This is a genomic window from Paraburkholderia silvatlantica, assembly GCF_003096715.1.
In the GTDB taxonomy this organism is placed as follows: Bacteria; Pseudomonadota; Gammaproteobacteria; order Burkholderiales; family Burkholderiaceae; genus Paraburkholderia; species Paraburkholderia silvatlantica.
The window spans coordinates 113069-168912 of record NZ_QEOL01000001.1 but is presented as its reverse complement, the minus strand read 5'-3'; the positions used below and the strand labels follow the sequence as shown (position 1 = coordinate 168912).

At 65.0% G+C, this 55844-nt stretch carries 57 protein-coding genes and 1 pseudogene (2 of these 58 running past the window's edge); 37 read left to right on the top strand and 21 right to left on the bottom strand.

The window, feature by feature from the left end; all coding sequences use genetic code 11:
* The 10 genes from C7411_RS00795 to C7411_RS00750 form a co-directional block, all read left to right on the top strand.
* Positions 1-510, top strand: partial view of an ABC transporter ATP-binding protein gene (locus C7411_RS00795; protein WP_110382678.1) — the end only. The gene continues 561 nt to the left of window position 1, outside the view; only the last 510 of its 1071 coding nucleotides appear in the window; the start codon falls outside the window, past its left edge; the stop codon is at positions 508-510.
* Complete coding sequence (locus C7411_RS00790) at positions 497-1369, top strand: ABC transporter permease (protein ID WP_110382677.1); 873 nt, start codon at positions 497-499, stop codon at positions 1367-1369. Before C7411_RS00795 ends, C7411_RS00790 begins: the two co-directional genes overlap by 14 nt.
* Positions 1370-1381: 12 nt before the next feature.
* On the top strand, positions 1382-2179 hold the full coding sequence (locus C7411_RS00785; protein WP_042259666.1) for an ABC transporter permease: 798 nt from the start codon (positions 1382-1384) through the stop codon (positions 2177-2179).
* Entirely contained in the window at positions 2176-3318 is a 1143-nt protein-coding gene (locus tag C7411_RS00780; RefSeq protein ID WP_110382676.1) for an NAD(P)/FAD-dependent oxidoreductase, read from the top strand. The genes C7411_RS00785 and C7411_RS00780 overlap by 4 nt, the downstream gene beginning before the upstream one ends.
* Before the next feature lie 7 nt (positions 3319-3325).
* Positions 3326-3700, top strand: a complete 375-nt coding sequence (locus tag C7411_RS00775) for a (2Fe-2S)-binding protein (RefSeq protein WP_110382675.1) — start codon at positions 3326-3328, stop codon at positions 3698-3700.
* On the top strand, positions 3690-5120 hold the full coding sequence (locus C7411_RS00770; RefSeq protein ID WP_110382674.1) for an NAD(P)/FAD-dependent oxidoreductase: 1431 nt from the start codon (positions 3690-3692) through the stop codon (positions 5118-5120). Before C7411_RS00775 ends, C7411_RS00770 begins: the two co-directional genes overlap by 11 nt.
* On the top strand, positions 5113-6294 hold the full coding sequence (locus C7411_RS00765; protein ID WP_110382673.1) for an NAD(P)/FAD-dependent oxidoreductase: 1182 nt from the start codon (positions 5113-5115) through the stop codon (positions 6292-6294). Before C7411_RS00770 ends, C7411_RS00765 begins: the two co-directional genes overlap by 8 nt.
* 55 nt (positions 6295-6349) lie before the next feature.
* Complete coding sequence (locus C7411_RS00760) at positions 6350-6703, top strand: RidA family protein (protein WP_110382672.1); 354 nt, start codon at positions 6350-6352, stop codon at positions 6701-6703.
* A gap of 157 nt (positions 6704-6860) precedes the next feature.
* On the top strand, positions 6861-7526 hold the full coding sequence (locus C7411_RS00755; protein WP_110382671.1) for a DUF2278 family protein: 666 nt from the start codon (positions 6861-6863) through the stop codon (positions 7524-7526).
* Positions 7527-7834: 308 nt separating this feature from the next.
* Positions 7835-8119, top strand: a complete 285-nt coding sequence (locus C7411_RS00750) for a hypothetical protein (protein ID WP_110382670.1) — start codon at positions 7835-7837, stop codon at positions 8117-8119.
* A gap of 134 nt (positions 8120-8253) precedes the next feature.
* Here C7411_RS00750 and C7411_RS00745 read toward each other — a convergent pair whose 3' ends face one another.
* Positions 8254-8736 carry a hypothetical protein gene (locus C7411_RS00745; RefSeq protein ID WP_110382669.1) on the bottom strand — a complete coding sequence of 161 codons (483 nt, stop codon included), beginning with the start codon at positions 8734-8736 and terminating at the stop codon, positions 8254-8256.
* A 202-nt stretch (positions 8737-8938) separates the two neighbouring features.
* Here C7411_RS00745 and C7411_RS00740 point away from each other — a divergent pair, with 202 nt between their 5' ends.
* Positions 8939-9223, top strand: coding sequence for a hypothetical protein (locus C7411_RS00740; protein WP_110382668.1), 285 nt, complete (start codon positions 8939-8941; stop codon positions 9221-9223).
* A gap of 98 nt (positions 9224-9321) precedes the next feature.
* Here the strand turns inward: C7411_RS00740 and C7411_RS00735 are convergent, their stop codons facing one another.
* Complete coding sequence (locus tag C7411_RS00735; RefSeq protein ID WP_110382667.1) at positions 9322-9747, bottom strand: VOC family protein; 426 nt, start codon at positions 9745-9747, stop codon at positions 9322-9324.
* 102 nt (positions 9748-9849) lie between these two features.
* Here C7411_RS00735 and C7411_RS00730 point away from each other — a divergent pair, with 102 nt between their 5' ends.
* From C7411_RS00730 to C7411_RS37945, 13 genes and pseudogenes are all read left to right on the top strand, one after another.
* Complete coding sequence (locus tag C7411_RS00730) at positions 9850-10743, top strand: LysR family transcriptional regulator (protein ID WP_110382666.1); 894 nt, start codon at positions 9850-9852, stop codon at positions 10741-10743.
* A gap of 144 nt (positions 10744-10887) precedes the next feature.
* Positions 10888-12009: an alanine racemase gene (alr, locus tag C7411_RS00725; RefSeq protein WP_110382665.1), complete on the top strand. Its 1122-nt coding sequence runs from the start codon at positions 10888-10890 to the stop codon at positions 12007-12009.
* Between the two features lie 33 nt (positions 12010-12042).
* A pseudogene (locus tag C7411_RS00720) lies at positions 12043-12264 on the top strand (fatty acid desaturase); the annotation flags it as partial.
* Positions 12265-12651: 387 nt separating this feature from the next.
* Complete coding sequence (locus tag C7411_RS00715) at positions 12652-13767, top strand: SpoIIE family protein phosphatase (RefSeq protein ID WP_110382944.1); 1116 nt, start codon at positions 12652-12654, stop codon at positions 13765-13767.
* A 14-nt stretch (positions 13768-13781) separates the two neighbouring features.
* The gene (locus tag C7411_RS00710) at positions 13782-14345 is read left to right on the top strand and encodes a SiaB family protein kinase (protein ID WP_110382664.1); all 564 of its coding nucleotides are present in this window, start codon (positions 13782-13784) and stop codon (positions 14343-14345) included.
* 18 nt (positions 14346-14363) lie between these two features.
* Complete coding sequence (locus C7411_RS00705; protein ID WP_110382663.1) at positions 14364-14750, top strand: DUF1987 domain-containing protein; 387 nt, start codon at positions 14364-14366, stop codon at positions 14748-14750.
* A gap of 16 nt (positions 14751-14766) precedes the next feature.
* Complete coding sequence (locus C7411_RS00700; RefSeq protein WP_110382662.1) at positions 14767-15507, top strand: GGDEF domain-containing protein; 741 nt, start codon at positions 14767-14769, stop codon at positions 15505-15507.
* 143 nt (positions 15508-15650) lie between these two features.
* Positions 15651-16781: a patatin-like phospholipase family protein gene (locus C7411_RS00695; RefSeq protein ID WP_110382943.1), complete on the top strand. Its 1131-nt coding sequence runs from the start codon at positions 15651-15653 to the stop codon at positions 16779-16781.
* Between the two features lie 235 nt (positions 16782-17016).
* Positions 17017-17808, top strand: coding sequence for a DeoR/GlpR family DNA-binding transcription regulator (locus tag C7411_RS00690; RefSeq protein WP_110382661.1), 792 nt, complete (start codon positions 17017-17019; stop codon positions 17806-17808).
* Positions 17805-19019 (top strand): MFS transporter, encoded by a 1215-nt coding sequence (locus C7411_RS00685; protein ID WP_243412994.1) that lies wholly within the window; start codon positions 17805-17807, stop codon positions 19017-19019. Before C7411_RS00690 ends, C7411_RS00685 begins: the two co-directional genes overlap by 4 nt.
* Before the next feature lie 403 nt (positions 19020-19422).
* On the top strand, positions 19423-19908 hold the full coding sequence (locus C7411_RS00675; RefSeq protein WP_110382660.1) for an Hcp family type VI secretion system effector: 486 nt from the start codon (positions 19423-19425) through the stop codon (positions 19906-19908).
* Between the two features lie 12 nt (positions 19909-19920).
* Positions 19921-20439 (top strand): DUF2778 domain-containing protein, encoded by a 519-nt coding sequence (locus C7411_RS00670; protein ID WP_110382659.1) that lies wholly within the window; start codon positions 19921-19923, stop codon positions 20437-20439.
* Positions 20420-20677: a hypothetical protein gene (locus tag C7411_RS37945; protein WP_110382658.1), complete on the top strand. Its 258-nt coding sequence runs from the start codon at positions 20420-20422 to the stop codon at positions 20675-20677. The genes C7411_RS00670 and C7411_RS37945 overlap by 20 nt, the downstream gene beginning before the upstream one ends.
* 109 nt (positions 20678-20786) lie before the next feature.
* On the opposite strand, the gene C7411_RS00660 is transcribed toward C7411_RS37945, so the two are convergent.
* The 3 genes from C7411_RS00660 to C7411_RS00650 form a co-directional block, all read right to left on the bottom strand.
* The gene (locus C7411_RS00660) at positions 20787-22010 is read right to left on the bottom strand and encodes an MFS transporter (protein WP_110382657.1); all 1224 of its coding nucleotides are present in this window, start codon (positions 22008-22010) and stop codon (positions 20787-20789) included.
* Positions 22011-22024: 14 nt separating this feature from the next.
* On the bottom strand, positions 22025-22477 hold the full coding sequence (locus tag C7411_RS00655; protein ID WP_110382656.1) for a MarR family winged helix-turn-helix transcriptional regulator: 453 nt from the start codon (positions 22475-22477) through the stop codon (positions 22025-22027).
* A 65-nt stretch (positions 22478-22542) separates the two neighbouring features.
* A complete protein-coding gene (locus tag C7411_RS00650) occupies positions 22543-22746 on the bottom strand; it encodes a DUF2970 domain-containing protein (RefSeq protein ID WP_110382942.1) in 204 nt (67 codons plus the stop codon).
* Positions 22747-23158: 412 nt separating this feature from the next.
* Here C7411_RS00650 and C7411_RS00645 point away from each other — a divergent pair, with 412 nt between their 5' ends.
* The 3 genes from C7411_RS00645 (at position 23159) to C7411_RS00635 (ending at position 26009) form a co-directional block, all read left to right on the top strand.
* A complete protein-coding gene (locus C7411_RS00645; protein WP_110382655.1) occupies positions 23159-24580 on the top strand; it encodes an aminotransferase-like domain-containing protein in 1422 nt (473 codons plus the stop codon).
* Between the two features lie 403 nt (positions 24581-24983).
* On the top strand, positions 24984-25694 hold the full coding sequence (locus tag C7411_RS00640; protein WP_110382654.1) for an SDR family NAD(P)-dependent oxidoreductase: 711 nt from the start codon (positions 24984-24986) through the stop codon (positions 25692-25694).
* Between the two features lie 81 nt (positions 25695-25775).
* Positions 25776-26009, top strand: coding sequence for a tautomerase family protein (locus C7411_RS00635; protein ID WP_110382653.1), 234 nt, complete (start codon positions 25776-25778; stop codon positions 26007-26009).
* A 96-nt stretch (positions 26010-26105) separates the two neighbouring features.
* On the opposite strand, the gene C7411_RS00630 is transcribed toward C7411_RS00635, so the two are convergent.
* Positions 26106-27359: a serine hydrolase domain-containing protein gene (locus C7411_RS00630; protein ID WP_110382652.1), complete on the bottom strand. Its 1254-nt coding sequence runs from the start codon at positions 27357-27359 to the stop codon at positions 26106-26108.
* 363 nt (positions 27360-27722) lie between these two features.
* On the opposite strand from C7411_RS00630, the gene C7411_RS00625 reads away from it, so the two are divergent.
* Entirely contained in the window at positions 27723-28709 is a 987-nt protein-coding gene (locus C7411_RS00625) for a GGDEF domain-containing protein (protein WP_243412993.1), read from the top strand.
* A 192-nt stretch (positions 28710-28901) separates the two neighbouring features.
* Complete coding sequence (locus tag C7411_RS00620) at positions 28902-29168, top strand: DUF4148 domain-containing protein (RefSeq protein WP_042259599.1); 267 nt, start codon at positions 28902-28904, stop codon at positions 29166-29168.
* A gap of 106 nt (positions 29169-29274) precedes the next feature.
* Here the strand turns inward: C7411_RS00620 and C7411_RS00615 are convergent, their stop codons facing one another.
* On the bottom strand, positions 29275-30282 hold the full coding sequence (locus C7411_RS00615) for a YncE family protein (RefSeq protein WP_243412992.1): 1008 nt from the start codon (positions 30280-30282) through the stop codon (positions 29275-29277).
* A gap of 930 nt (positions 30283-31212) precedes the next feature.
* Here C7411_RS00615 and C7411_RS00610 point away from each other — a divergent pair.
* Both C7411_RS00610 and C7411_RS00605 read left to right on the top strand, forming a co-directional pair.
* On the top strand, positions 31213-32628 hold the full coding sequence (locus C7411_RS00610; RefSeq protein WP_110382649.1) for an MFS transporter: 1416 nt from the start codon (positions 31213-31215) through the stop codon (positions 32626-32628).
* A gap of 21 nt (positions 32629-32649) precedes the next feature.
* Positions 32650-33645, top strand: coding sequence for a GlxA family transcriptional regulator (locus tag C7411_RS00605; RefSeq protein ID WP_110382648.1), 996 nt, complete (start codon positions 32650-32652; stop codon positions 33643-33645).
* 14 nt (positions 33646-33659) lie between these two features.
* Here the strand turns inward: C7411_RS00605 and C7411_RS00600 are convergent, their stop codons facing one another.
* Positions 33660-34613, bottom strand: a complete 954-nt coding sequence (locus C7411_RS00600; protein WP_110382647.1) for a GlxA family transcriptional regulator — start codon at positions 34611-34613, stop codon at positions 33660-33662.
* Between the two features lie 142 nt (positions 34614-34755).
* Here C7411_RS00600 and C7411_RS00595 point away from each other — a divergent pair, with 142 nt between their 5' ends.
* A complete protein-coding gene (locus C7411_RS00595) occupies positions 34756-35559 on the top strand; it encodes an SDR family NAD(P)-dependent oxidoreductase (protein ID WP_110382646.1) in 804 nt (267 codons plus the stop codon).
* Between the two features lie 54 nt (positions 35560-35613).
* On the opposite strand, the gene C7411_RS00590 is transcribed toward C7411_RS00595, so the two are convergent.
* The 4 genes from C7411_RS00590 to C7411_RS00575 are packed head-to-tail and all read right to left on the bottom strand — an operon-like array spanning position 35614 to position 40306.
* Positions 35614-36600: an ABC transporter permease gene (locus tag C7411_RS00590; RefSeq protein WP_110382645.1), complete on the bottom strand. Its 987-nt coding sequence runs from the start codon at positions 36598-36600 to the stop codon at positions 35614-35616.
* Positions 36597-37577 (bottom strand): ABC transporter permease, encoded by a 981-nt coding sequence (locus C7411_RS00585; protein ID WP_110382644.1) that lies wholly within the window; start codon positions 37575-37577, stop codon positions 36597-36599. The genes C7411_RS00590 and C7411_RS00585 overlap by 4 nt, the downstream gene beginning before the upstream one ends.
* Complete coding sequence (locus tag C7411_RS00580) at positions 37574-39142, bottom strand: sugar ABC transporter ATP-binding protein (RefSeq protein WP_110382643.1); 1569 nt, start codon at positions 39140-39142, stop codon at positions 37574-37576. The genes C7411_RS00585 and C7411_RS00580 overlap by 4 nt, the downstream gene beginning before the upstream one ends.
* Before the next feature lie 36 nt (positions 39143-39178).
* On the bottom strand, positions 39179-40306 hold the full coding sequence (locus C7411_RS00575; protein ID WP_110382642.1) for a sugar ABC transporter substrate-binding protein: 1128 nt from the start codon (positions 40304-40306) through the stop codon (positions 39179-39181).
* A gap of 390 nt (positions 40307-40696) precedes the next feature.
* Here C7411_RS00575 and C7411_RS00570 point away from each other — a divergent pair, with 390 nt between their 5' ends.
* Positions 40697-41440, top strand: a complete 744-nt coding sequence (locus C7411_RS00570; RefSeq protein ID WP_110382641.1) for a FadR/GntR family transcriptional regulator — start codon at positions 40697-40699, stop codon at positions 41438-41440.
* Between the two features lie 4 nt (positions 41441-41444).
* On the opposite strand, the gene C7411_RS00565 is transcribed toward C7411_RS00570, so the two are convergent.
* Genes C7411_RS00565 through C7411_RS00555 form a run of 3 tightly spaced genes read right to left on the bottom strand, consistent with a single transcriptional unit; the run spans position 41445 to position 45990 of the window.
* Complete coding sequence (locus tag C7411_RS00565) at positions 41445-43076, bottom strand: methyl-accepting chemotaxis protein (RefSeq protein ID WP_110382640.1); 1632 nt, start codon at positions 43074-43076, stop codon at positions 41445-41447.
* A 15-nt stretch (positions 43077-43091) separates the two neighbouring features.
* Entirely contained in the window at positions 43092-43400 is a 309-nt protein-coding gene (locus tag C7411_RS00560; protein WP_133253599.1) for a hypothetical protein, read from the bottom strand.
* 46 nt (positions 43401-43446) lie between these two features.
* The gene (locus C7411_RS00555) at positions 43447-45990 is read right to left on the bottom strand and encodes an EAL domain-containing protein (RefSeq protein WP_110382638.1); all 2544 of its coding nucleotides are present in this window, start codon (positions 45988-45990) and stop codon (positions 43447-43449) included.
* 252 nt (positions 45991-46242) lie between these two features.
* On the opposite strand from C7411_RS00555, the gene C7411_RS00550 reads away from it, so the two are divergent.
* Together C7411_RS00550 and C7411_RS00545 are read left to right on the top strand one after the other, a co-directional pair.
* Positions 46243-46815, top strand: coding sequence for a helix-turn-helix domain-containing protein (locus tag C7411_RS00550; RefSeq protein ID WP_110382637.1), 573 nt, complete (start codon positions 46243-46245; stop codon positions 46813-46815).
* Positions 46816-46835: 20 nt separating this feature from the next.
* On the top strand, positions 46836-47372 hold the full coding sequence (locus C7411_RS00545; RefSeq protein ID WP_110382636.1) for a GNAT family N-acetyltransferase: 537 nt from the start codon (positions 46836-46838) through the stop codon (positions 47370-47372).
* 28 nt (positions 47373-47400) lie between these two features.
* On the opposite strand, the gene C7411_RS00540 is transcribed toward C7411_RS00545, so the two are convergent.
* The 6 genes from C7411_RS00540 to C7411_RS36860 form a co-directional block, all read right to left on the bottom strand.
* Entirely contained in the window at positions 47401-48417 is a 1017-nt protein-coding gene (locus C7411_RS00540) for a helix-turn-helix domain-containing protein (RefSeq protein ID WP_110382635.1), read from the bottom strand.
* Between the two features lie 231 nt (positions 48418-48648).
* Positions 48649-49449, bottom strand: coding sequence for an ethanolamine ammonia-lyase subunit EutC (eutC, locus tag C7411_RS00535; RefSeq protein WP_110382634.1), 801 nt, complete (start codon positions 49447-49449; stop codon positions 48649-48651).
* Entirely contained in the window at positions 49446-50843 is a 1398-nt protein-coding gene (locus C7411_RS00530) for an ethanolamine ammonia-lyase subunit EutB (protein ID WP_110382633.1), read from the bottom strand. Before C7411_RS00530 ends, eutC begins: the two co-directional genes overlap by 4 nt.
* Before the next feature lie 27 nt (positions 50844-50870).
* Positions 50871-52289, bottom strand: coding sequence for an ethanolamine permease (eat, locus tag C7411_RS00525; RefSeq protein ID WP_110382632.1), 1419 nt, complete (start codon positions 52287-52289; stop codon positions 50871-50873).
* Between the two features lie 168 nt (positions 52290-52457).
* Positions 52458-53477 (bottom strand): M23 family metallopeptidase, encoded by a 1020-nt coding sequence (locus C7411_RS00520; RefSeq protein WP_243412991.1) that lies wholly within the window; start codon positions 53475-53477, stop codon positions 52458-52460.
* Between the two features lie 556 nt (positions 53478-54033).
* Entirely contained in the window at positions 54034-54345 is a 312-nt protein-coding gene (locus tag C7411_RS36860) for a hypothetical protein (RefSeq protein WP_133253598.1), read from the bottom strand.
* On the opposite strand from C7411_RS36860, the gene C7411_RS00515 reads away from it, so the two are divergent.
* Together C7411_RS00515 and C7411_RS00510 are read left to right on the top strand one after the other, a co-directional pair.
* Positions 54344-55060: an ABC transporter permease gene (locus C7411_RS00515; RefSeq protein WP_110382630.1), complete on the top strand. Its 717-nt coding sequence runs from the start codon at positions 54344-54346 to the stop codon at positions 55058-55060. The two genes, C7411_RS36860 and C7411_RS00515, sit on opposite strands and share 2 nt — an antisense overlap.
* A protein-coding gene (locus C7411_RS00510) for a glycine betaine ABC transporter substrate-binding protein (protein WP_110382941.1) crosses the window boundary here: on the top strand, positions 55060-55844 show its 5' portion. It continues 136 nt past the right edge of the window; only the first 785 of its 921 coding nucleotides appear in the window; its start codon is at positions 55060-55062; its stop codon lies off the right edge, out of view. Before C7411_RS00515 ends, C7411_RS00510 begins: the two co-directional genes overlap by 1 nt.

Here is a 55844-nt window from a genome sequence, read left to right as displayed (position 1 = left end):
CTGCTCGTCACGCACGACCAGGTGGAAGCGATGACGATGAGCGACCGCATCGCCGTCATGCACCGCGGCACCATCGCGCAGCTGAGCACGCCGTTCGACGCTTACGAGCGCCCGGCCACACCGTTCGCTTCCACCTTCCTTGGCCGCACCAACACGCTCGCGGGCGAAGTGCTGCGCCGCAATCCGCGCTGCGCCGAGGTCGAGGTAGGCGGGACGACGCTGCATGTGCCCCATGAAGGCCGCGAAGTGGCGGGCGCCGTGAACGTGTACATCCGCCCTGAAAAAGTGCATCTGGCCAACGGCGACGCGCGCCTCACGGGGCGCGTGACGACTCGCGTGTTCGTGGGCAATCAATGGCTGCTCGCCGTGGAAACCTCGCTCGGCAAGCTGCACGTCGCGCAGCCCAACCGCGGCGCGCCACCGCCCGAGGAAGGCCACGTAGTGGGACTCGCCTGGACCGACGACGATCTGCGTGTGCTCACGCGGGAGGGCGCTCATGGCAACGCTTGACGACTCGCGCGCGGGCGCCGCGCCATGGCTGCTCTCCGCGCCCGCGCTGCTGCTCTTTCTCGCGCTGCTGCTGGTGCCGCTCATTCTCACCTTCGTGCTGTCGTTTCATGTGTTCAGCGACATTGCAGGCGTGCAGCGCGGCTGGACTATCACCAATTACCTGGAAGTTCTGAGCGATCCCTACTACGGCGAAATTTTCCTTCGCACGGCGGGACTCGCGTTCGCCGTCACGCTGCTCTCCATCGTGCTGGGCGTGCCCGAAACGCTGGTGCTCGCACGCATGCGCAGGCCCTGGCAATCCGTTTGCCTGTTGATCGTGCTCGGCCCGCTGCTGATCTCGGTGGTGGTGCGCACGCTCGGCTGGCAAATCCTGCTGGGCAACAACGGCGTGCTCAACCACGCCCTCCAGGCACTGCACATCACCGACGAGCCCATTCGCCTCGTGTTCACCATGACGGGCACCATCATCGCCCTGACGCACGTGCTCGTGCCATTCATGGTGATGTCGGTCTGGGCAACGCTGCAAAAGCTCGATCCACAGGTGGAATGGGCCGGGCGCTCGCTCGGCGCCTCGCCGCTGCGCGTGTTCCGCCGCGTGATCCTGCCGCAGATCATGCCGGGCGTGCTCTCGGGCTCGATCATCGTGTTCGCGCTTTCGGCCTCCGCGTTCGCCACGCCCGCGCTGATCGGCGGACGACGTCTGAAAGTCGTCGCCACGGCCGCCTACGACGAGTTCCTCGGCACCTTGAACTGGCCGCTGGGCGCGAGCATTGCCGTGCTGCTGCTGGTCGCCAATGTGGCGATCGTGATGGGCTGCAGCCGTCTCGCCGAACGCCGTTTCAAGCACATCTTCGACTGAAGGGACCCCGCCATGAAACGCAACGGATTCCTCGGGCTCGCGTTCAACGCGCTCTTTCTCGCCTTCATGCTCGCGCCCATCGTCGTGGTGCTGCTCGTGGCTTTCACCGACAAGGGCTATATCTCGATGCCGTTCGACGGCGCCTCGCTGCGCTGGTTTCGCGCGATCCTGCAGAACGGCGACATCGTCTCGGCGTTCTGGCTCTCCGTGCGCCTCGCGTTCGCCGCGGCCACCATCGGCGTGGCGCTCGCGGTGCCGGCCGCGCTCGCCATCGCGCGCTACCGCTTTGCCGGCCGCGGCGCGCTGGTGAGCTTCTTCCTCTCGCCGATGATGATTCCCGCCGTGGTGCTCGGCATCGCGTTCCTGCGCTTTCTCTCGCTGCTCAACCTGAACGGCTCGTTCTGGGCGCTCGTCGCCGCGCACGTGGTGATCGTGCTGCCGTATGCGCTGCGTCTCGCGCTTGCCTCGGCGGTCGGCCTCGACCGCGACGCCGAACGCGCGGCGCTTTCGTGTGGTGCGAGCCGATTCACGGCATTTCGCCGCGTGGTGCTGCCGATGATCCGCACGGGCGTGGCGGGCGGCTGGGTGCTCTCGTTCATCCAGAGCTTCGACGAGCTCACCATGACCATTTTCGTCGCGACCCCCGGCACCACCACGCTGCCCGTCGCCATGTATAACCAGATCGCGCAGACGATCGATCCGCTCGTCACCTCGGTGTCGGCGGTGCTGATCGTCGGCACGATCCTGCTGATGCTGCTGCTCGACCGCATGGTCGGGCTGGACCGCATCCTGATCGGAGAAGCCCGATGACACAGAACACCCCCGCGAGCCCCGACGTGCTCGTGATCGGCGGCGGCCTCGTCGGCTCCGCCGTGGCCTACGGGCTCGCCCGCGAAGGCGCGCGCGTGACCGTGCTCGACGAGGACGACGGCGGCTTTCGCGCCTCGCGCGGCAACTTCGGCCTGGTCTGGATTCAGGGCAAGGGCTACGGCCTTTCGCCATACGCACGCTGGTCGCGCAGTTCGGCGCAGCGCTGGCCGCTGCTCGCGCAAAGCCTCGCCGACGATGCGCGCGTGGACGTTGCGCTGCGCCAGCCTGGCGGCTTTCATATCTGCTTCTCGGACGAAGAACTCGCCGAGCGCCATAAACGGCTCTCTACCTTGCAGGCCGAGATCGGCGATTATCCGTTCGAACTGCTAAATCATTCGGAGCTGCGCGAGCGGCTGCCCGGCATCGGACCCGCAGTCGCAGGCGCGAGCTATACGCCGATGGATGGCCACGTCAACCCGCTCAAGCTGCTGCGCGCGCTGCATGTTGCGATGCAACGGCGCGGCGTGCGGCTCGTCTCGGGCGAGCGTGCCGAGCGTATCGTCGCCGGCCCGGCCGGGTTCAGCGTGCAGGGCCGGCGCGGCGTGTATCGCGGTGCGCGCGTCGTGCTCGCGGCCGGCCTCGGAAATCGCGCGCTCGCGCCGCACGTGGGCCTGAACGCCCCGGTTGCGCCCAATCGCGGCCAGGTGCTCGTGAGCGAGCGCGTCGAGCCGTTTCTGCGCTATCCGACCATCAACGTGCGGCAGACCGACGAAGGCACGGTGCAATTCGGCGATTCGATGGAGGAAGCCGGCTTCGACGACTTCACCACCACGCCGATCCTGCGCCAGATCGCAGCGCGCGGCGTGCGCGCGTTTCCGATGCTCGCCCATGTGCGGCTCGTGCGCATGTGGGCCGCGCTGCGCGTGTATAGCCCCGATGGCTTTCCGATCTACGACCAGTCCGAGACGCATCCGGGTGCCTTCGTCGTCACCTGCCATAGCGGCGTGACGCTCGCCGCGGCGCATGCGCTGCGTATCGCGCCGTGGATCACGGGCGGCCCGATGCCCGCCGAACTGCCTACATTCTCCGCGCGCCGCTTCGCAACCGACGCGGCTGCCGAACCGATCCTCGCTCACTAATCCCGCCATGACAGCCCAATCTACCCAGGCGCCCGCGCCGCTGTTCAAGACGCTCACCGACGGCGAAACGCGCGTCGATATCTGGTTCAACGGCCATTCGTTGTCCGTGCCCGCCGAGCGCTCCGTTGCCGCTGCGCTGCTCGCGGCGGGCGTATCGCGCTTTCGCGCGACGCCCGTTTCGGGCGCGCCGCGCGCGCCGTTCTGCATGATGGGCGCGTGTTTCGAATGCCTTGTGGAGATCGACGGCGTGCCGAGCCGCCAGAGCTGCATGGTGCCCGTGCGCGCGGGCATGCACATCCGCTCGCAGGAAGGCGCGCGCGACCTGCCGCCCGAACCCGGCACGAATGCCGACACGCTCGAGGAGAACGCTCATGCCCGGTGATTATCAAGGCGATACCCAACCCGATTTCAATGCGCAATCCGTCGATGTCGTCGTGGTCGGCGCGGGTCCCGCCGGGATGAGCGCGGCCACCCGTTCGGCGCGCGCCGGACTCTCAGTCGTCCTGATCGATGAGCAGGACGCCGTGGGCGGCCAGATCTATCGCGCGATAGGCCGCGCCGACGCGCGCCGCAAGGAGATACTCGGCCCCGACTACGCGGCGGGCGACGCCATCGCCCAGGCGTTTGCGCGTTCCGGCGCGCGCCACCTCGCCCATGCCAGCGTATGGCAGGTCACGCGCGAACATGCCGTTCATTACCTCAAGGACGGCAAGGTAGGCAGTTTCCAGGCGAAGCGCGTGATACTCGCGAGCGGTGCACTGGAGCGGCCGTTTCCCATTCCGGGCTGGACCCTGCCCGGCGTGCTCACGGCGGGCGCCGCGCAAATCCTGCTCAAGAGCGCGGGCGAAGTGCCCGCCTCGCCGCCCGTGCTCGCGGGCTGCGGGCCGCTGCTCTACCTGCTTGGCTGGCAATACGTGCGAGCCGGTGTGCCGATTCGCGCGCTCGTCGACACCACGCGCCACGAAGACCGCTGGCGCGCGAAACGCCACCTGCTGGCCGCGCTGCGCTCGTGGCCGTTCCTGAGCAAAGGCCTGCATTTGATCCGCACGCTGCGCGAGGCAAAGGTGCCCATTTTCGAAGCCGCCGACGAACTGGCCGTGGAAGGCCGCCAGGGCAGCGACGCCGTGCAGCGCGCCGCCGCGCTCACGTTCACGTCGCAAGGGCGCGCACACCGTATCGAGGCCGATGTGATCCTGCTGCACCAGGGCGTGGTGCCCAACACGCAGTTCACGCAGGCGCTGCGCGCCGCGCATCGCTGGGACAACGGGCAGCTTTGCTTCAGACCGCAAACGGACGCATGGGGCGAGCTCGACGTCCCCGGCATCTTCGTGGCCGGCGACGGCGCGGGCGTCGGCGGCGCGCAGGCTGCGGCGCAACAGGGCGTGCTCGCGGCGCTCGCGGCTGCCGCCCAGCTAGGCTCGATCGATGCAACCACGCGCGATCGCGAGGCCGCTCCCCATCGCGCAGAACTCGAACGCGTGATGCGCATCCGTCCATTCCTCGACAGCCTCTACCGCCCGCGCGATGCGAACCGCATTCCCGCCGACAGCACCATCGTCTGCCGCTGCGAAGAAGTGACCGCAGGCGAGCTGCGCGGCTTCGTGGGCCTCGGCTGCCTCGGCCCGAATCAGGCGAAGTCGTTCGGCCGCTGCGGCATGGGGCCGTGCCAGGGCCGCATGTGCGGACTCACCGTGACCGAAGTGATCGCCGATGCGCGCAAGGTTCCGCCCGCCGAGGTGGGCTACTACCGCATCCGGCCGCCCATCAAGCCGCTCACGCTCGGAGAACTCGCCGGTGAATGATGCCCGAACTCCCTCAGCAAGCGCCGTGCAGGAAGCGGACGTGCTCGTGATCGGCGGCGGCCTGCACGGTTCCAGCAGCGCCTTTCACATGGCGCGGCGCGGCGCGAGCGTGATCGTGGTCGAAGCCGACTACGTGGGCCGCCATTCGTCGGGCGTGAACGCCGGCGGCGTACGCACGCTCGGCCGGCCGCTCCCCGAGATTCCGCTTGCGCTCATGTCGCGCGAAATCTGGCACGCGCTGCCCGACACCATCGGCGACGACGGCGGCTTCGTTCCCTCCGGACAACTGAAGATCGCCGAAACCGAGGCCGAACTGGAGGAGTGCCGCGAGCGCGTCGCCCTGCTCGAATCGCACGGCTTCACGCACGAAAAGCTGATCGACCGCGAGACAGTGCTCGAACTCGAGCCGGCGCTCGCGCAGCACGTGACGGGCGGCATCTGGGTGGAGCGCGACGGCTATGCACTGCCCTTTCGCACCACCACGGCGTTTCGCCTCGCCGCGCAAAAGCACGGCGCGCGCTTTTACGAAGGCACGGCGGTCACGCACATCGAACCGCGCGGCGAGCGCTGGATCGCGCGAACGCCGCGCGGCACCTTTGCCGCGCGCAAGCTGCTCGTCACGGCGGGCGCGTGGTCGGGCGAGCTGGCGCGCGAAGCCGGCGAGCCGGTTCCCGTGCACCCCGAAGGGCTCATGCTGATGGTCACCCATCGCGTGGCGCCCTTCTGCCGCGCGACGCTCGGCGCAACAGGCCGGCCGCTTTCGTTCAAGCAGTTCGACAACGGCACCGTGGTAATCGGCGGCAAGCTGATCGGCATCGCGGATCTGCCGGGGCGGCACGGCGAAGTCGATTTCATGCGGCTCGTGAAAAGCGCGCAGACCGTTGTCGATCTGTTTCCGCATCTGCGCCATCTGGGCGTGAACCGCGCATGGGCCGGCGTGGAAGCGTTCACGGCCGACTCGCTGCCCATCATCTCGGCAAGCCGGCGCGCCGCGAATCTCTACTACTCGTTCGGCTATTGCGGCAGCGGCTTTCAGCTCGGGCCCGCGTGCGGGCAACTCGTTTCCGAACTCGTGCTCGACGGCGCACCTTCGCTTTCGCTCGATGCGTTCGCGATCGACCGCTTCGGGCGCGCCGCGGTAGAAGCGCCGCTCACCGGCGTGGCCGCGCATTGACGCCATCGATTCCCTCACCTCATATCGCCATGGCGGCGAAGGAGCTTGCAGACACATGAACGATATCGTTCGCATCGAAACCAATCAGCGCATGAGCCGCGTCGTGAAAGCCGCGGGACTCGTATTCGTGGGTGGCCAAACGTCAGCCGATCCGTCCCCCGACGTGAAGATCCAGACCGCCGCCGTGCTCGCGAAGATCGACGGCTTTCTCGCCAAGGCCGGCATCGACAAGACGCGGCTCGTCTCCGCCCAAGTGTGGCTCGCGAATATCGCACGCGATTTCGCGGGTATGAACGAAGTGTGGGACGCGTGGGTGCCCGAAGGTTGCGCTCCCACGCGGGCGACGGTGCAGTCGCAGCTGGCATCGCCGCAATTGCTCGTGGAAATCGCGGTCGTGGCGCTGGGCTAGGCGCCGCGCGAGGTAGTCGGCGCCGCCATGAAAGCGCGCCGACAGCCGCAGTCGAACAACCGTAAAGCGAAGGCGCGCCCCCACGCGCACGCTGTAAGCGCAAGTTCACGTTCGCGCGGCACAATGGCGAACCCACCTGAACCTGGAGGAGTGCGCGATGGCCCTTCCTTACGGCTACGTCAAGGCGAAGATCGTTTCCGCGCCGCAGTTGAAAGCCACTCGGCGGCCACACGAAGTCCAGTACCATCTGCACTTCGGTGTGACGGTCAATGGCGCGCGCTGGGACATCGCTGTGAACGTCGGCACCACGGACGCGGACGACCTGCTCAAGTACAAGCTCGTGTTCGATTTCAATCACAACGTCATCACTACGCTCGAGGGCGCGGCCGAAGGCTCGACCGATCTCACGGGCACCGAAGCGCTGCCGGCCATCGACTTCCAGCGCAGCGACTTCCTCGCCAATACGGGCGCGTGGCGCAACAGCGACGTGATGGACGGCTCCGACCAGGTGGAGCCCGTCGCCTCGCTGCAGCGCCTGCTGTTGCGTGCACAACAATCGTCGCTCGACGTGTACGTGTTCGGCCGCTTCTACAGCGAAGGCGACGGCATACACGACGTCCACATGAACCAGGGCTCGAAGGGCGAGTTCATCCACAAGGCGGGCAACGACGCGAACGACCACAACGACATCTGGCAGGACGGCGCGCTGCTTGTGGATCTGGGCGACCCCGAATGGGCCTTGTATGTGGCGGCATTCGACCAGCAATACGTGCCCACCGACGACCTCGGCAACCCTACGCCGAACTCGCAGCCGATTTCGTAAGCTCGAAGGCAAACGGGCGTATCCCGGCCACCCGATATACGCCCACCGTATCAAACGGATCGAAAGGGTCGATCCCCATCGAATTACTGCTCGAAAAGGACTCCTGGCGCGCGGATAACGTCTATTCGGCGCAAGAAACACCGGAAATCGGCTGGATTGGACAGCGACACAGCGTGGCGCGGGCGGCGAGCCCGGCTTGCTGCTTTGCGTGATGCCGGCGTCTGGAAATACGCTAAGCCGCGACATAAAATACAGGCCCAGTCAGTGCATCCACGTGGTGACCGCGTATGAGACACGCTACGTTCCCCTTGCTGATCGTTCTGGCCTCGGTCCCGGCCGCATGGGCCATGGGCCTCGCCGCGGTGAACGAAAACACGGATCTGCCCTCTCCCCAGAGCACGGCGCCTGCCACGCTGCATTGGCCTCCCGCCTCGCCCTCGTCTGTCCCGCTGGGCATTTCGCGCGCCGCGTTGCATACGGGGACTCAGAAAGACGACAAGTCGTATTTCGACATGCTCCCAGGCGGCGATAAGAGACTCGACGATAACGGCGCGCCGCTGCGCGGAGATCGTTTCCACTGGCAGCAGCCATAGGGCCCGTCATGAATGTAAGCAGACCCTGGTATTTACACGCTACCGGCCTTTACGCTTGTAATAATCAGCTTTCCTGATTATTTATGCTAGCCGCCAGAGTCAACTGGCGGCTCTGCCCTCACAGGGTTGCGCGCTTACGCTTTCACTGCCGGCGTGTGCGGCAGCACGACCGCTGGCGGTTGTCCCGATGCAGGCGCCGGCGCATGCTCCGGATAAACGACGATCACAGGCCCAGGCATTGCCCACGCGGGCACCGCGAACAGCACAGGCATCGGCACAGGCATCGCGGACGCGCCGTTGAATGCCGCCTGCTGGAGCTGCTGCATCTGCGCCTGCATGGCCCACATTTGCGTGGTCATTGCGCGCATCTGCTGCAGCGCCCACGCGGGCGGCGGTCCGCCGCTGCTGCTCTGAACCTGAATGCTGCTGGCGCCGTTCGGGCTGTGCCAGCTCCACGTGCTGATCTTGGCCGGGCCAGCCGAGGTGTGGACCACATGGGTCTCGCCCTGAGCCGGAACGAGGTGACCGTCGACGTTGACGAAAAGCGGCTGGGCGGCCAGTGCGAGGGCCGGTGCGCACACCAGTGCGGCCGCCGCCATAGCAGTGCGAAAACGCATCTCATCCTCCATTGTTCAAGTCTCCACGCGCGGATTGCGTCGGGAGGCGTTTTCTACTATGTCGAGCGAGACTTAAAAATCGCTTAAAACGCGCCTGTGCGTTTGCGTTAATCCACAGTTAAGAATCTGCTCCTATGCTCGTTTTGCGAGCCGCCAGGCTCCTCGCCGGCGGCATCGCGGCGAACACGATGGAGGTCGGATCATGAAAACCGGAATCTATTCAACCGCGCTCGTTGCGGCGCTAATCTTGCCAGCCGCTGCCTTCGCACAAACCGGCAACGCCTACGCCCAGCCCGATTTGACCGGCGGCTCCGCGGCGCACAGACAGCTTCCCGCTGACGTGCACGCCGCCGAAGCACGCGTCGCGACGCGCAGCGGTGCCGATGACGCCACGCTGTGGGGGGTGGGCGGCGTGCCGGGCGGCATGTCGCAATCGGGTATGAGCGCGCACTCGCATTCGCGCGCCGTGCTTTATCTGCACCACTGAGTCTGCACCACTGAGGCGCCGACAAGCCGCCCGCCGACTAGCGACAACCGCAACTGAATATCCGCGCCGCACAGCGCGCGCGAGGGGGCCAATCGCGCTTATTTGGCGAACAGCTGGCCGATGTCCTTGAACGCCTTGAATTCGAGCGCGTTGCCGCACGGGTCGAGGAAGAACATCGTGGCTTGCTCGCCCACCTGCCCCTTGAAGCGCACGTACGGTTCGATCACGAACTTCACGCCAAAGGTCCTGAGGCGCTCGGCCAGCGCCTCCCAGTCGCCCCAGCTCAGCACGACGCCGAAATGCGGCACCGGCACGTCGTGGCCGTCCACGGGGTTGGTGTGCGCGTGGTCCTGCGAAGCCGTTTTCGGGTGCTCGTGAATCACGAGCTGATGGCCGAAGAAGTCGAAGTCGACCCACTGTGCACTGGAACGCCCTTCCGCGAGGCCGAAGACGCGGCCGTAGAAGTCGCGCGCGGCTGCGAGGTCATAAACGGGAATGGCGAGGTGAAAGGGGGAAAGCGACATGCGTGTCTCCACTGTCTTCGAAAGCGATCCCGCCATGGTAGAGAGACCGAAGCAAAAATAAAATCAATATATAATTTTCCGATACACAAATATTTCTGATGAATGATCCGCGAACTCAGAACCCTCGTTGCCGTGGCGAGAGAAGGCACGTTCGCCGCGGCGGGACAGAAGATCGGCCTGACCCAGGCCACCGTCAGCGCGCAAATGCAGCGCCTCGAAGCGAAGCTGGGCTTCACGCTGTTCGACCGCGAGGGGCGCGCCGCGCGCCTGAACGCGATGGGTCAGCAGATCCTCGCGCAGGCGCAGGAAGTCATCCGGCTTTATGAAAACCTGAGTTCGAGCGCGGCCGGACCCGCGGCGACCGGACGCGTCACGCTCGGCGCGATCGCTTCCGTACAGCGCGCACTGGTGCCCGAGGCGCTCGCCGAATTCCACCGCCGTTGTGCCGGCTGCCGCACGCGTGTGATCCCCGGCGTTTCGATGGACCTTCACAATCTCGTGGATGCGGGCGAAATCGACATGGCGGCCATCATCCGGCCACCCTTCGCATTGCAAAGCGATTTGCACTGGACCACGCTCGCGCGCGAGCCGTTCCGGCTCATCGTGCCGCGCCATGTGAAAGGCCGCGACTGGGCCGAACTGCTGGCGACGCAACCCTTCATCCGCTACGATCGGGCATCGTTCGGCGAACGCCAGGTAGACCGCTTCCTGCGCCGCATGCACCATACCGTGCAGGACCTGAGCGAACTCGACGAACTGGAGGCCATCGTCGGGCTCGTGGCAAACGGCGTGGGCGTCGCGCTGGTGCCGCAAACCTCGGCGTGGCGGCGCTGGCCCGCCAAAGTGCGCGCAATCGATCTCGGGCAGCACACGTTCCACCGCGACGTCGGCCTCGTGCATCGCACCCCGGGCACGCTGAGCGACCCCGCGCGCCTGCTGATCCAGTTGCTCGAATCGCGCGCCCGCGAGCAGCAGCCGACGGGCGAAGCACAATGAACGCGGACTGCCCCATTGTCCCGCGGGGCTGATGACAGTCGTTTCGACCAAATTCGTCGATAAATATATTAAAAATAACTGGACGAAAATCAATACGATTGCACAAATCACTAGATTATCGCCATCCAACCCACAGGAACGCCTATGCCGCGCCCCATCGCCGCCCGCATTCAACCCGACGCCGTCCGTCACAACCTGCAGCTGGCGAAGCAGATTGCCGCCGGCTCGCGCGCCTTCGCCGTGATCAAGGCCAACGCGTACGGTCACGGCATCGAGCGCATCTATCCCGCGCTCGCGGGCGCCGACGGCATCGCCCTGCTCGACCTCGATGAAGCCGTGCGCGTGCGCGAACTGGGCTGGACCAAACCGCTGCTGCTGCTCGAAGGCGTGTTCGAACCTGCCGACGTCGAACTGGCCGTGGCGCACCGGCTCACCGTGGCAGTGCATTGCCACGAGCAACTCGATCTGCTCGCGGCTGCGAAGCCGCAGCAACCCATCGACATCCAGCTGAAGATGAACTCGGGCATGAACCGCCTGGGTTTCCGCCCCCATGCGTATCGCGCCGCGTGGGAGCGCGCACGCGGCATTCCGGCGATCGGCGCGATTGGACTCATGACGCACTTCGCGAACGCCGACGACGGCCAGGCCGACTGGCAACTCGACACCTTCGACGCGGCGGTGCAGGACATTCCCGGCGAGCAGTCGGTGTCGAATTCGGCGGGCGTGCTCTGGCATCCGCGCGCGCATCGCGACTGGGTGCGCCCCGGCACGATCCTCTATGGCGCGTCGCCCACGGGCGCGGCGCGGCACGTGGAGGGCTTCGGCCTGCGTTCTGCCATGACGCTCACGAGCCGCATCATCGGCGTGCAGACGCTCGCATCGCAGGAAACCATCGGCTATGGCCGCACCTTCGAGGTCGAGCGGCCCATGCGCATCGGCGTGGTGGCGTGCGGCTACGCGGACGGCTATCCGCGCCACGCGCCCACCGGCACGCCGATCGTCGTGGATGGCGTGCGCACGCGTGTGGTTGGCCGCGTCTCGATGGACATGCTTACGGTCGATCTCACGCCGTGCCCGCAGGCAGGCATCGGTTCGGGGGTCGAATTGTGGGGCGACCTGGTACACGTGGACGAAGTGGCCGAGGCGTCGGGCACCATCGGCTACGAGCTGATGTGCGCACTCGCTCGGCGCGTGCCGGTGATCGTCGCCGGCGGCGCGGATACGGCCCGCGCCGCGCAAGCACGCAGCGAGCGCGCAGCAGCCTGACTACGCCGAACGCTCGCTGACGAAATTTCGTCAAACCTCTACTGGAACATGAATTATCACGTCGAGCACCACATGTTTCCGACGATTCCTTTTCATGCGCTGCCGAGCCTGCACGAAGTCGTGAAAATGGATATGCCGCCGCCCTATCGCAGCAGCCTTGCCGCTTATGCGGAAATCATTCCCGCGCTCGTGCGGCAAGCACGCGCCCCCTCGTATCACGTGGCGCGTCCGGTTCCGGGCCGCGCCGAAGCCTGACCCGTTGCGCACACAACCTTCAATACCAGTCTGGAGACACCCCAACGTATCCGGCCAGGGTCGAAGGTGGACGGATCTATATTGAAGTGTGATGCACCGAAACCCTGCGCAGGGGAAGCGAAAAAAATGCGCAAACGTTAGCGTGACGCTCGACGATCACTGTGGTGTATTAAACAAGCAAACTTGAGCGCTTACCCGCGGCCATGTAACGAAAATGACATAAATAGCCATTAGCGTGCTGAATCTCCATATTCATCGGAATGGATCGTCATGCACCCCGCGCTCGCGCAGTTCCGTCGTCCGGGTCTTCCCGCAGGCCCGCGCAGCGCCGGAGAACTGGCTCTGGAAGTGCCGGCCATCGACGCTTCGGATTCGAACGCTCTTGTCATGGAGATCTTCTATTCGAGGCGCGACATGGCCAGTCTCGCGGTGATAGAAAACGGTCGCCCCATCGGCCTCATCAACCGCGATATCTTCCTGTCGCAGATGAGCAAGCCGTTTCATCGCGAGCTATACGACAAGAAGAGCTGCATCGCGTTCATGGACAAGGAGCCATTGATCGTCGATGCGGCCATGAGCATCGAAGCGCTCACGTTCAAAACGGTTGAAGTCGGTGAAAAGGCGCTCGTCGACGGTTTCATCGTGACGCGCGAAGGCCGCTTCGCGGGCGTGGGCAACGGCTTGCGCCTGCTTTCCATCGTGGCGGAAATGCAGGCGGAAAAGAATCGCCAGATCATGCAGAGCATCGAGTATGCGAGCGTGATCCAGCAAGCCATGCTGCGCGCCTCGCGCGAAACGCTTGCGACCATGCTGCCCGATGCCGCGCTCGTATGGGAACCGCGCGACGTGGTGGGCGGCGACTTCTACCATTTCGCGGCATTCGCCGACGGCTGGTTCGGCGCGGTGGCCGATTGCACGGGGCACGGCGTGCCCGGCGCGTTCATGACCTTGCTCGCCTCGGCGTCGCTCTCGCAGGCGCTCGAACAGATCGGCCCGCGCAACCCCTGCGCGCTGCTCGCAGCCGTCAATCGCAACGTAAAAGGACTGCTCGGGCAGATCAACGGCGCAGGCGACGCCCCGCAGTCCAACGACGGTCTGGACGCCGCGTTCTTCTGGTTCGACGCCGCGAGCCAGGTGCTGCACTTTGCGGGCGCGCGGGTCGCGCTGCATGTCTTGCGCGCGGACGCACAACAGTTCGAAAGCATTGCCGGCGACCGCATGGGCGTGGGCTATGTCGACAGCCTCGCCGATTACACGTGGACCCAGCACGCCGTCGCCCTGCCGCACGGCAGCCTGCTGTTCATTTCCACCGATGGCCTGACCGATCAGATCGGCGGTCCGCGCAAGATCGCCTTCGGCAAACGCCGCACGCTCGAGCGGATTCTCGCCGAGCGCGGGAACGCTTCTTCTGTCATCTGCGCACGCCTGCTCGAAACCTTCGCCGAATGGCAAGGCTCACAGGCGCGCCGCGACGACGTCACGCTTTTCTTCGCACGAGTTTGAGGTAGTTCACCAATATGTCTGGAATTCTGGATCAAAACTGCTGCTTCTTCGAAATCGCACAGAAGCGCAATTTGCTCTTCTATCACAAAGGTTATTTCTCGCACAGCATCGTCGCGGCGATGAGCGAGGTCGTGAAGCTGCAACTGGAAGTGGCGGGACTGAGCACGTCTACACGCAGAAAGATCTTCTCTTCGTTCATCGAGCTTTCGCAGAATATCGTGCACTACTCGTGCGACGCGCTCTCAGAAGATCAAGGCCAGGGCGGCGCCATACGCGAAGGCGCGATGTGCATTTCCGCCGAAGGCGAGCGCCACCTCATGGTATGCGTGAATCCCATCGCCACGGCGAGCGTGAACGACTTGCGCGAAAAGCTGGAGCCGCTGCGCAACATGTCGATCGAAGAAATCAAGCAGGCCTACAAGATGTCGCTGCGCGCCGACACGCCTGCTGACAGCAAAGGTGCGGGACTGGGTTTTCTGACGATGGCGCGCGACGCCAGTGCACCGCTCGAATTCGCATTTCATCCACGCGAAGACGACGCGGGCATTACATTATTTTGCCTCAAGACCATCATCTGACCAGGGCACGCGTACAAAATGGAAAACCTTTTTATCGCCGCCACGGCAACGTCGCCGGAAATCGACCTCCGCTTCGACGAAAACGTGCTGTCACTGCGAGGCGAGTCGTACCCGGAAAATGCCGCCGCGTTCTATGCGCCGGTCATCGAGCGGCTCAATCTCTGGCTCAAGGATTGCGAAAATGCCGCGATCACAGTCGAGGTCACGCTCACCTATTTCAACAGCTCGAGCACGAAAATGCTGTTCAGCGTGTTCGACGCCCTGGACCGCGCCGCGGCGGCGGGCAACCAGGTGCAGGTGAACTGGTATCGCGACGAAGAAGACGAAACGATCCTCGAATTCGGCGAGGAACTGCAAACCGACTTCACGGCAATCAGGTTCAACGATTGCCCGGTTGCAACCTGAAGAGAGGGCGACGCGCGTGGAAACGACTGCTTTGCGGGACACATTGAAGGATCACTACCTCGACCTGTTCCGCAGCGAGAGCGAGGCGCTGGAGCGGGCCCGGGCGATTGCCGAGGCTCCGGAGTCGCACGCGCACAGCCATCGCGAGGCGCTCTTCGAGCTGATCCAGCATTACGAGCGCCTGATGCGAGAAACCCGCCGCCTGATCGGGCGCAGCGATCGCGCCGAGCGCGAAATGCAGGCGCTCACGCAACAACTGCAATATCGTGCGACGCACGACGCGTTGACCGGCGTGCTCAATCGCAGCGCCGTGATCGAACGCACGGTGAAGGCGCTTCGCGCGAATCGGGCGGTGATGATCCTGCTCGACATCGACGACTTCAAGAAGGTCAACGACGACTTCGGGCACCCGGCCGGCGACAGCGTGATCTCGGGCATCGTGAACTGCCTGCGGCGCATTCTCGGCGAAACCGGCATCATCGGACGCGTGGGCGGCGAAGAGTTCACGGTCGTCTTGCCGGGCTTCGATATTGCCGATGCCTTGCAACTCGCCGAGCGCATGCGCGCGGCCATTGCGAATCACGCGTTCCCCGCGCCGGTGTGCCGCCCCATTACCGCCAGTTTCGGCGTAAGCGACAACCCGGCGGGCACCGATTTCGACACGGCGTACGGACTCGCCGATTCCGCGCTGTACACCGCCAAGCGCGGCGGCCGCAACTGCGTGACGTTCGAAGGGCAAATCGCTTCCGCAGGTTGAGGGGCAGCGGCTGGTCTGGCCGTTGCCACGCAACGCTCGTCTTTTCCGAACGCCACTACAATGGTGCGGAGAAAACGGCGTCGCGTATGAAGAATGCGGGTCACGAAAGCGTGCGCCGGTCGAGCAAAAAAGCGAGGCGATCGATGACAGCGAAGCAGCCGGCAAGCCTGGCATTGCCAGGGCAAGTCGTACTCGTGTTGCAGGGTGGCGGCGCGTTGGGCGCCTATCAACTGGGCGTTTATGAGGCGATGCACGAAGCCGGCATCCATGTGGACTGGGTGATCGGCACCTCCATCGGCGCGATCAACGCCGCGTTGATCGCCGGAAACGCACCCGAGCGCCGCTTCGAGCGTCTGGACGAATTCTGGCACCGCGTCACCGACCGAACCCGCCTCGACGTGCCGGCCGCGTGGCCCGGCTTCGCCCCCGGCTGGGACAAGACGTTTGCGAAACTGATGATCATCGGCGGCGGCATTGCCGGGTTCTTTCAGCCCAACCCGGCATCGTGGTTCGGCCCACTCGCGCACCTTGGCGTGGATCGCGCGTCTTACTACAGGATCGCCCCGCTGCGCGAGACGCTCGTTTCCCTGGTCGACTTCGAATTGCTGAACGCCGGACGCCCGCGCCTCACCGTAGGCGCGGTGAACGCACGCACCGGCGCGATGCGTTATTTCGATTCGCGCGACCAGCGCCTGAACGTCGAACACATCATGAGCTCGGGCGCGCTGCCACCCGCGTTCCCGGCGGTGCGCATCGACGGCGAGCCGTACTGGGACGGCGGCATCTATTCGAACACGCCGGTCGAGGTCGTGCTGGACGACAAGCCGCGCCACAGTTCGGTGATCTTCTCCGTGCAGGTGTGGAATCCAGCGGGACCGGAGCCGCAAAGCATCTGGCAGATCGCGGAACGGCAAAAGGACATTCAGTACGCGAGCCGCACGGAAAGCCATATCGCGCGCCAGCAGCAGATCCACCGCTTGCGCCACGTGATCCGCGAACTGGCGAAGCGCGTGCCCGAGGCCGAACGCGACACACTCGATGTGCGGGAGCTGGCGTCCTGGGGCTGCGAGACCACCATGCGGCTCATCAAGCTCGCGGCGCCGCGGCTCGACGGCGACGACCAGTTGAAGGACATCGACTTCACGCCGTCGGGCATTGCCGCGCGCCGTCGGGCTGGCTACGAAGCCGCCATGCGCGCAATCGAAGCCAGGCCGTGGGAAGCGCCGATGGATCCGATAGAAGGCCTAAGCGTCTACAGCGCGGACGAAGAATAAAAGAAAGCGCCAGGGCACGAAGTCCATATCGCCCCAGATGCGCCGCGCGGCGACAGGCGGCACGCCGCCCGCGCAGGCGCTCGTGCCGATCGAGACGTATTCGCGCTATTCCCTGCCTTGAAGCGGCTGCCCGAACCCTGCACCGCCTGTTGCATACGCCGCCCGTTTACGATACTTTATGCTCGTTTTTGCTCGATTCGACGGGCGAGCCAATGAGCAAGCGGGAGCCGAACCCATGCAACGAACACGCCAGGAAGCCAGTGAAGGCCTGCTCCCCGACGAGCGCGAGCGCCTGATCTTCGAAAAACTGCGCGCCGAGGGCCGCGTGCTGGCCGCCGAACTCGCCGCGCAGCTCAACACCTCGGAGCACACTATCCGGCGCCATTTGCGCGACCTGGCCGAGGCGGGCCACTGCAAGCGCGTGTATGGCGGAGCGCTGCTCACGTCGCCCGCCAACAAGCCCGCCTCCGTGCGCATGCGCGAGCAACTGCCCGCCAAGGCACGCCTTGCGCGCGCCGCCGCTGCGCTCGTCAAGCCCAACCAGGTGATTCTGCTCGACGCGGGTTCCACGAACGTCGAGATCGCAGCGGCGCTGCCCGAAAACGCCGGCCTCACGGTGGTCACCACTTCGCCGCAGGCCTGTGTGCGCCTGCTCGAGCGTCCGGGCATCGAAGTCATTCTGATCGGCGGCCGCGTGAGCGCGCAGGCCGCGGGCGCGCTGGGCGCGACGGCGCTCGTGCAGATTCAGCAGATCAAGGCTGATCTCTGCTTTCTCGGCGCATGCGCACTCGATCCTTCCGAAGGCATCGCCGCCTTCGATGCAGAGGATGCCGAAATGAAGCGCGCGATGGTCGCGGCAAGCGGCCAGATCGCCGCCGCGGTCACCACCGAGAAGCTCATGACGTCCGCGCCCTTCGTCATTGCGCCGTGCGCTTCGCTCGACTATCTGGTCGTCGATGCCGACGTACCGAAACTCCATCTGAAGCATTTGAAAGCCGCATGCGGCGACGTGACGGTGGCGCGATGAGACCCCTGCGCGAACGCTACGCCACCACGGCGGTCTTTCTGGCGAACGGCTTCGGCATTGGCGCGTGGGCCGTCGAGGTGCCGCGCGTGAAAGACAAGCTGCTGTTGGGCGACTCTCTGCTCGGCGTCGCGCTCTTTGCCTTCGCGCTGGGCGCCATCGTCGCCATGCCACTTGCGGGACGTCTCGCGCCGAAGTTGGGCAGTGGCCGCGCGACCGCCTTGCTCGGCGTGTTGTTCGCCGCCGCGTTTCCTTTGCCTGCGCTCGCGCCGAACGCGCCGCTGCTGTGTGCCGCGTTGCTGCTGCTCGGTGCGCTCAACGGTGCACTCGACGTCTCCATGAACGGCCATGCCAGCGCGATCGAAAAAGTGTGGCACGCGCCGATCATGTCGTCGTTCCACGCGGCATGGAGCGCGGGCGGTCTGGCGGGCGCAGCCGTTGGCACCGTGCTGCAGACAGCAGGATTCGGTGTGCTAAGCGGTCTCGCGCTGCCCGCCATTCCCATCGCCGCGCTAATCGCCGGTGCAGCAATGTTCTCGTTGCGCGATGTGGGCACGCGCCCTGAGGCTGCATCGGCAGGCGGGTTGACGTTGCCGCAGGCGGGCGTCGTGAAGCTCGCCGCGCTCGCATTCCTCTGCATGATGACCGAAGGCGCCATTGCTGACTGGAGCGCCGTGTACCTGCGAACCGCGTTGCCTGGTCATGCCGATAGTGCGGGTGTTGGCTATACGGCGTTCGCGTTCGCCATGGCGGCGTGCCGCGTGGTGGGCGACGCGTTCGTGCGGCGCCTGGGCGCGGTGCGAGTGGTCGCGCTGGGTGGGCTGCTTTCGGCTGCGGGCCTCGCCGCTGTGCTCGCCGCGCCGGCGCTCGCCACGGCGGTGGTGGGCTTTATCTGCGTCGGTATTGGGCTCGCCAATGTGGTGCCGGTGATCTTCAGTGCGGCCGGGCGCACGACCGACCCGCCCGTTACGGGCGTTTCGATGGCGGCTACCGCTGGGTATGCAGGCTTTCTCGTGGGGCCGCCGGTCATCGGCTTTGGCGCGGGGCTAGTGGGCCTGCGACTCGCGCTCGGCGTGCTGGTGTTCGCGACGCTCGCGGTGTGCCTTGCGGGTAGTCGTGCCGTTCGCGATGTCGATGCGTCGCGCGGAGAATCGGCAATGCGTGCACCGGCGCGCAGAGATACGCGGGATGCGGATCGTATCGAGGCGGAGTAAGGCGAGCGCTTCCGCCACGCCCACCCAGGTTGCCGCGCTGTCGATCGGTTCAGATACCTTCAGTGTCGGGCCCTGACCCAGCGTCACATCGCGGCTCCACAGCGTCGCACCCTTCAGCGCGTCGCTGCCCTCGAGCGGCTGGAGAGCATCGCGCCGCCAAGTTAGCAGCTTGGCGCGCTGTTTACAACCACCTCTTACGGTGCAAACAAAAAATACCGTCCAGGCTGAACTGAACGGCTTTACTGCATAGGGGCGTTTTTTTGCGCTGGATCTCCTTTTTTGTCAATTTTTGTAAAATACAAGGTTTCTCATCAAAATTTCATCGTCTAACAATTACGAACTCAAATTGAATCGCGCATAAGATGTAATTCCAATTGTACCTTTTCAAAGGAATGTTTTCGATATGCCAATTCCTGCACATATGTGGCTTAAAGACGATGGCGGTGCAAACATCAAAGGCTCGTCAACCGTTCAGGATCGCGAAGGAAGCATTGAAATCATAAGCTTTGGACACGGGGTAAATCTTCCAGTTGATGCTGCTAACGGCAAGGTCACCGGCGCGCGTGCGCACTCGCCGGTTGCATTCGAAAAGGAATTCGACGCAGCGACGCCCTATCTTTACAAAGCTGTGGCAAAGGGACAAACGCTTCAATCGGCTGAAATCAAGTGGTATCGCATTAACGATGCGGGCAAGGAAGAGATTTATTTCGTCATGCTACTCGAAGGCGTAAAGGTCTGCGGCGTTAATCCCGGAATGACGAATACCAGATTGTCGGAGGCTTCCGCGCTCAATCATGTTGAGGCCGTCTCCATGATGTATGACCGGATCACGTGGCATTACCTTGACGGCAATATCAAATACACCGATTCGTGGAATGAACGTGGTTAGGTTGGAATTACGATGACTTATACCGGTAAATTTCTGGTGAATAATAAACACCTGTCGCCCCTTACCATTGATGGCTTGGGTACATTCGATGCGTACTCGGGTGATCAGATATATCGCAATCGGGGTGGATGCACAGCGGTAGTTGGCAAAGGGCCGATTCCCGCTGGTAAATACTGGATCGTTACTCGCCCTGGTGGCGGTGCAGGCTCCAAGGCATTAGCGTGGATAAAAGATGCGTGGAATGCCTATGATGGAAATCCATCCGATCATAGTGAGTGGTTCGCACTGTATCGGGATGACGGGATGATTGACGACGAGACGTGGGTTAATGGCGTCAAGCGTGGACAGTTCCGGTTGCATCCAGCAGGTGGCCGGGGCATTTCTCTCGGCTGCATTACGTTGCCGAGCCGTGTTGATTTCCTGAGAATCCGAACGGCACTATTGACCACCAGGACAATCCCGGCTGGCAATTCGGGGCTTGGTGCATACGGAACAATCCAGGTCATCACATATGGCAACACTTGTCCATAGGCTATTCAAGATCGCACTGTTTGTCGGGCTGTCTCTACTTTCATTTCGTTATGTCCGGCCATACCATACGTGGACCGAAGGCGAAGCGGATGCCTGGTGGCGGGCTTCGGATTGGCTTGGTGTCCGCGATCCCGAGGATTTGTATATCGGGGTGTGGATGACTATCGAACTGTTCGTGGCCGTGCTCGCCTATGTGGCAATCATGAAGCTATGGCGGTACTGTCGAACGAGATCATAGGCGACACGAACAGACGTCCCGCACGGGTGTTTTCTTTTTGCCCGTACCACCGTGTTATGCCACGTCGTCGAGCGCGGCATCGGCGAGCGCGTTGGCGAGCTTCGGCGCCCTATGACTTCTCGTGCGCCCGCCGCGCGAGCGTGCGGGCCGCGACGATCGCCGCCGCGAAGCCGGACGCCGCGCCTACCAGCAAGGCCCAGCGCGGCCCCCAGTGGTCGGCGACCCACCCCACGATCGGCGCGCCGATGGGCGTGCCGCCCAGTGCCACGGCGAGGCGGATCGCCAACACGCGGCCACGCATGCCAGGCTCAGTGGAAAGCTGCATGAGGCTGTTGGTTTCGGTGGTGAACGTGAGCGCCGCGATGCCGATCATCACGAGCGCGCCGCCGAACCACCAGTAGCCCGGCGCAACGGACGCCAGCAGGCACCCCGCCCCGAACGCCGTAGACGCGAACAGCAGCGAGATGAAACGCGGATGGCTGCGCCCTGCGCCGAAGAAGGCGCCGCTCATGGTGCCCACGGCCATCATGGAAGAAAGGAGTCCGTAGCGTCCCGCATCGGCGTGAAAGACGTTCACGGCCATCGTCGAGATGAAGATCGGAAAGTTCAGCCCGAAGGTGCCGATCAGGAACAGCATGACGAGGATGGCCCGCAGGTCGGGGCGCGCCCACACGTAGCGGAATCCCGCGGCAATACCGCCCTTCGCTGGTCGCTTGAGCTTCGCCGAACGCAGCTCGTCCACGCGCAGACGCGTCAGCGAGATCAGCACGGCGACGAACGAAAGCCCATTGAGCAGGAAGGCCCAGCCCACGCCCACCGATGCGATCACAAGCCCCGCCACGGCCGGGCCGATCATGCGCGCGGCGTTGAACGAGGTGGAATTGAGCGCGACGGCATTGGAAAGGTCGGCGTCGCCCACCAGCTCCGAGACGAAGGTTTGCCGCACCGGCGAATCGAATGCCGTCGTGCAGCCGAACAGGAACGCGAACACGTACACGTGCCAAAGCTGCACGAGCCCTGACGCCGTGAGCACGCCCAGTGCAATGGCAAGCGTGCCGAGCAGCGCCTGCGTGACCATGAGCAGCTTGCGCTGGTCGAAGTGGTCGGCGGCGAAGCCCGACCAGGGCATGAACAGCATTTGCGGGCCGAACTGCAAGCCCATCACGATGCCCACGGCCGCCGCGCTGTGATGCGTGAGCCCGGTGAGCACGAGCCAGTCTTGCGCCGTGCGCTGCATCCACGTGCCGACGTTCGAGACGAGCGCGCCCGACGCCCACACGCGATAGTTGTAAGTTCTGAGCGAACGGAAGAACCCCGATGCGGGAGCGCCCATGTGGCCGCCTCGCCTTAGTCGGCCACGAGCCGCTTGAGCAGCTCGACTGCGGCGGCTAGCTGTTGCTGCTCGGCGCCGGAAAGACGCGCCTCTATCCTGCGCGAGAGCCAGTCCTGGCGGGCCGCGCGCCCTTCCTTGAGCCACTCGCGAAAGGTGTCGGTGAGCGACCAGAGCGTCTGGCGTCCGTCATTGGGGTCCGGCGCGCCACCGATATGGCCCGCCGCCTCGAGCGGCGCGATGAGCGTGCCCATCGACTGCGGGCGCATGCCCTCCGCGCGCGCGAGGTTCGATACCGTGGAAGGCCCCTCGCGTTCGAGCCGCTGCAGCACGGCCATCTGGGACGGCGTGAAGTCGCCGAGCATCGCCTGCTCGCGAAAGCGGCGGCGCAGTTGTCCAACCAGGGCGCGAAGGTCGCCGGCAAGTGACGCGGCGATGTCGGGAGGAGGAGTTTGAGCGCTTTCGGTCATCCCCGCATTCTAGGAGATATGAAGGTAAACTGCAAAGATAACCTTCATATCTCTGCGAGGAGCGCTCAGAACCCTTGCGCGGTTCCCGTAGAATGCGCGACCAGCAGCACCACGCCCAATATGCAGGCGCCAATCAGCGCCGCCAGCCCAACGGCCACGAACGGCAGCCAGCTGAAGTTGATATTCGCCAGATCGGCTTCGTGTGACGCGCTCTTGCGCACGCCAAAGAAGCTCCACAGGACCATGCGCACCATGCGTACGAGTTCCATCATGTTCTCCATCGGTCTCGATTCGATGGGTCTATGTTCGAACTTCGCCGGAGGCAAAAAAAGCAGCAGTTGCGAACAATCTGAGCGATGCAGCAGGCACGTTCCGCCGCCGCATAAAGAAACGCCCCGGTACTCGCGCACCGGGGCGAAAGGCTTGCCACGCTACAGGCAAAAAGAGCCGCAAGCACTGCGGGTTTAGGTGATGATCCAGGCACTCGCGCAGTAATCCCGGCGCATCCCGGGAGAACAGACCCGGCCTGCGATGCGCACTGTCCGCAATGATGCGTCCTCGCAGCAAGGCCGTATAGAAGCAGTCGACGCATAATTGAGCGCAGCAGATCGGTATCCCGGTCCCGCACGCTACACGAAACGCACGAGTCCACCCATGACAGCACTGGAAGAGCCAGAACGCATGACACGCTACGAACGCCTCGCACAGAGCATGGCCGCCGAGATTCGCTCGGGCAACCTGAAGCCGGGCTCGCGCATGCCGTCGCTGCGGCAGATCATTGCGCAGCACGGCGTGAGCCAGTCCACGGCGGCGCGCGCTTACTACGTGCTCGAACAGTGGGGCCTCGTGCGTGCCGAAGAACGTTCGGGCTACTACGTGGCGCCGGCCTCGAAGCCTGCCAAGGCGGATTCGCGCGCAACGACGGGCGAAACGGCCACCGTCGATATCAGCGAACTCGTGTTTTCGGTGCTCGACGCCGCCAAGCGCCCCGGCATCGTGCCGCTCGGCTCCGCATTCCCTTCCCCGTTGCTCTTTCCGCTCTCGCGGTTAGCGAAATCGCTCGGCCAGGCCGCGCGCAGCGTGAGCCCGTGGAGCACGGTGGTCGACCTGCCGCCGGGCAACGAGAACCTGCGCCGGCAAATCGCGCTGCGCTACATGCGCGTTGGCATCTCGCAGCCGGCCGAAGACATCATCATCACGAACGGCGCACTGGAAGCGCTCAATCTTTGCCTGATGGCGGTCACGCAGCCCGGCGATATCGTCGCGGTGGAGTCACCGGGCTTTTATGCCGCGCTTCAGGCAATCGAACGGCTTGGCCTGCGCGCCGTAGAAATTCCGGTACATACCGCGACAGGGCTCGACCTCGACGCGCTGGCGCAAGCGCTGGAGAAGCACCCCATTCGCGCCTGCTGGTTCATGACGAATTTCCAGAACCCCACGGGCGTCACGTTGTCGGCTTCGAAGAAAGAAGCGTTAGTCGAGCTGCTCGCGAAACACGAAGTCCCGCTCATCGAAGACGATGTGTACGGCGAGCTGCACTACGCGCCAAACTATCCGCCGCCGGCTATCGCGTTCGACCGGCGCGGCCTCGTCATGCATTGCGGCTCGTTTTCGAAGAACCTGGCGCCGGGCTATCGCGTGGGCTGGGCGAGCGCCGGGCGCTTCGCCGAGCGCGTGCAGCGCCTCAAACTCATGACGACGATCTCGGCGAGCATCCCCGCGCAGGCTGGCATTGCCGATTATCTGGAGCACGGAGGCTACGAGCGTCACTTGAAGAAGATCCGGCTCGCGATGCAAACGCAGCGCGATGCAATGATCGAGGCGATCCGCCGGTGGCTGCCTGAAGGCACGCACTACACGCGGCCCGAGGGCGGGTATTTTCTGTGGCTCACCTTCCGCGAGCGCATCGACGCGATGGCGCTGCATCGGCTTGCTGTCGAACGCGGCATCAGCGTCGCGCCCGGCCCGCTCTTTTCCGCGTCACATGCGTTCGAAAACTGCATCCGGCTCAATTACGGTCATCCGTGGTCGCAGCGCATCGATGAGGCGATCCGCACGCTCGGCGAACTACTCGTCCATCCCGAGGTGTGTGGGCGAACGTGATCAACCAGGGAGGGTCCATGAATCGTCTCGAAGCCCTCGCGTCCACGCGCCTGAACTTTCGACTCCGGAAAATCGGCGCAGTCCGTGCCGATTCATTCGCGGCTTGCCGCGAAAACGGCGGATGCCGCTACGCATGTCCACCGCCTGAATGCCTGCGCTATTGAGCACCCACGCTGGCATGCCGCTCCTGTTTATTCAGCTATCCCAAGTGAAACAGGCATCATTCGTATGATCTTTTCGCCGCGCGCTGCCTGTCGTATCCAGCTTGCTCCCATTTGTTCCTGCGACTCACAACTGTTTGTCCGCGTCCTGTATTCAAACTGGGGGCGTGGATGCGTAAATTGGTCGACATCGGAGCAGCAAGCCCGATCGGAAACAGAGTCCCACTTACGTCGAGGTTTATATGAGCCAATCCCCCAAAGTCATCGTGATCACTGGCGCATCGCAAGGCATCGGCGCCGAAACGGCCAGGGCATTCCGCGCACTCGGCCACAAGGTGGTCGCGACCTCGCGCAACATCAAACAGACTGACGATAGCGATCTCGTCGCAGTGGCCGGCGATATCGCCGACCCGGCCACGGCCCGCCGTGTCATCGAAACGGCCGTCTCGCGTTTTGGCCGCGTCGATACGCTCATCAACAACGCGGGCATTTTCGTGGCGAAGCCGTTCACGCAATACACCGCGGAAGACTACGCGGCGATCACGGGCACCAACCTCGACGGTTTCTTCCATATCACGCAGCTCGCTGTTGCGCAGATGGAAAAGCAGGAGAGCGGTCACGTCCTCAGTATCACGACGACGCTCGTCGACCACGCGATCGACGGCGTGCCGTCGGTGCTGGCCTCGCTGACCAAGGGCGGTCTCGCCGCCGCTACGCGTTCGCTGGCGATCGAGTATGCAAAGCGCGGCATTCGCGCAAACGCCGTGTCGCCCGGCATCATCAAGTCCCCGATGCACGCGCCCGAAACGCACGCGGCACTTGGCGCGCTGCACCCGATGGGTCATATGGGCGAAATGAGCGACATTGTGAGCGCCATCCTCTATCTCGACTCGGCCCCCTTCGTGACCGGCGAAATCCTTCACGTAGACGGCGGCCAGGTCGCCGGCCACTAAGCTGCACGGCACACCATCGATGCCAAACAGGAGCGCCGGCTGCCGGCGCTCCTTCCAGCGATCATCATCAAGGAAAGCGACATGCCGATCGTCACCATTCAGGTTACACGCGAGGGCACCAAGCCCGGCACGGATTCCGTCACGCCGGATGAAAAGGCCCAGCTCATCAAGGGTGTGAGCCAGCTATTGCTCGACGTGTTGAACAAACCGCTCGAGGCGACCTTCGTCGTCATCGAAGAGGTGCCAACGGAAAACTGGGGATGGGGCGGGCTGCCCACCGACGTCTACCGAAGACAGAAGGGACTCATCAAGTAAATGCGCGCGGGCGGCTCGAGAGCGGGCTTTCGCGCGCAATTGCCCCGGTTGCATCGACATGCGGGGTGCCCCCCTCGCGGACGCTAAACGCGCTGCCTAGCGCCCGCACTCCGTAATCGCGCTGTAAACGAGCGTGCGCAACTGGCGGCGAATCGGGTACGCGGTCGAGGGCAGGAGCTGGGTGAGAAACAGCACGATCATGTCCTCGCGTGGATCGACCCAGAAGAAGGTGCTGGCCGCGCCGCCCCAGAAGAAGTCGCCCGCGCTGCCCGGAATCAGCGTGGAAGCGGGCGCAATCGTCGTGGCGAAGCCGAGCCCGAAACCCACTCCATCGTAGGCCGCTTCGGTGAACATCGAGCGAGAGAGGCGTGGCAGGTCGACACCGCCCGGCAGATGGTTGGCGGTCGTCAGCTCGATAGTCTTCGGCCCCAGGAGCCGCACCCCGTCGAGTTCGCCGCCCTGCAGCAGCATGCGCGCGAACCGCATGTAGTCCGCCGCCGTGGAAACCAGGCCGCCGCCGCCCGACACAAACGAAGGCGGCTCGCGATAAGCGCTCGTGTGCGGATCGTCCTGCAGTTCGGGACCTTTTTCGGAGACGACCTTCGAGCCGAGCGCGCCGATGGCATAGCACGCGCAGAAGCGTGACACCTTCTCCTGTGGCACGTAAAAGGCCGTGTCGACCATGCCGAGCGGGTCGAAGATCCGCGTTTTCAGAAAGTCCTCGAAGGCCATGCCGCTGACCTTGCCGACGAGATAGCCGAGCACGTCCGTGGAAACCGAATAATTCCAGGCATCGCCCGGAGAAAATTCCAGCGGCAGCGTGGCCAGCTTCTCGATCATTTCGTCGAGCGTACCCGCGGTCGCAAGCTCGCCCACCTTCAGCTTGCGATAGGCCGCGTCGACGTTGGTGTTCTGCTGAAAACCGTAGGTCAGGCCGGAGGTATGCCGCAACAGATCGACCACGCGCATCGGGCGCGCGCTCGCGCGCGTCTGGAAGCCCTCCATGAAACCGCCCGCGTACACGCCAAGCTTTTCCCACGACGGGATGTACTTGCTGACGGGGTCGTCGAGCGCGATCTTGCACTCCTCGACCAGCATCATGATCGCCACCGACGTAATGGGCTTGGTCATCGAGTAGATGCGGAAGATCGAGTCTTCGGCCATCGGTGTGCGCCGTTCGCGGTCCGCGAAACCCAGCACCGAGTTCAGCGCGAGTTCGCCACGCCGCCACACCTGCGTGACGGCGCCCGCGAGCGTGCCGGGTGCAACGTAGTTCTCGCCGAGAAAACGTTCGATCCGTGCGAGCCGCTCACACGACATGCCCTGCTTTTCCAGACCTTCCCTACCCATGACGCCTCCTTTACCGAGTTCACCGAGTTAATTCCGGATTGATGGATCACACGCAATGCGCGCCACAGTATCCGTCATTCGGGGCGAAGTTGCGTGGCGTTGCATTGCGTGGCGTTGTCGATCACGACGCCACGTATTCGACGCGCACCGGGCATGCAATGCGCATCGGCCCGATGCGCCGTTGAATTTCGTTTTTTTAGCGCCTCGATATGCGATACGTGTGGGGTACACTACCGGGCGACAAAATACAGAATGACAGCGGGGGTAGCAGCGATGGGCGAAACGGAAACACATTCCTGGCCCGGGAAAGCGTTGTTTCGCGCATTTCCGAAGGACCCTGAAAAAGAGCAGGCCGTACTGCGCATGACGCTCGGTTCCGTCGTGCTTCTCGCTTACCTCCTTGCCTGCCCGATCTACCGCTCGACGCATCTCTACGCAACGCTTCTTGCGGTCACCGCTTATGTGGCGTACGGCGTCGTCACGTATGTCGCGGTGACCGTTGCGCCAGCGCGCTCGCGCGTGCGCCTCACGCTCTTCACGTTCGCCGATCAGGCAATCGTCACCGGCGCGCTGGCCGTGGGCGGCACCGCTGCGCTGCCGCTTCTGTGGGTGGCCTTCTGGTTTCTGGTCGGCGCGGGCTGCCGCTATGGCCAGCGCATGCTGGGCCTTTCCTGTGCGATGGCGCTCGTCGGCATCATGGGCCTGATGCACTGGCAGCCGTGGTGGCGCGCCAACCTCACAGCCGCGCTCGGCATTGCGCTCAGCATCGCGGCCACGTCCGTCTATCTGGCGGTGCTCGTCCACCGGCTGGAACGCCAGGCGTCGACCGATCCGCTCACCGGGCTCTACAATCGCGTGCGGCTCGAGCAGGCCATTGGGCGCACGCTCTTTACGCGCGGCGTCGAAGTCGAGCGCACCGCCATGCTGCTCGTCGATCTCGACGGCTTCAAGGAAGTGAACGACTCCTTTGGCCACGCGGTGGGCGACGAACTGCTGCGCAACTTCGCCGAGGCGCTCGTGAGCCGCATGCGGCGCGGCGATACGCTCGCACGCCTGGGCGGCGACGAGTTCGTGGTCCTGGCCCGGCACGTCTATGACAAGAACGATGCGCTGACCGTCGCCAACAGCATTCATGCAATTCTCGCCGACATGCGCACCGTAGGCGGCTATCCGGTGACCGTGTCGTGCAGCATCGGTGTGTGCCTGCTCACGGAAGGCACCGGCAGCCGCTCGCTCGACGCGCGCACCTTGATGCGCGCCGTGGACAGCGCCATGTACCGGGCCAAGGCGCGCGGCATGGGGAAGACGGAGTTCGTCGGTACGGTCGGCGTGACGCCCAGCGCGGCCTGACCCCAACCACTCTGCCATGTTCATGAAGGCGGCGCCTGGCGCCGTGGGCATGCCTGGATTGTTCTCCTGACCGAAACAGTGAATTCGTCTATTAGGTATTTACCCTGGTCACTACCCCTCCTACACTGACTCCATCGCTGCTTTCAACCCTGTAGGCAGCTAAAAAAGAAAGTAAATCTGGAGGTAATTGTCATGAAATCGCTCGTCCAAGCCGTCGTTATCGCTGCCGCCCTCGCCGCTCCCGTTGCCGTGTTCGCCCAGTCGAACCAGCCCGTGACGCGCGCGCAAGTCCGTGCCGACATGATTCAGGTCGAAAAGGCCGGCTTCAATCCCGCACGTTCGAACCCCAATGAATATCCGGCGAACATTCAAGCCGCTGAAGCTCGCGTCGCTGCGCAAAACAGCGCAGTGGGCGGCGTGAACAGCGGTTCGTCGCAAGCAGGTCAAGCAGCGCAGTAAGCTGCCAGGCCGAATAGGCCACGCTTTGTAGTTGTTGCCCCGTAGTAGCCCGCTTGTTGCCTTGAGGCCCGCCATTGCAGTGTGTTGCGATGGCGGGCCGTTGCGGCTACTGCGTCGAGAACACCGATATCCCGCCATTCGGGAATGCCGCCGACCCGGGCTGGTACGGCACGAAGACCTCGCCGAGGCCGCTGTCGATGCCGACCGAGTGAGCGCCTGTCCCCACCGCCACGGAATAGATGAGCTTGCGCGTCGCGCCGTCGATCACACCCATGGTCGGCGTAAAACCTGAAGACGCCGCGGTGCCGCTCGTGACGTAGTGGCGCGCAGGCAGGAAGTAGCGGTTCGACGTTGGATCATAAGCCACCTGGTCTACGCCGCCGAACGGCACGGACGCGAGTTGCGCGCCTGTATTGCGATCGAGGATCAGCGTAATGAGCGGATCGCCCGCAGAGGGATCGCAACCGATCAGCACGTCGCGGTTGGGACCGAGCGCGATGCCGGCAGGGCCGCATTTGCCGAGCGCAAACGACTTGCTCACCGCAGGCGCGCCCGACGTGACCGAACTGGCGGTGATCACGTCGAGTTCGCCGTCGGGGTTGGCGGCGGTTCCGTCGTTGTTGATGAGAAAGTTCTTCGAGGCCGGATCGTACACACAGGCTTCCAGGCCTGAAGAACCGCTGAATACCAGTTTGTTCACGACGGCCTGCGTCGTGGTCGAAATGAAGGTCACGTAGGGCGGCGTGTCGCCGGGGCTCGCAAACATGACGAGATGGTCGTCGGGATCGTAGCAACCTTCATCGACGCGCGAGCCCGACGTGCTGATGGGGATCGTCTTGACCGTTTGCATCGCGGACGTGTCGACGATCTTCACGCTATCGACGTCCCCTACATACAGCGTATTCGTTCCCGTCACACCCACGATGCCGTCAGGTCCGGACACATCGGTGCTCGCGCCCGCGCCGGTGAAGTTGCCCGGAATCTGCGCGAGCAGCGCTTTCGTTTTGGTATCGACGACATCGACGGACTTGTTGTTGCGATCGGCCAGATAGTACCTGCCCGCTTCCACATAGCCGATATCGAAACTGAACGCCGGGCTCGTCGTATTGGGCACGGTAATGTTCGAGAGCAGTTTTGGCGCGGACGGTGTAACCGCCGCCGACGCCGGGTTGGAACTCGAAGAGTCTGAGCCTCCGCATCCGGCAACAGCCGCCGTCGCCACGAGTAGAAAGGCCAATAAGGGTTTATTCATCAGTCGGCTCCTTTGAGCAGCAGAACAGGTGGATCAACACGCGAATACCTCGGAATCTGCGGAAGCGCCTCGACGAATCCTCATCGCACTGCGGCTCGCGTCATCCACGTCCTTGAAGCGGCCGAATGGCAGGCTTCGATATGGACATAAGGATGCGCAAGGAACGGTAATCATGCACAGCAAAAGAAATTGATCGTTTCCATTTAGTAGAGCGTATGAATGTATGGCTGTAGAAACTTCTCGACGAATGGAATCAGCACGCTCAGTAAGTTTCGATTCACTCCTTCATTGCTGGAATGAAACTCAGAATTGATCAGATCCGGGAAATGATTTTGGCGTGCTGCGCCGCGCCATTTCCTGCACGGCCATGCCGCGAGGACCCTGGGGCGCGAGCTTCAGCTCGTCATTGAGGTTTGCTGCGCGGGCACATCGATATGGGGGGGCGACGCAGCGCGGGTTTGAACCGTGCGAACGGCACGCGCACGTAAGGTTCGGTTGTGAAGTCGAAAGCGGCATTGGCGGTCTTTCGAATATCAAGCCGCCAGAAATGAAATAGCGGCCAGGGAAAAGCCTGACCTCCGTTCTATTCTCCGGGAATATAAGCGCGCGGGAATCAGAAGAAAATCACCGCTTTGGCCATTCGGGCGCTTGCCCGGCCTGCCGCTCCTCGGCGTGGGCGAAGCGGCGCAAGGCCAGCGGATGATGAGCCAACTTCAGTAGAATGAGGGACGCTCCGCGCCGAATCCGGCGTCCGACGAAGAATCACGCCCGGAAAATCCTGGAACACGCCTGATGCCCCACACCCTCGATCGCCGCACCGCTGTCGCATTCCTTGTGGCCGCAACGTTCTTCATGGAGAACCTCGACGCCACGGTCATCACCACCTCGCTGCCCATCATCGCGCACGACTTTCGCACGGCGCCCGCGTATCTCTCGATCGGCGTCTCCGCGTATCTCGTCGCGCTGACGATGTTCATCCCCGTGAGCGGCTGGTTCGCCGAGCGCTTCGGCGCACGGCGCGTGTTCGCCACGGCCATCACCGTGTTCAGCGCGGCCTCGCTGCTGTGCGCGCTGAGCACGGGCCTGTTCGCCTTCACCGCCGCGCGCGTGCTGCAGGGGCTGGGCGGCGCGATGATGGTGCCGGTGGGCCGGCTCGTCGTGCTGCGCGACACGCCGAAGCACGAGATCGTGCGCGCCATTGCGATCCTCACCTGGCCCGCGCTGGTCGCGCCGATTCTCGGGCCGCCGCTCGGCGGCTGGATCAGCACGCACTGGAGCTGGCACTGGATCTTCCTGCTCAACCTGCCGCTCGGGGTGGCCGCGCTCGCGGCCGCCCTGCTGCTCCTGCGCGACGAGCACACGCAACCGCGCCGCTTCGATACCTTCGGCTTCGTGCTGAGCGGCCTCGGCTTCGCGTTCGTCATGAGCGGCATCGAGATGGCGAGCCGCTCCGACGTCACCGCGCCCGTGGCGATCGCAACGTGCGCGGCGGGCATCGCGCTATTGGCGGCAGCCGTCGTGCATTTGCGGCGCGTGCCGCATCCGCTGTTCGATCTCGCGCCCGTGAAGATCAACACGTTTCGCGTGACCGTGTTCGGCGGCTCGCTCTTTCGCACGGCCATCGGCACCGCGCCGTTTCTGCTGCCGCTCATGTTCCAGGTGGCGTTCGGATGGAGCGCCGTGGCATCGGGCGCGCTGCTGCTATGGCTGTTCGCCGGCAATCTGTCCATGAAGCCGGGCACCACGTGGGTCATGAACCGCTTCGGCTTTCGCACCGTGCTGATCGGCAACGGCACGCTGGTCGCGCTCGGCTTCGCGGGCTTCACGCTGCTCGGGGCGGATACACCGCGCGTCGTCGTGGCCGCCTTGCTATTTTTCAGCGGCCTCGTGCGCTCGATGCAGTTCACCGCGCTGAACACAATCGGATTCGCCGACGTGCCTCAGGCTCAGATGCGCGATGCGACGACACTCTTCTCCGTACTGCAGCAGATGAATGCCGGCATGGGGATCGCCGTGGGCGCGCTGGCGCTTTCGGTTGCCGAGGCGCTGCGCGGCACGCATGCGGGAACGGCGGGTGCCGCCGACTTCCATCTCGCGTTCTGGTTCATCACGGCGCTCGCGGCGCTGGGCGTGGTCGACAGCGTGCTGCTGCCGCGCAGCGCGGGCGCGCATATTCTCGCGCGACGCCAGCGAGCCTCCAATCCCTGACTTCGTTCTTCGTTCAACACGATGCCGACCGTTGCGCTTCTCGTCTTCCCAGGCGTCCAGGCACTCGACGTGTTCGGGCCCACTGACGTCTTCTCGGAGGCCAATCGGCTGCTCGCGCCCGAAGCGCAATACCAGCTCGAGCTGATCGCAACGGAACGCGACACTGTGCGCTGCTCGAGCGGCCTGCGCATCGGCGCGGACCGGCACTTCGACGAGGCCCGTGGCCACTGCGATCTGCTGCTCGTGGCAGGCGGACCCTCGCTCGTGGAGCAGCCGCTTGCCGATGCGGCGCATGCGTGGCTGCGCGAAGCCAGCGCGCGCGCCCGGCGCTTCGGTTCCATCTGCAACGGCGCGCTTACGCTGGGTCGCGCGGGCCTGCTCGACGGACGCACCGTGACGACACACTGGAACGACGCGGCCGCGCTTGCCGCGATGTGCCCGACCGCGAACGTCGAATTCGACCGCATCTTCATACAGGACGGCAATCTCTATACCTCGGCGGGCGTGACGGCGGGAATTGATCTCTCGTTGTACCTGCTGGCTCAGGATCACGGTCCCGAAATCGCGCTGAACGTGGCGCGACGGCTCGTGGTGTTCGTGCAGCGCGCGGGCGGCCAGTCGCAGTTCAGCCCGTATCTCACGCCCTACGCGGAGGCCACGTCGCCCATTGCCCAGGTACAGCAGTACGTGCTCGGGCATCTGAATGAAGATCTGGGCGTGGAGGTGCTCGCCGGCATTGCGAAGATGAGCAAGCGCAACTTCGCCCGAATCTTCGTGCGCGACACCCACGTGACGCCCGCCGAATTCGTCGAGAGCGCGCGCATCGACGCGGCGCGCGTGACGCTGGAAAACAGCACGGCGCCGTTGAAAACCGTGGCCTTTCGATGCGGCATGCGTGACGCCGACCATTTGCGCGTCGCCTTCAAGCGCAAGCTGGGCACCACGCCGCAGCAATATCGCGCGCACTTCAGCGCTGCCACGGCCAGGGCCAAACGCCCCGCAAAAGCCGATACGTAGCTGCGCCGGTGCGCCTACGCTCCCGCGCGCCCCTCGCGCCGCACCGCCTGCGGCGGCACGCCGAAGCCGCGCACGAACGCCTCGCGCATGTGTCTGCGGTCGCGAAAGCCGGTCTCGCGCGCGATGACATCGAGCGGGTGCGTGCTCTGCTCGATCATGAGCCGCGCCGCCTCCAGGCGCAGGCCCTCTATGGCGCGCGCGGGCGACCGGCCCGTTTCCGCCGTGAACACACGGCTGAACTGGCGCGGGCTCAGGTGCACAGCCTCTGCGAGTTGTTCGACCGTAAGCGCGCTGCTCAGGTTGCGGCGCGCATAGTCGAGGGCGTTCTGGATGCGGTCCGATTTCGGCGCGAGCGCGAGCATTTCGGAATGCTGCGACTGGCCGCCCGAGCGCCGCTGATGCATGACGAGCTTGTGCGCAACCGAGCGCGCCACTTCCGCGCCGAGGTCGCGCTCGACCATGGCGAGCGCGAGATCGAGCCCCGCCGTCATGCCCGCCGAAGTCCAGACCGGACCATCGACGATATAGATGCGGTCGTCTTCCACGCGAACTTCGGGAAAGCGCTGCTGCAGATCGCGCGCGTAGTACCAGTGCATCGCGGCGCGGCGGCCGTCGAGCAGGCCCGCCTCGGCCAGCACGAAGCCGCCCGTGCAGATGCCCGCCACCCGGCGCGCGCGGCCGCTCGCGCGGCGCAGGAACGCCAGCACCGCGGGCGCTGCATCCACGGTACGCGGGTCGTTCACGCCCGCCACGACCCAGGTGTCCACGCGGCTGCGCGCAGGCGCGGGCGTGCGCAGTGTGTCTACGCTCATGCCGAGCGATGAACGAATCGCGCCGCCTTCCACCGAATAGTTCGCGATCGCGTAGAACGGCGAGCCCGCCACCATATTCGCGTATTCGAAAACGCTTTGGGTCGCGAGCGCCATCACCTGGAACCCATCGCTCAGCAGATAGCCGATGCGGTGCATGTCCTGCTCCTGTCGCTGTATGTCCTGAAACACGACCCTATACGTCATTTGCGACACAGTCAATCGCGGCCAGAATGCATTCACAGCAGCGCCACATGCACGTTACCTAACCCCGCGCGCCGCTACGCAAAGGAGCTTGACCATGAACCAGCACACTCATCGCGGCACCGCCCTCGTCACCGGCGCCTCGTCCGGTATCGGCGCCGTGTACGCTGCCGAACTCGCGCGCCGGGGGTACGACCTCGTGCTCGTCGCGCGCAACCGCGAGCGGCTTGCCGCGCTCGCCGGGCGCATCACGAGCGACACCCGGCGCGACGTGGAAGTGCTCGCCGCCGATCTCAACGACCGCAGCGATCTCGCCGCCGTCGAAGCGCGCCTGCGCGACGACGCCAGCCTCACCCTGCTCGTCAACAACGCGGGCATCGGCACGCACACGCCGCTCGTGGAGAGCAATGTCGATTACATGACGCGCATGATCGAGCTGAACGTCACCGCGCTCACGCGGCTCACGTACGCGGCCGTGCCTGGTTTCGTCGCACGCGGCCAGGGGGCGATCATCAACATTGCCTCCATCGTGAGCATCGCGCCCGAGATCCTCAACGGCGTGTATGGAGGCACCAAGGCCTTCGTCCTCGCGTTCAGCCAGTCGCTGCATCACGAACTGGCCGACAAGGGCATCCGGGTGCAGGCGGTGCTGCCCGGCGCCACGGCGACGGAATTCTGGGAGACCGGCGGCCTGCCGCTCGAACATCTCGACAGCGCGATCGTGATGTCCGCCGGGGACATGGTGAGCGCCGCCCTCACCGGCTTCGAGCGCGGAGAAATCGTGACGATTCCTTCGCTACACGACGTGGAGCAATGGAACGCGTTCGAGACGGCTCGCCGCGCCATGTCCACGCAGCTGTCCAGCAACACGCCTGCGCCTCGCTATCGCACCGCGCAGTGACGTTCCGGTTCGATCGGGTGGACTGAGTGTGAAGCGGGGGCTCGCCCCCGCGACCTACACTTCCCGCCTGCTGCGCCCGTACAGCAGCAGCATCGCGGCGATCACCACGCCGTAGATGATCTGGCGTCCCGCCTCCGGCATCTGCGCGACCGAGAGAATGGACTGCAGCAGCGTGATGAGGATCGCGCCGGCAACGGTGCCGAGGTACGAGCCGCGGCCGCCCAGAATGGACGTCCCGCCCAGCACCACCGCGGCGATCGCGGGCAGCAGGTAAGCGTCGCCCATCGACTGCGCCGCCTTCGACGCATAGCCTGCGAGCAGCACGCCGCCGAACGCGGCGAAGGCGCTGCACACGGCGAATGCGGCCACGGTCACGAGCCGCGTATCGATGCCGGAAAGATACGCCGCGCGCTCGGTGTTGCCGATCGCGTACAGCGTGCGCCCGAAAGTCGTGCGCGAGAGCAGGAATATCGTCGCGGCCCCGATCACCACCCACAGCGCCACGGCATTCGGCACGCCCGGCACGAGCCAGCCCGCGGCGAGCCAGCGCATGACGTGCGGCGCGGAATCCTGCGGCGACGAGCCGCCCGTATAGACGATCATGATGCCTTGCGCGACCGCGTTGGTCGCGAGCGTCGCGATCATCGAAGGAATGCGCAGGAGTGCGACGAGAATGCCGTTGACGATGCCGATCAGCACGCCGCAGCCAATACCGACCGGAATCGCGAGAATCTGCCCGAGTCCGCCATGCCCGGCGACAGCACAGGCCATCATCGCGCCCGTCGTGATCGTCCACGGCAATGAAAGGTCGATGTGGCCGAGCAGAATCACCATCATCAAGCCGGTGGCGATGATGCCGAGAAACGCGCCGACCTTCAGTTGCAGCAGGATGTACTCGGGCGACGTGAAGTTGCGCGAAAACATCCCGCCGACGAGCAGCAGTGCAACGATACACCCGAACGAGATCAGAATCGGCTTGTCGATCCTGCGCGTGAGCCTCGACACGAAGGTGGCCCGGGTGTCTGCAGAAACGCCGCTCATTGGAACCACTCCAGACGGTTGCGCACCCTGAACAGCCCGCACGCGCCGATCGCGACGGCAAGGAGGAGAATCACGCCCTGGAATAGCGGCTGCCAGAGCGCGTCGACGTTGAACACGAACAGCAGGTCGCCGATGGAGCGGAACGCAAACGCGCCGAAGATCGCGCCGATCGCGCTGCCCTTGCCGCCGAGCAGCGACACCCCGCCGATCACCACAGCCGCAATCGAAAAGAGCGTGTACGAGTTCGCGCTGCCGAGGCTCGCTTCGCCGGTGTCGGTAAAGAAGGTCAGAAAGAGGCCCCCTATCGCGGCGAGGAGGCCCGCCAGCGTGTAGCTTGCGAACTTCGCGCGGCGGATCGGCATGCCGGAGAGGAAGGCCGCGGGTTCGGACGAACCGGTCGCATACGCCGCGCGGCCTACCGCCGAACGTTTGAAAGGAATCCAGACGATCGCCACGGCCGCAATGAGGATCAGCAGACTCGCCGGCACGATGCCCGCGACCTTGCCGGTCAGGGCGTCGGCGAGATCGTCGTTGATCGTGCCGCCGGGAACGGGGCGCAGCAGCAGCGCAACGCCGTAGAACACGGCGCCCGTCGCAATCGTCGTCACGATCGGCTGCAGGCGGCCGAAAATGATGATCACGCCATTGAGCGCGCCGCACAATGCACCCGCCGCGAGCACGCCGACGATGCCGAGTGCGCTGTGCAGCGCGTCGCCCGTGACGATCCACGAGCCGATGCAGTTCGTCAGCACGAGCATCATGCCGATGGAGAGGTCGATGCCGGCCGTGAGCACGACGAGCGCCTGCCCCATCGACACCAGCGCGAGCAGCACCGCCTTGTTCGCCGCGGTCTGAAACACGTTCGCCGATAGATTCGACGGATAGTTGAAGAGGTAAATCGCGAACATCAGCACGAACAGGCCGAAAGCGAATGCCGTCCCGCGATTTTCCGCATACCAGTAACGCAGCCCGCTCATGGCGCGGCTCCCGTGGAAGGCGAACCCTGCGCGAGCTGTCCGGTTTGTCCAACCGGCAGGTCCAGCGCGCTGGCGATCAGGTTCTGCTCGGTGATCGCCGGCCCGACGAGTTCCTTCTTGATCCTGCCTTCGTACAGCACGAGCACGCGATCGCAGCAGCCGATCAACTCGTCATAGTCGGTCGAATAGAAAAGGATCGCCGCGCCTTCGTCGGCGAGGCGCCTGAGCAACTGATAAAGCTCCTGCTTCGTGCCCACGTCGATGCCGCGCGTCGGGTCGCTGAGCAGCAAGATTCTGGGCTTGCGCATCAGCCACTTCGCGATGACCACCTTCTGCTGGTTGCCTCCCGACAGCGAGCCCACCGGCGCATCGACGCCGTGCGACTTGATCGCGAGGAGCTCCACCATCCGGTCGACGTAAGACTGCTGGCGATCGCGATCGATCACCCCGGCGGTGGACATGCGATCGAGCGCAGCAAACGAGAGGTTCTCGCGCACCGACATCGGCAGCATCAGGCCTTCGGTCTTGCGGTCCTCCGGTATCAGCGCCATGCCGATTCCTTTCGCGCGCGCGGCAACCGGGCTGCCGATCGACACCGCCTTGCCGTCGATCTCGATCCTGCCCGCGCAGCCGCGCAACACGCCGAACAGCGCGAGCAGCAGTTCGCGCTGCCCCTGCCCGTCGAGTCCGCCCAGCCCGAGAATTTCACCGGGCGCAAGCGAGAAGCTGATGCCCTGCAGCGTGTCGCTCCACGCGAGATCGTGACAGGCAAGCACCGGCGGGCGTCCGGCCTTTTCCGCGGGTTTGTCGGGGAAAACATGCTGGTACTTCCGGCCGATCATCATTTCGATGACCTCATTATCGGAGCGCGTGCCCGCCTCGAAGCTCATCACGTGACGGCCATTGCGATACACCGTGCATTCGTCGGCGAGCGCCTTCACCTCGTGCATGCGGTGCGAAATGAAGAGCAGCGCCAGCCCCTCCTCGCGCAGGCGCTTGAGCACCTCGATCACGCGCGCCACGTCGGCGGCAGTCAACGCCGAAGTCGCCTCGTCGAGGATCAGGATGCGCGGTTCGTGCGCGAGCCCCTTGGCCAGCTCGACCATCTGCTGGCGCGACAGCGGCAGGTCGCGCACTTTCGCGAGCGGATTGATGTCGGCCGCGCCCGCGCGGGCCAGCGCTTGCTCCGCCTGGCGGCGCTGGGCCCGGCGGTCGATCATGCCGAAGCGGCGCGGCGGGTTCGAAGCGAAAATGTTGTCGGCCACGCTCAGGTCGGGGATCAGCGAAAGCTCCTGATACACGCAGACAATGCCGGCCGCGTTCGCCTCGGCGGGCGAGGCGAACGAGACTTCACGGCCGTCGAAGTGCATCACGCCCTCGTCCGGCTGCACCACGCCGGACATCACCTTCAGCAGCGTCGACTTGCCTGCGCCGTTCTCGCCGAGGATCGCGTGAATGCGGCCGCGGCGCACGGCGAGGTCCGCATGATCCAGCGCCACCGCGCCGCCATAGCTTTTCGACACGCCCGACATCTGAAAGAACGGCTGCCCTGCATCCTGCTGCATGCTTCGTCTCCCGTCACGTCACAGGCAATCGCGCGGTCACTGGTTGCCCTGGCTCTGCTTCATGATTTCCTGCGCGGAGAAGTTGATGCCGCAAGTCGGAAACGAATTGCCGACGAAGAAGTTGTCGGACTCGTTCGGGAAATAGTTGGCGCCCGCCTTCAGCTTCGAATCGTCGGTGACGTCGAGCGGCAGCTTGATCGCCACGGGAATCGTCTGGCCGTCCAGCGCCGCGAGCGCCGTCTTGATCGCCACCGCCACCTGCGCAGGACCGCTGCCCGCCGAGGTGCACTTCAGCCCCTGGGCGCCGTACTGCGCACAGAACTTGCGAAAGCCGTTTTCCGTCTCGCCGCCGAACGGCACGAACGGATGTTTCGCATCGATCATCGCGCGCACGACGCCCGTGTCGCCGCCCTGCGCCGAGACGCCGTCGAAATGGCCCTGCACGGCAATCGCGTCGGCGGTGGCCTTCTGCGCGACCGCGTCGTCCCACTTGCCGTAGACCTGCACGACGTTCCACTTCTTGCCGGTCTCGTCGAGGGTCTTCGTGAAGCCGTTGTGCCGGTCGGTGTCGACCGAGGTACCCGCCACGCCGCGCACTTCGAGCACCTTGCCGCCGCCCGGCAGATGGCTCGCGAGCCACTTGGCCCACAGCACGCCGAGCCCGTACTGGTCGACGTCCACGTTGATCGCGTCTTCGCTGTCGAGCGTATTGTCGAACGCCACCAGCACGACGCCGGCCTTCTTCGCGCGGCGGATCGCGGGTCCGAACGAGGCGGGATTCTGCGCGTCCACGATGATCGCGTCGTAGCCGGCGTCGATGAAGTTGTTGACCGCCGAGATCTGTGCCGGCACGTCCTCGCCGGTCGATACGACCTTGAATTCCTTGAGCTTGGCGGCGACGGCCGGTTGCGCCGTATAGGCCTTGGCCGTCTTGATCATCTGGATGCGCCAGGTGTTCGCGATATAGCCGTTCACGAGCGCAACGCGGTACGGCCCGCTCTTCTTCGGATACTTGATGAATTTGGTGTCGGTCTTCCAGGGGACCATGCACGTCGGGTCGCTGGACGGGCCGGAAACGATCGATGCCTGCGCGAATGCCGCACCTGCGCACAGCGCCATTGCCGCGGTCGCCGCCGCTCGAAGCACCTGGATTCCTGAAAGCATGTTGTCTCCTTTTTGTCGGATAGAACTGACTGATTGCCGGCGCACCGGGTTCGTCGGGAATGGCCGAGACGGTGTGCGTGAAGCAGGGAATCTTGCTGGATGTGCTGCAGCGGGACTGGACCGGACGCGACGGCCCAGCGCAATGACCTCTTCAAAGGCGTCCCCTCGAAGCAAAACAACGGGCACGCGTGAACGCCTCCCCGTCTGACAGTACTGGCATACCAATCCACGCGCGATAGTGGTTTACCACTGGACCTGCGCCGGGCCCGATCTGGCGGAAATCGCGCGCAAAGCCGCGCCGCCTCGCGGCTTGGCCGCGCGGCAACTGGTGTACCATTCTAGCGAACTTCAGCCGCCGCCTGGCGGCTGCGACGCTTTCGAGAATCCTGGATGGCCGATCTATCGCACACGCCAACCGGTCGCGCCGCGGATGCGGACGCGACCGACCGCTCCTACGTCGGCCTCGCGAAACAGATCTACGACCTGATCGCGGCAGGCGACGTTGGGCGCGCGCCGGGTGCGCCTCGCGCCCGCCTGCCCTCCGAGCGCACGCTCGCCGAGCGTTTCGGCGTGAGCCGCACGCAGGTGAGAGAGGCGATCATCGCGCTCGAAGTGCAGGGCGTGGTCGAGGTGCGCGTGGGGTCGGGCATCTATGTGGCCGACGCGCAGGAGGCGCGCTCCATTGCGTTCGAACTGCCGCGCGGGCCGGGCCCGATCGAGACGCTGCGCGCGCGGGAAGTGATCGAAAGCGGCATCGCGGCGCTCGCCGCGACCGAGCGCAAGGATTCCGACCTCGACCGCCTCTTTGCCGCGTTGCGCGCGATGCGCGAAAACATGGACGACAAGGCCGCGAACGAGGCCGCGGACCGCGAGTTCCATCTGGCGATCGCGGGCGCGACCGGAAACGATATGCTGCGGCATGTGGTGAGCGCGATGTGGGACAACTCGCGCGCCGACCCGTTGTGGCGAAAGATCGAGGAGCACTTCCATACGCCCGCGTTGCGCGCGGCGTCGCAGGAAGACCATCAGCGCATTTTTTCGGCCATCATGGCGCGCGACGCAGCCGCCGCGCGTGCGGCGATGCAGGCGCATCTCGCGCGCGTCATCGGCGAATTCACGCGTGCCTGGCGTTAGCCCCTCACGCCGCCGCAGGCAGCGCGCTTGCCTCGTGCGCAACCGCCAGCGGCGTGACGGACGCCACCGGCGGCGCATCTGCCAACTCGCTCACGCGGAACGTCGCCACGGCTTCGGCCATCTGGCTCGCCTGCTGCTCGAGCGATTCGGCGGCAGCCGCCGCCTGTTCCACGAGTGCCGCGTTCTGCTGCGTGACCTGATCCATCTGGCTCACCGCGGTCTCGACCTGCTCGATGCCGGCGCTCTGCTCCACGGTCGCCGAGGCGATCTCTTTCATGAGCCCCGACACCTTGTCCACTGAAGCGACGATCTCGGCCATCGTCGCGCCCGCTTCGCCCACCAGCGAGCGGCCGTTGCGCACGTCGTGCACCGAGGCGTCGATCAGCGACTTGATCTCGCGCGCCGCAGCGGCGCTGCGCTGCGCGAGCATGCGCACCTCGCCCGCGACGACGGCGAAGCCGCGCCCCTGCTCGCCCGCGCGCGCGGCCTCGACCGAAGCGTTGAGCGCGAGAATATTGGTCTGAAACGCAATGCCGTCGATGATGCCCGTGATGTCCGCGATCTTGCCCGAACTGCGGCTGATCTCCTCCATCGTCTCGATCACCTGCTCGACCACGCGTCCGCCGCGCTGCGCGACATCGGCCGCCCCCATGGCGAGCGCGCTCGCGGCGTTCGCATGCTGCGCGTTCTGACGCACGCTCGACGTGAGCTGCTCCATGCTCGACGCCGTCTGCTCGAGCGACGCAGACTGCTGTTCCGTGCGGCTCGACAGATCGAGATTGCCCGCCGCGATTTCGCGTGCGCCCGTGTTGATCGCATCGCAACTCGATCGCACGCTGCGCACCGTGTGGCTCAGGCCGCCCTGCATGCGCCGCATTGCGCCGAGCAACTGGCCGATTTCGTTGCGCCCGCCACCTTCGATGTGAACCGAGAGATCGTTCGCGGCGATCTGGTTCAGCACTTCCACCGCCTCTTTGAGCGGCGCGGTGACGAGGCGGCGCAGCGCCACATGGGTCGCGACGACGAGCCCCAGCGCACCCAGCAGGCCCACCACCACCATCGCCATCACCCAGTCGTGCTCGCGCCCGGACTGGTCGAGCGTTGCGCGCATCGCGGCATCGGCGTTCGCGCGCAATGCGGCCACGCTCGCCGAAAACTGCGTGTTCGCATTGGCGACATCCCCGGCAGCCAGCGCGGCATAGGTTGCCGTGTCGCCGGATTCGAGCGCCGTGGCCGCGCGCTGCAGCGCCTGGGCGAGCGTGCTCCATGCGCCGAGCAAGGCGTCGTGCTGCTGGGCCGCGTCGACGTCGAACGGCGCGCCCGCGCGCAGCGCGGCGCCGTGCTTCGCGGCCTGAGCGATGAGATCGCGTGCTTCCTGCTGTGCGCGCTGTCGCGCATCGGCAGCGCTATTCTCCTTCTCGGCCTGATACGCGCGCGCAAGCGCCGTTTGCGCAAGCGCCGCGTCCTCGCGCAAGGCGAGCGCGAGCCCGTCCTGGCGCGCGACTTCGTGGATGAAACGCGCCGAGTCGTCGGCGCGGCCGATCATCAGGACACCTACCGCTGCCCCCACTACCAGCATCGCCGCGAATGTGCAGAGCACGAGCAGCAGCCCTTTTCGAATCGTCAGATTGCGCATTGCCTTATTCCCGCTTCAGGGCCTCGACGTGGTTGGGACGGCATCGCTGCCCAGACGGGACAGCAGCATGTTCGCCTGTTCGATCAGCGTGGTGCGGTATTCGCCGGGCAGCAGCACGTCGTCGGCCACGGCCATCGCTTCGCCGAGCTGGGCGTGAAACGCGAGGATCGTGCGTTCGATCTGCGTCGCGGACAGTTGCGGCAGCACCGCCTCGACGAACTTCGTCATCACCACCACACTCGCGCCGAAACGCGAGATGGCCTTGCCATGCGCGCTCACTAGCGCGGTCATCGAGTTCAACAGCATCTCGTCACTGGTGCTCAAGGGATTCTCCAGGTACTTCGGCTAAAGGGAAAAGAAAAGGCCGTCTTCAGCCAACCGCGCACGCCTCGAGCGAGCGCGGCATCAACCCGGCCGGCGCGGGACGCGCAAGCAGAAAACCTTGTGCGCGGTCGCAGCCAATTTCGCGCAGGAATTCGAGTTGCCGCGGCGTCTCGACGCCCTCGGCAACCACCGTGACGCCGAGCGAACGCGCCATCGCGACGATCGCGCGCACGATCGAGCGGTCTCGCGCGGCGCTTTTCTTCACGCGCGGCGACATCCCCGGTTCCGTCTCGGCCATTTCCGCGAGAAACGAACGGTCCACCTTGAGCGTGTCGACCGGCAAGGACTGCAGATACTTGAACGACGAATAGCCCGTGCCGAAGTCATCGATCGCGAGGCTGATGCCACGCGCCGCGAGTTCCTGCAGCAACGCTTCGATGCCGCCCCGGCCCGACATCATCGCCATGCTCTCCACGAGTTCGAGCTGCAGGCGCGTGGCTGGCAGGCCCGTTTCGCTGAGAACGGTCGTGAGCTGATGCAGAAAGCCGTCGTGCAGGCATTGCCGCGCCGAAAGATTCACACTGATGCGGCCGAAGTCGAAACCCTCGTCCAGCCACTCGCGCGCCTGCCGGCAGGCCTCGCGCAGAACCCACGCGCCAATCGGCACGATCAATGAGGATTCCTCGGCAATCGGGATGAACTGGTCGGGCGGCACGAGGCCGCGGCGCGGGTGCTGCCAGCGCACGAGCGCCTCGATATTGACGAGCGTTCCGCTCGCCACATCGAATTCGGGCTGGTAATGGAGCACGAGTTCGCCAGCCTCCAGCGCATGGTGCAACTCGCTTTCGAGCACGATGCGCTCCATTGCCGAAGACGTCATCGGCGCGGCGAAGAAGCGGAAGTTGTTCTTGCCCGCGTCCTTGGCCTCGTACATCGCGCGGTCGGCCTGCATGAGCAGTTGCCGCGGATCGCGCGCGTCGTCCGGAAACATGCTGATGCCGATGCTCGGCGTGACGAACAGCAGCTGCTCGCCGATGTGCATCGCGGCGCCCACGCGCGCGAGCAGCCCCTGGGCGATCTGCCCGACGTGGCGAATGTCTTCGATATCCTCGATCAGCAGCGTGAACTCGTCGCCGCCGAGGCGCGCCACCGTATCGGTCTCGCGCACCGCTTCGCGCAGGCGCGTGGCGATCACGGTTAGCGCCTCGTCGCCCACGCCGTGCCCCATCGTGTCGTTGATGAGCTTGAAGCGGTCGAGGTCGAGGAACATCACGGCGACGCGCTTGCCCGACCGGCGTGCGCGCGCGAGCGAGAGCGTGAGGCGCTCGGTGAAGAGCGTGCGGTTGGGCAGGCCGGTCAGGGCGTCGTGTGTGGCGAGGTAGCTCAGGCGCTCCTCGGTCTCGCGGCGCTGCGTGATGTCCGCGAAGATCGCGGCGTAATGCGTGCAGCGGCCGCTCGGGTCGCAGATGCTGGAAATCGTCAGGTATTCCAGGTAAAGCGCGCCGTCCTTGCGGCGGTTCCAGATTTCGCCTTTCCAGTGGCCGTTTTGCTGCAGGCTGCGCCAGAGCGCGCTGTAGAACGCCTGCCCCTGGCGGCCCGAGTTGAGCAGGCTCGCGTTGCGCCCCAGCGCCTCGTGCTCGGTATAGCCCGTGAGCCGCGTAAAAGCGGGGTTCACGCGCTCGATGGTGCCGTCGAGGTCGGTGATCATCACGCCGTCGAGTGTCGACTCCACCACCTGGTCGGCGAGACGCAGGTTTGCGCGCGAGGCGAGCAGCGCATCGTCGCGCTCGCGCAGCGCCATCTGCAACTCGCGCACGAAGCCGTCTTCGATGTCGTGCAGGATATGCGAGAGGTCGAGCAGGCCCGCGAGACTCCCGTCTTCGCCGATCACACCCACGTGGCGCATGCGGTGCTCGACGAGATACTGGCGCGCGGCATAGAGGCTTTGCGAATGCGCGAGCGAGCGCAGCGGCCGGCTCGCGCGCGCGCCGACCGTGCCGTCGAGCGCACCGTCGGCAGCGAGGCGCACCACGTCGCGCTCGGTCACGATGCCGAAGTCGCCTTCGGGATAGCTCACGACGAGCGCGCTTAGACGCCGCGCACGCATGCGCTGCATGGCCTCGTGCATGGACATGCGCGCGTCGACCACGAGCGGCATCTCCGCGTTGACCGAACCGACCGTCTTCAGCCGCAGAAAGCACTCGAGCCCCTGGTTCATGACCAGGTCGGTTTGCGTGACGATGCCGAGCGAGCGGCCCGACTGATCGACCACGAGACAATGGCGGATGCCCTCGCGCTTGAAGCGCAGGGCGGCGTCGCGCAGACGCGTGCTCGCAGGCAGCGCGCGCACCGGTTGGCTCATTGCATGGCGGATGGGCAGCGCGAGCGCGGCGGCGTCTTCGCCCAGCGCGAGCGCGTCGTGCTCGGTCCAGATGCCGACGGGCCGCCCCATTTCGGTAATGACGATGGCGCTGTAGCGCCGCGCGCTCATCATGCGCGCCGCTTCGCGAATCGGCACGTCGGGCCCGCACGCGAGCGGCGGCCCTGAAAGTAGCTGCCCGATTTCCAGGTCCAGCGTGAGGTGTTGCATGTTGCGCCCCGAACCGCACTGCGATGTCTTTTGAGATAGCGGGAAACTAACAGCGGGCAGGAGGCCGTCAGTTGAGAAAAATCAAGGTTTTAACCGCCCCGGAAGACGCAAACGTTTGCGCATCGACTGAGCAGGATAAGAGGGTGGCATCAACTGTCGCACGTCTGCGACAAACTTGATGCGCATAAACTTTTATACGCAGAATTTCACAATCCAGTTTACTGGACGAATAATTCCATTAAACTGGATGACATGGATATCCACACCCATATCGCCCGCCGCCTGCGCGAACTGCGCGACGCCAAAGGCTGGTCGCTCGATGCGCTGGCCGAGCGCAGTTCAGTGAGCCGCTCGAATATCTCGCTCATCGAACGCGGGCAAAGCAGCCCCACGGCCGTCGTGCTCGACAAGCTCGCCACGGCGCTTGGCGTCCCGCTCGCGTCGATCTTCGAAGCGCCGGACGGCGACGCGCGGCAGCCCCCTTCCCCGCACGCCGCGGCCCGCGACCAGGCGGTCTGGACCGATCCCGGGTCGGGCTACGTGCGGCGCAATCTCTCGCCGCCAGCATGGTCGCCCATCCAGCTCGTGGAGGTGCACTTTCCGCCCGGTCAACGCGTGGCCTACGACACGAGCCTGCGCGATGCGGAAATTCATCAGCAGGTTTGGGTATTGGAAGGGGAGATGGAGATGACGGTGGGCGAGCGCGTGTGGCGGCTCGAAACCGGCGACTGCCTGGCGATGCGTCTGGACTGCCCTATCGTCTATCGCAATCCCACGAACGAGCCGGCGCGCTATGTCGTCGCGTTGTGCAGGATCACTAACTGACTGACGGGGTTCACGTTCACATGAGCGACTCAATCAAGGTACGCCGCCTCACCGCCGAACAGGCTCAAGCCTGTGCGCCCGCGCTTGCAGACGTACTCATCGACTGCGTGGAGGGCGGCGCCTCGGTGAGCTTCATGCTGCCGATTGCGCGCGAGACGGCGCTTGCGTTCTGGCGCAGCGTGGCGCAGGACGTGGCGCGCGGCGGGCGCATTCTGCTCGCGGCCGAAGACGCGCAACAGCGCATTGTGGGCACGGCGCAACTCGTGACGGCGCAACCGGAAAACCAGCCGCATCGCGCCGATGTCGCCAAGGTGCTGGTGCATCGCGCCGCGCGCGGGCAAGGTGTCGGGCTGCGCTTAATGCTCGCGATCGACGAGGCGGCAAGGCAAGCCGGAAAATCCGTGCTCGTGCTCGACACCGTGACGGGCGGCGCGGCCGAACGGCTCTATGCACGCGCGGGATGGGAGCGTGTGGGCGCCGTGCCGAATTATGCGCTGATGCCGGACGGCGCATTTTGCGGCACCACGTTCTTTCACAAGCAACTGGCGAGCCACTAAACCTGCAAAGAGCGTCTCATCCGGGAATTCAAGGCGTCGCCACCGCGCGCAACGCCTCGGAAGGCCGCATGCCGAACATGCGCCGGTAATCGGTGGCGAACTGGCTCAGATGCCAGAACCCCCAGGCGGCGGCCACGTCCTGCACCGAACCGGCCGCGCGAGCGCACAGGTCGCGCCGGGCGCCGTTCAGGCGCAGCGCGCGCAGGTAAGTTGCGGGCGCCATGCCAAGCACGTCCTGAAAGCAATACTGGAGCGTGCGCCGGCTCACGTGCAGCTGCTCGCAAAGCTCCGGCACGCCCACCGGCCGCGCACGATGCGCGAGCACGTAGTCGCGCGCCTGCGCAACGATCCAGCGGCGCCGCGATGCGGGCTCGGCAACCGCATCCCCGCTGCCCGCGCAGGCGTCGAATAGCGCGGCAAGCACTTCCGCCTGCAGTGCATTGCGCTCGAGGTCCGAAAGCGGTGCGTCCGGCACGTTCTCATGCGCCTCGCCGCCATCGTCGAGACACCGCGCGAGCCGCGCGCAAAGGCGCTCGATGCTCGCCGCGCCGGCCTGCACGACAGGCGAGCCCGGGAGACGTTCTTCGAGCGCCGTGTGCTCGACCGCGGCCGCATAGTGGCGCAGCACGTCGCCGCGCACGACCACGCCGTAGATCGAAAATTGCGCCGGCGTGAGCAGCTCGAACTCGACGTTGCCAGGGCGCAGCGCAAACGCCTGCCGACCAAAGGGCTGCGCGTCGATGCGCGCCTCGCCTTCACGCGCGACCGGTATGCCGAACCACCAGGCGTCGCCGCGCACCTCGCACGCCTGGCGCAGCGTGTGGCTCGTGGTCTCGCGAAATACCTTCATGGTGTCGAGCGGCAGCTCCGTCAGCGTGCCGACGAAGCGGCCCGCTGCGAGCTGGTCGTAAGTCTGCCGCCAGCCCACCAGGTTACGCGCCTGTTCGTCGGCGTCGTGCGCCACGCTGACCACGGTGCGCGCGCGAGGTGCGTTGCATCGCGCTTGACCGGCCGTCGCTTCGGTTCGCTCAGCCGTTTCGTTCATGGTTGCCTCCCAGCACGCACTGGCTTCGATCGATCGTCGAATGATGCAAGAGTCGCGCCAGCGAGAACGGCATGCACAATGGCCATGCCGGGCGCCGCCCTGCTCCACGGTGGCGCAACGGCGTCAAGGCGGGTGCTCAATCCCTGCACATGCCGCGGCACCGTCGCGGTGCGCCGCCTGCTTCGCCGGGTGCCGCGGATGAAGTCCCCGCTCGCGCGTGCGGACCCTCCCTCATGCAGACGGGATCTGCCCCGCGGCCCCAACCGCAGGCAGCGCCGCGTCGCTGTCGTCCTTCAGTCCGACGCCGGTCAGCCCGAGCCGCCGCGCATGCGTGAGGAGGTAATGGAGCTTGTGCGCGGCCGCTTCATACGGCAGCCCTTCGGGACGCACGTTCGAGATGCAGTTGCGCTGCGCGTCATGGCAGCCCACCTTCGGCGCGTAGGTGAGATAGACGCCAAGGCTGTCCGGCGAACTGAGCCCGGGCCGCTCGCCGATCAGCATCGCCACGAGTTTCGCGCCCAGCAGCTCGCCGATCTCGTCGCCGAGCGCCACGCGCGCCTGGCGCGCGATCACCACCGGGCCGATGCGCCAGTCCACGAGGCGCGCGCGCACCGCGAGGAGCAGCGGTGCCGCCTGTTTCGCGGCGGCGATCGCCGAAAGGCCGTCGCCGATCACGAACACGACTTCGGGCGGTTCCTCACGCGCGGCAGTGGCCGAACCCGCCGCTTCGACCAACGCTGCCCGGCTCGCCTCCGACAAGCGCCGCCCCAGGTCCGGCCGGCGCAAATAGTGCTGCCGGTCCGGCGCCGCGCTTTCCACGCCGAGCGTGGCGAAGCCTTCGGCTTCGAGCGTGCGCCGCAAGGCTTCGGCGTCGAGCGGGTGATGCACGGCGTCGCGCGCCTGCGCATGCGAGAGATTGAACGCGAGCAGCGGCGCCGTGGGCAAGCCGTTGCCCGCGCGCCCGAGCGCGATGCGCGCGTTCGTGAACGCCTTGAGACCGCCCCATGGATTCTTTTCGACGGCGTCGCTCATGCGTCGATCCCCATCCATTCGTGCGCGCCCGCGAGCAGCGGCACGCGCGCGGAGCCTGGCAGGAGCGCGCCTTTCGCATCGACGATCCCCATCGCCTCCAGCCACTCCTCGAATTCCGGTGCGCGGCGCAGGCCGAGCAGGTCGCGCACGTAGAGCGCGTCGTGAAACGAGGTGCTCTGGTAGTTGAGCATCACGTCGTCAGCGCCCGGAATGCCCATGATGAAGTTGATGCCGGCCGCCCCCAGCAGCGTGAGCAGCGTGTCCATGTCGTCCTGGTCGGCTTCGGCGTGGTTCGTATAGCAGATGTCGCAACCCATGGGCACGCCCAGCAGCTTGCCGCAGAAGTGATCTTCGAGACCCGCGCGGATGATCTGCTTTCCATCGTACAAATACTCGGGGCCGATGAAACCGACCACCGTATTGACGAGAAACGGCTCGAACTTGCGCGCGACCGCATAGGCGCGCACTTCGCAGGTTTGCTGGTCCACGCCGTGGTGCGCGTTGGCCGAGAGCGCGCTGCCCTGCCCCGTCTCGAAGTACATGAGATTGTTGCCGACCGTGCCGCGCTTGAGCGAGAGCGCCGCCTCGCGCGCCTCCTGCAGCAGCGCCAGCGAAATGCCGAAGCTCGCGTTCGCCTTCTGCGTGCCCGCGATCGACTGGAACACGAGATCGACTGGGGCGCCCTTTTCGATTGCCGCGATCGTGTTGGTGACGTGAGTGAGCACGCAGGACTGCGTGGGCACGCGGTAGCGCTCGCGGAACCCATCGATCATCGCGAGCAGCTTTACGATGGCCGCCAGGCTGTCCGTTGCGGGATTGATGCCGATCATCGCGTCGCCGCAACCGTACATCAGGCCGTCGAGCATCGAGGCGGCGATGCCCTTCACGTCGTCGGTGGGATGGTTCGGCTGCAGGCGCACCGACATGCGGCCCGGCAGCCCCACGGTGTTGCGAAAGCGCGTAACCACGGGGCGCTTTTTCGCCACGGCGATCAGGTCCTGGTTGCGCATGAGTTTCGACACCGCCGCGACCATCTCGGGCGTGAGGCCCGGCGCCAGGCGTTCAAGCGCTTCGGTCGTTGCCGCGCCGGAAAGGAGCCAGTCGCGAAAGTCGCCCACTGTGAGGTGCGCAACGGCCGCGAACGCGGCTGCGTCGTGATCGTCGACGATCAGGCGCGTGACCTCGTCGTCTTCATAAGGCACGAGCGCTTGCGCGAGAAACGCCTTGAGCGGCACCGCGGCGAGCGCCATTTTCGCGGCCACGCGTTCCTCTTCGCTCGCCGCCGCCACGCCCGCGAGCTGGTCGCCGGAACGCAGCGGGCTGGCTTTGGCGAGCAGCGTCTTGAGGTCCGCGAAGCGGTAGGTGCGCGCGCCGATCGTCTCCGTATAGTTCATGCATTGGACTCCTGCAAATCTGGAGGCTCACTCCTCGATCAGCCCCTCGGCGGGCACCACCTTGCGCTGCGTGCGCGTGGCGAGGAAATACGCGTACCCGAGCCCGAGAAACACCACGAACACCCCCGCGACTAGCGCGTTGAAATACACCATCGTGCCAAGGCAAACGAGCGCGGCCACGAGCGCGAACGCCGGGAAAAACGGGTACAGCGGCGCGCGAAACGGCCGGTCCATGGCCGGCTGCACGCGGCGCAGCCTGAAGAGCGCCGCCATGCTGACAATGTACATCACGATCGCCCCGAACACCGACATCGTGACGATGTTGGCCGTGAGCGTCTGGCCGCCGAACTGGATCAGCTCGTCGCTATAGATCGCGGCGATGCCCACCGCACCGCCCGCGAGAATCGCGCGATACGGCGTCTTGAAGCGCGGATGGATTTTCGCGAGCCAGCCGGGCAGATAGCCTTCGCGGGCCAGCGCGAAGATCTGGCGCGAATAGCCGAGGATGATGCCGTGAAACGAGGCCACGAGACCAAAGAGGCCGAGCCAGACGAGCATGTGCATCCAGCCGCTGTGCTCGCCCACGATGAACTTCATGGCCTGCGGCAGCGGGTCGTTGATGTTGGCGAGCGTGGTCCAGTCACCCGCGCCGCCCGCGAACACCATCACGCCCACGGCGAGTGCCACGAGCGTGAGAATGCCGGCCACGTAGGCGATGGGAATCGAGCGGCGCGGGTTCTTCGCTTCCTCGGCGGCCATGGCGACGCCTTCGATCGCGAGGAAAAACCAGATGGCGAACGGAATCGCGGCAAACATGCCATGAAACGAACCCAGCGAAAAGTGGTTGCTGCCGGACCAGCCGCCTTTCATGAAGTTCGTCCATGCGAAGCCCGGCGACACGACGCCCATGAACACGAGCAACTCGAAGATGGCGAGCAGCGTGACGATCAGCTCGAAGGTCGCGGCAATCTGCACGCCCACGATATTGAGCGCCATGAACACGAGATACGCGCCCATGGCCGCGTGTTTGGGCTCGAGCCCGGGGAACTGCACGTGCAGGTACGCGCCGATGGCGAGCGCGATGGCGGGCGGCGCGAACACGAATTCCACGAGCGTGGCCGCGCCCGCCAGAAAACCGCCGGTCGGCCCGAACGCGCGGCGGGCATAAGCGAAAGGCCCGCCCGCATGCGGAATGGAGGTGGTGAGTTCGGTAAAACTGAAGATGAACGTGGTGTACATCGCCGCGACGAACAGCGCCGTGACGACGAAACCGAGTGTGCCGGCGCTGGCCCAGCCGTAGCTCCAGCCGAAGTACTCGCCCGATATCACGAGGCCGACTGCGATGCCCCACAACTGCCACGTGCCGAGCGTCTGATTGAGCGCAGGCGCGCCTGCGCCGCCTGCGTTGCCAACTGCAGCGGGACGTGCGTTCGACTCGCTTTGCATGGTTTTCTCCCTCTGGGTGGCCCGGGCGGCCGGCCCTGGCCGCCACGGTTGAGTGGAACCATGCTATTGAGTCAATAATCGACGTGTTATCGAAAATCGGCAATTCGGGCCTGCGGCGCAGCACATGCCGTTGCTGGCTTCCTTGCACCAGCCTTTCGCGCGTCGCGCCTAAAGCAGCGGGTCGATGAGCGCGACCTGCTGCGCGAAGCGCTGCTTGTCCTCGCCCTGCAAGGGGTCGCGATGCGGCAAGTCGACGGTAAGCGGATCCTGCGCGACCTGATCCACGTGCACCTCATAGTGCAGATGCGGACCCGTCGCCCAGCCCGTCGCACCCACATATCCGATCACCTGCCCTTTGCTCACCGTCTGCCCGACCTTCAAATGCTTCGCAATGCGCGAAAGATGGGCGAAGGTCGTGGAGTACGGGCCAAAGTTCTCGAGCTTCACGACCTTGCCGTAACCCGTCTGCCAGCCGGCGAACGTCACGGTGCCGCGTGCGGTGGCCTGCACGGGCGTACCGACGGGCGCCGCGAGATCGACACCTTCGTGCGGCTGCACGCGATGCGTGACCGGATCGAGCCGTCGCAGCGAGAAGTGCGAAGACACGCGCGTGAACTTCACGGGGTAGCGCAAGAACGACGGCGCGGCGGCATGGCCGTCGGAGGAATAGTAGAACGCCTTGCCAGCGAGGTTCCGGTAGAGAAAGAGATCGTGCGAGACGTTGCCGTTCGAGATGCGGATCGCAACAGGCGTGTCGTCTGAAGACGCGGTGCTCTGTGGCGCGCCGGCATTCGCAGCGCTCACGGCGTTTGCCTCTTTTGCTTCGCTCGCGCCATCCGCACCATCCGTGCCGTTTGTGGCATTGCGAAACACGAAGCGGATCTCGCTGCCGCGTTGCAGATCGCGCCGAAAATCGAGCCGGCCCGAGAAGGCGCGCGTCAGCCTCGCCGTCGTCGCCGCATCCAGCCCGAGACGCTGGGCCGCTTCGGAAAAGCTGTGCTCGACCACCGCGGTCTCCACACGAAACGCCGGCGCACTTTCGCTCGCCGGCGCCGCGCTGGCCGCTGCCTGCGACGCCGCATCTCGCGCCGGCGCCGCGAGCGTCGCCGTCGCCGTCGCCGTGTCGGCGAGCGGATCGTCGCCGGCAACGTCCGCGTGACGATGGGCGAGCCACGCGGCGCCCGTCAAACCGATTGCCAGGACAACGATGAGTTTCCCCGCGAGGCCCGGGGAGGCCGCTATTGCACGAAAAGCCATGAATCGAATGACGGATTGCAGTGCAGAGAAGCGCGCACGGACGCCGCGCTTCTCGAAGAGAAATCGGAAGTGAGATCGATGGCCGCATCGTTGAACCGGCGAGCATCGGTGATGCGAAGCGCTTCAAAATAAATGGCCTTTCTTAAACGAATCTTAAGAAAGCGCTACGAGCGGAATATTCTGCCGCAGAAAACGCGTACCTGTACATCGTTTTCTGTCACTTTTAAAAACGGGAAATCCTACCGGAATATTTTAATCCGGATAACTGATTAATTTACAGAAATGACATACCGCATGCGACGCCGCCTGTTATACGTCAACTCGCGATCGCTCCCCAAGGTAGACGCACCTAATCGAATGATCTATACTGATCTCGTTTCGATCACAACGAAGTCGTTCTCGTGCGCATTGAGATACAAGGTCCACGCCAAGGGGCCGCTGTGTCGCAAGCGCCGTTCAAACGGGCCTCCGGCCCTCGCGCAGCGGTTCAAAACCGCCGCATCCATGCCGTCACCAGGCGGTTTCCTGCTCCAGCGCGCATCGATCTGCTCGGTGCCGTTGAGCTGAACATGACAACCAGAAGAACGCGAGAAGCGCGTTCATACAACTGCGGCCACATAGCCATCGTGCGTGGGCGGACGGGTCTTCGCCCGCCTTCCTGTCCGTAGTTTTCGTCGGTTCCAATCGCGGCCATGCCGGGATCACGAACTTCCTTCGCGGCGCCTTGAGCATCTTCATGGGCGTCCCCGCTGCGCAGCGTTGCGCCGCGCGGCACAGAAACAAGGAGGCGTACCTTCATGACTCGACGCTCTGCCCTGCTCGCGGGCAGCCTGATCGCCCTTGCCGTCATCGCGTGGGCACTCTCGCGCGCCATCGGCGCCGATACGTGGCAAAGCCACGCAGGCGACCTTGCCTACTACACCGGGCGGCACCTGCTGCTGGTCGGCTATTCGATGGCGCTCGCCATCGTGGTCGGCGTGCCCTCCGGCGTGCTGCTGAGCCGGCCGCGCTTCGCGCGCCAGGCCGAACGCTTTATGCAGATCTTCAACGTGGGCAACACGATTCCCTCGCTCGCGGTGCTCGCCATTGCGCTCGGCGTGTTCGGCATCGGCGACGTTCCCGCGATCGTCGCGCTCTTTCTCGCGTCGCTGCTGCCCATCACGCGCAATACGTACGAGGGCGTGAAGAACGTGCCGGGCGCGCTGCGCGAAGCCGCCCGCGGCATCGGCATGACGGGCTGGCAGTCGCTCACGCGCGTGGAATTGCCCAATGCGCTGCCCATCATCGTGGGCGGCGTGCGCACCGCGCTCGCCATCAACGTGGGCACGGCGCCGCTCGCTTACCTGATCGGCGCCGACAGCCTCGGCTCGCTCATTTTCCCCGGTATCTATCTGAACGATCAGCCCTTGCTGCTGCTCGGCGCCGCGTTCACGGCCGCGCTCGCGCTCGTGCTGGACGGCGTGGTCGCCGCCGGCAGCCGTCAGTGGCTCTCGCGTCACGGGGGGCTCGCATGATGTTCGCGTCACCCTTCAAATCCCTGCGCCGCTTCGTTAAGGCCTGCCTGATCGGCGCGGCGTTCGTTGCTGCCGCCACGCCCGCACTCGCGCAGCCCAGGCTCGTACTGGGCGCGAAGAACTTCACCGAGCAATACGTGCTCGCCGAAGTCACCGCGCAATACCTGCGTTCGCGCGGCTATACCGTGGAGGTGCGTTCCGGCCTCGGCAGCACGCTCATGCGCAGCGCCCTGGAGAACGGCCAGTTCGACCTCGTCTGGGACTACACGGGCACGGCGGCACTCGTCTACGACAAGTTGACCGAAAAGCTTTCGCCCGAAGCGATGTACGAGCGCGTGAAGGCGCTCGACGCGCCGCGCGGCCTCGTCTGGCTCAATGCCTCGCCGCTCAACGATACGTATGCGTTAGGCCTGCCAGGCAAATTCGCCGAGCAAACCGGCATCACCACCGTCTCGCAGCTTGCGCAAAGGCTGAAGACGGACCCCGACGCGAAGCGCTACGTGTTCGGCATGGACGCCGAGTTCGCGAATCGTCCGGATGGCCTCAAGCCCCTGCTCGCCACCTACGACATGAGCTTTCATCGCTCGCAGATGAAGCAGATGGACCCTGGCCTCGTCTACACGGCGCTGCATAACGACCAGCTGAAGATCGGCCTCGTCTACACGACCGATGGCCGCGTGAAAGGCTTCGGCATCGTGCCGCTCGAAGACGACAAGCACTTCTTCCCGCCGTACAACGCCGCGCCCGTGGTGCGCAAGGAAGTGCTGGAGCGCAATCCCAAACT

Excerpts from the sequence above, each read along its gene's own strand:
- C7411_RS00790 (WP_110382677.1), top strand. The coding sequence starts at position 497 with ATGGCAACGCTTGACGACTCGCGCGCGGGCGCCGCGCCATGGCTGCTC.
- C7411_RS00785 (WP_042259666.1), top strand. The coding sequence starts at position 1,382 with ATGAAACGCAACGGATTCCTCGGGCTCGCGTTCAACGCGCTCTTTCTC.
- C7411_RS00780 (WP_110382676.1), top strand. The coding sequence starts at position 2,176 with ATGACACAGAACACCCCCGCGAGCCCCGACGTGCTCGTGATCGGCGGC.
- C7411_RS00775 (WP_110382675.1), top strand. The coding sequence starts at position 3,326 with ATGACAGCCCAATCTACCCAGGCGCCCGCGCCGCTGTTCAAGACGCTC.
- C7411_RS00770 (WP_110382674.1), top strand. The coding sequence starts at position 3,690 with ATGCCCGGTGATTATCAAGGCGATACCCAACCCGATTTCAATGCGCAA.
- C7411_RS00760 (WP_110382672.1), top strand. The coding sequence starts at position 6,350 with ATGAACGATATCGTTCGCATCGAAACCAATCAGCGCATGAGCCGCGTC.
- C7411_RS00755 (WP_110382671.1), top strand. The coding sequence starts at position 6,861 with ATGGCCCTTCCTTACGGCTACGTCAAGGCGAAGATCGTTTCCGCGCCG.
- C7411_RS00745 (WP_110382669.1), bottom strand. The coding sequence starts at position 8,736 with ATGCGTTTTCGCACTGCTATGGCGGCGGCCGCACTGGTGTGCGCACCG.
- C7411_RS00740 (WP_110382668.1), top strand. The coding sequence starts at position 8,939 with ATGAAAACCGGAATCTATTCAACCGCGCTCGTTGCGGCGCTAATCTTG.
- C7411_RS00735 (WP_110382667.1), bottom strand. The coding sequence starts at position 9,747 with ATGTCGCTTTCCCCCTTTCACCTCGCCATTCCCGTTTATGACCTCGCA.
- C7411_RS00730 (WP_110382666.1), top strand. The coding sequence starts at position 9,850 with ATGATCCGCGAACTCAGAACCCTCGTTGCCGTGGCGAGAGAAGGCACG.
- alr (WP_110382665.1), top strand. The coding sequence starts at position 10,888 with ATGCCGCGCCCCATCGCCGCCCGCATTCAACCCGACGCCGTCCGTCAC.
- C7411_RS00715 (WP_110382944.1), top strand. The coding sequence starts at position 12,652 with ATGGAGATCTTCTATTCGAGGCGCGACATGGCCAGTCTCGCGGTGATA.
- C7411_RS00710 (WP_110382664.1), top strand. The coding sequence starts at position 13,782 with ATGTCTGGAATTCTGGATCAAAACTGCTGCTTCTTCGAAATCGCACAG.
- C7411_RS00705 (WP_110382663.1), top strand. The coding sequence starts at position 14,364 with ATGGAAAACCTTTTTATCGCCGCCACGGCAACGTCGCCGGAAATCGAC.
- C7411_RS00695 (WP_110382943.1), top strand. The coding sequence starts at position 15,651 with ATGACAGCGAAGCAGCCGGCAAGCCTGGCATTGCCAGGGCAAGTCGTA.
- C7411_RS00690 (WP_110382661.1), top strand. The coding sequence starts at position 17,017 with ATGCAACGAACACGCCAGGAAGCCAGTGAAGGCCTGCTCCCCGACGAG.
- C7411_RS00685 (WP_243412994.1), top strand. The coding sequence starts at position 17,805 with ATGAGACCCCTGCGCGAACGCTACGCCACCACGGCGGTCTTTCTGGCG.
- C7411_RS00675 (WP_110382660.1), top strand. The coding sequence starts at position 19,423 with ATGCCAATTCCTGCACATATGTGGCTTAAAGACGATGGCGGTGCAAAC.
- C7411_RS00670 (WP_110382659.1), top strand. The coding sequence starts at position 19,921 with ATGACTTATACCGGTAAATTTCTGGTGAATAATAAACACCTGTCGCCC.
- C7411_RS37945 (WP_110382658.1), top strand. The coding sequence starts at position 20,420 with ATGGCAACACTTGTCCATAGGCTATTCAAGATCGCACTGTTTGTCGGG.
- C7411_RS00660 (WP_110382657.1), bottom strand. The coding sequence starts at position 22,010 with ATGGGCGCTCCCGCATCGGGGTTCTTCCGTTCGCTCAGAACTTACAAC.
- C7411_RS00655 (WP_110382656.1), bottom strand. The coding sequence starts at position 22,477 with ATGACCGAAAGCGCTCAAACTCCTCCTCCCGACATCGCCGCGTCACTT.
- C7411_RS00650 (WP_110382942.1), bottom strand. The coding sequence starts at position 22,746 with ATGGAACTCGTACGCATGGTGCGCATGGTCCTGTGGAGCTTCTTTGGC.
- C7411_RS00645 (WP_110382655.1), top strand. The coding sequence starts at position 23,159 with ATGACACGCTACGAACGCCTCGCACAGAGCATGGCCGCCGAGATTCGC.
- C7411_RS00640 (WP_110382654.1), top strand. The coding sequence starts at position 24,984 with ATGAGCCAATCCCCCAAAGTCATCGTGATCACTGGCGCATCGCAAGGC.
- C7411_RS00635 (WP_110382653.1), top strand. The coding sequence starts at position 25,776 with ATGCCGATCGTCACCATTCAGGTTACACGCGAGGGCACCAAGCCCGGC.
- C7411_RS00630 (WP_110382652.1), bottom strand. The coding sequence starts at position 27,359 with ATGGGTAGGGAAGGTCTGGAAAAGCAGGGCATGTCGTGTGAGCGGCTC.
- C7411_RS00625 (WP_243412993.1), top strand. The coding sequence starts at position 27,723 with ATGACGCTCGGTTCCGTCGTGCTTCTCGCTTACCTCCTTGCCTGCCCG.
- C7411_RS00620 (WP_042259599.1), top strand. The coding sequence starts at position 28,902 with ATGAAATCGCTCGTCCAAGCCGTCGTTATCGCTGCCGCCCTCGCCGCT.
- C7411_RS00610 (WP_110382649.1), top strand. The coding sequence starts at position 31,213 with ATGCCCCACACCCTCGATCGCCGCACCGCTGTCGCATTCCTTGTGGCC.
- C7411_RS00605 (WP_110382648.1), top strand. The coding sequence starts at position 32,650 with ATGCCGACCGTTGCGCTTCTCGTCTTCCCAGGCGTCCAGGCACTCGAC.
- C7411_RS00600 (WP_110382647.1), bottom strand. The coding sequence starts at position 34,613 with ATGCACCGCATCGGCTATCTGCTGAGCGATGGGTTCCAGGTGATGGCG.
- C7411_RS00595 (WP_110382646.1), top strand. The coding sequence starts at position 34,756 with ATGAACCAGCACACTCATCGCGGCACCGCCCTCGTCACCGGCGCCTCG.
- C7411_RS00590 (WP_110382645.1), bottom strand. The coding sequence starts at position 36,600 with ATGAGCGGCGTTTCTGCAGACACCCGGGCCACCTTCGTGTCGAGGCTC.
- C7411_RS00585 (WP_110382644.1), bottom strand. The coding sequence starts at position 37,577 with ATGAGCGGGCTGCGTTACTGGTATGCGGAAAATCGCGGGACGGCATTC.
- C7411_RS00580 (WP_110382643.1), bottom strand. The coding sequence starts at position 39,142 with ATGCAGCAGGATGCAGGGCAGCCGTTCTTTCAGATGTCGGGCGTGTCG.
- C7411_RS00575 (WP_110382642.1), bottom strand. The coding sequence starts at position 40,306 with ATGCTTTCAGGAATCCAGGTGCTTCGAGCGGCGGCGACCGCGGCAATG.
- C7411_RS00570 (WP_110382641.1), top strand. The coding sequence starts at position 40,697 with ATGGCCGATCTATCGCACACGCCAACCGGTCGCGCCGCGGATGCGGAC.
- C7411_RS00565 (WP_110382640.1), bottom strand. The coding sequence starts at position 43,076 with ATGCGCAATCTGACGATTCGAAAAGGGCTGCTGCTCGTGCTCTGCACA.
- C7411_RS00555 (WP_110382638.1), bottom strand. The coding sequence starts at position 45,990 with ATGCAACACCTCACGCTGGACCTGGAAATCGGGCAGCTACTTTCAGGG.
- C7411_RS00550 (WP_110382637.1), top strand. The coding sequence starts at position 46,243 with ATGGATATCCACACCCATATCGCCCGCCGCCTGCGCGAACTGCGCGAC.
- C7411_RS00545 (WP_110382636.1), top strand. The coding sequence starts at position 46,836 with ATGAGCGACTCAATCAAGGTACGCCGCCTCACCGCCGAACAGGCTCAA.
- C7411_RS00540 (WP_110382635.1), bottom strand. The coding sequence starts at position 48,417 with ATGAACGAAACGGCTGAGCGAACCGAAGCGACGGCCGGTCAAGCGCGA.
- eutC (WP_110382634.1), bottom strand. The coding sequence starts at position 49,449 with ATGAGCGACGCCGTCGAAAAGAATCCATGGGGCGGTCTCAAGGCGTTC.
- C7411_RS00530 (WP_110382633.1), bottom strand. The coding sequence starts at position 50,843 with ATGAACTATACGGAGACGATCGGCGCGCGCACCTACCGCTTCGCGGAC.
- eat (WP_110382632.1), bottom strand. The coding sequence starts at position 52,289 with ATGCAAAGCGAGTCGAACGCACGTCCCGCTGCAGTTGGCAACGCAGGC.
- C7411_RS00515 (WP_110382630.1), top strand. The coding sequence starts at position 54,344 with ATGACTCGACGCTCTGCCCTGCTCGCGGGCAGCCTGATCGCCCTTGCC.
- C7411_RS36860 (WP_133253598.1), bottom strand. The coding sequence starts at position 54,345 with ATGAAGGTACGCCTCCTTGTTTCTGTGCCGCGCGGCGCAACGCTGCGC.